A 47,045-nucleotide genomic window follows, 5' to 3' on the forward strand; every position below is an offset into this window, starting at 1 on the left:
GGGCGGGGGTGGGGGTGGGGGTGGGTGGGGTCGTGTTAGAGGGTGCAGTTGATTAGGACGGGTTCGGGGTGGAGGGTTACGCCGAAGCGGGTGCGGACGCCGTCGCGGATCTCGCGGGCCAGGGTGAGCAGAGCCCGGGTGCTGGCGGTGCCGGTGGGGTTGGTCAGGGCGAGGGTGTGCTTGGTGGAGATGGCGGTGCCCTCGGGGCCGGGATACCCCTTGCCGAAGCCGGCCTTGTCGATCAACCAGGCAGCGCTGACCTTGACCAGGTCACCGGCACCGGGCCAGGCCGGCGGCTCACCCAGGTCGGCGGCCCGCTGCCGCAGTTGCTCGTACGCCGCGGCGTCGAGGACCGGATTGGTGAAGAACGAGCCGACGGAGCGGGTGTCGGGGTCGCCCGCGTCGAGCACCATGCCCTTGCCGGCGCGCAGTCCCAGCACCGTGGCCCGGGCCTGGGCCAGCGGCACCCGGTCACCGACCTCGACGCCGAGCGCCCGGGCCAGCTCCGCGTAGCGCACCGGGCCGGACAGCGGCGAGCGGGCCAGCCGGAAGTCCACCGACAGCACCACCCAGCGCTCGTTGTACTTGAAGACGCTCGACCGGTAGGCGAAGCCGCAGTCGACGGCCTCGACCTGCCCGACCGTGCCGGCCGCCCGGTCGTAGACCTGCACGGCGGTGATGGTCTCGGCGACCTCCTGCCCGTACGCTCCGACGTTCTGGATCGGGGTGGCACCGGTCGAGCCGGGGATGCCGGACAGACACTCCAGCCCCGACCAGCCGTTGCGTACCGTCGCGGCGACCAGGTCGTCCCACGGCTCACCGGCCTCGACCCGTACCGTCACGGTCTGCTCGTCCTCGGCGAGCACCCGCAGCCCCCGGGAGCGGACCAGGACCACCGTGCCGGGGAAGCCACCGTCACCGATCACCACGTTGCTACCGCCGGCGATCAGGAGAACCTCGGCGTTCGCCTCGCGTACCCGGCTGACGATCTCGTCGGCGTTGCCGGCGGTCACGACCCGGCCGGCCGGCCCACCCACGCACAATGTCGTGTATTGCGCCAGATCGTCCGTGCTGGCGGGTTGCGCGGCGGCTGTCGGCTGGGCGTAGACGTCGGACACGCCTCTCACCCTAGGCTGAGGGGTAGCCGTGGCACCCACTGGTGGCCCGGTCACCCCCGGGAGGATGGCGATGAGCAGATTGCACGGCAGCAAGGATTTCTGGATTGGCGCACTGCGGGCGGAGGGCCCGGCTTTCGCCGCCGCGGTGGCCGAGGCGCCGCCCGAGACACCCGTGCTGTCCTGTCCCGGTTGGACCGTGACCGATTTGACCCGTCACCTCGCCGGCGTCTACCGGTGGGTGCACGACGTGGCCGGCTCGGGCGACCCGGCGGCGCCGCAGCAGAACCGGTCACAGCCGGTCGAGCCGGCGGCGGGCGTCACCGCCGTGCAGCAGTGGCAGCAGGCGTACGACGACCTGATGGCGCTCTTCGACACCCTCGATCCGGAGGCACCGGCGTGGAACTGGGCCCCCCAGCCGAAGAAGGCCGGCTTCTGGCCGCGCCGGATGGCCCACGAGACGGCGGTGCACCGCTGGGACGCCCAACTCGCCATCGCCGCCGGTGAGCCGGTCGAGGCCAAGCTCGCGGCCGACGGGGTGAGCGAGGTGCTGGACACCTGGTTGCCGGCGGGCCGGCGCAGGTCGGGCGGCCCGTGGGCGGGCGTGGTCCGGTTGACCGCCACCGACGCCGACCACGAGTGGTATCTGCGGCTGCGTGGCGAGGGGGTCGCCCTGCTCGACACCGGCACCATCCTCGACCACGACGACCACCACGCCCGGGTTCAGGTCACCGGCACCGCCAGCGATCTGCTGCTGGCGCTCTGGGGCCGGGTCAGCTTCGACACCCTGACCGTGGTGGGCGACCGCACCCTGCTCGACGGCGTCCGCACCGGCTGACCCCCTCCCGACCTCGTTGATCATGAGGTTGGCGGCAGAGTTGATCTCCTCAGTTGCCGCCAACCTCATGATCAATTGACCTGGGTGGACGGCGGGCCGGTTGTGGCCATTCTGTGATGGGTGCCGAGAGAGCGCTCTCTTGACACGGTCCCGGGGCGGGCCGCAGGCTACGAGAGAGCGCTCTCAGAGCCTTCTACCACCACCCGACCTGAGAGGGGTCATCAGACAATGGGCACATTCCCGCGTCACCGCCTCGCGGCGGTCGCTCTGGCCGCCACCGGCGTCCTGCTCGTCACCGGCGGCTGTGGCGGCGGCGACGAGGCCGCCGGGGACGGCACGATAACGCTCACCGTCGACGTCTTCGGCCAGTTCGGCTACGAGCAGCTCTACCAGCAGTACATGGACGACAACCCGAACATCAAGATCGTCGAGCGGGGCACCGGCGGCAACCTCGACGAGTACTCGCCGAAGCTGACCCAGTGGCTCGCCGCGGGCAAGGGCGCCGGCGACGTGGTGGCCATCGAAGAGGGCCTGATGGTCGAGTACAAGGCCAACCCGGACAACTTCGTCAACCTGCTCGACCACGGTGCCGCCGACCTCAAGGGCAACTTCCTGGAGTGGAAGTGGAACCAGGGGCTCACCGCCGACGGCCAGAAGCTGATCGGGCTCGGCACCGACGTCGGCGGCATGGCCATGTGCTACCGCACCGACCTCTTCGACAAGGCCGGCCTGCCGACCGACCGGGAGCAGGTCTCCGCACTCTGGCCGACCTGGGCGGACTACATCGCCACCGGCGAGAAGTTCAAGGCCGCCAACACCGGCGCCTCGTTCCTGGACGCGGCCACCAACACCTTCAACACGATCGTGCTCCAGACCGCCGGCAACGCGCAGGGCTACCACTACTACGACACCAGCGACAACCTGGTGGTGGACAGCAACCCGGCGGTGAAGCAGGCCTGGGACATCACCATGAACATCGTCAGCGCCGGCCTGTCCGGCAAGTACGGCTCCTGGTCGGAGGAGTGGGTCTCCGCCTTCAAGCAGGCCAAGTTCGCCACCATCGCCTGCCCCGCCTGGATGACCGGCGTGATCGAGGGCAACGCCGGGCCGGAGGCCAAGGGCAAGTGGGACATCGCCCGGGTGCCCGGCAACGGCGGCAACTGGGGCGGCTCGCACCTGGCCGTGCCGCAGCAGAGCAAGCACCAGGAGGAGGCGGTCAAGCTGGTCAAGTTCCTGACCAGCGCCGAGGGTCACATCGGCGCCTTCAAGGCCAAGGGTCCGCTGCCGTCCTCGCCGCAGGCGCTTGACGACCCGGCGATCACCGAGGCCACCAACGCGTACTTCTCCGACGCGCCGGTCGGCAAGATCTTCGGCGAGGGCGCGAAGACGCTGAAGCCGGTCTACATGGGCCCGAAGAACCAGGCCGTCCGCACCGAGGTGGAGAACGCGGTCCGCACCGTCGAGCTGGGCCAGCGTACGCCCGAGCAGGGGTGGCAGGACGCGGTCGACAACGCCAAGAAGGCTGCCGCCAAGTAACCGACCCGAGGCCCCCTCCCCGCCGCCGGTCCAGGCTCCGCCGCGATTCGCAGGTGTACGCGGCCCGCACTGGACCGGCGCGGGGCGGGGGCGTGGAAAGGAGTCAACGGGTCATGGCGTTGCAGCTCGACGCGCGCCCGCCGGGCACACCGGCGCCGCGTGCCACCCGCCCGTCCCGGGCCGGCCGGCTGAGCCGGATCGACGCGAAGTACTCGCCCTATCTCTACATCGCCCCGTTCTTCGTGATCTTCGCGATCTTCGGGGCCTGGCCGCTGGCGTACACCTTCTGGGTCTCGCTGCACGACTGGGACCTGCTGGGCAGCAATCCCACGTTCATCGGCGCGGACAACTACACCCGACTGCTGGCGGACAGTGACTTCTGGCACTCGGTGGTCAACACCCTCGGCATCTTCGTCCTCAGCACGGTCCCGCAGTTGCTCGCCGCGCTCTGGTTGGCGAACCTGCTCAACCGGCAGTTGCGGATGCGTACCGGTTGGCGGATGACGGTGCTGGTGCCGAACGTCACCTCCACGGCCGCCGTGGCGATCGTGTTCGGGGTGCTGTTCGGCCGCGAGTTCGGCATGGTCAACTGGCTGCTCGACCTGGTCGGCGTCGACGGCATCGAGTGGAAGTCGAACCGGTTCGCCTCCTGGGTGGCCATCTCGACGATGGTCGACTGGCGCTGGACCGGCTACAACGCATTGATCTTCCTGGCCGCCATGCAGGCCATTCCCCGCGATCTGTACGAGGCGGCGGCGATCGACGGCGCGAACCGGGCCCGGCAGTTCTGGACCATCACCGTGCCGCTGCTCAAGCCCACGATCATCTTCTGCGTCATCATCTCCACGATCGGCGGGCTGCAACTGTTCACCGAGCCCCGGCTGTTCCACTCCGGCACCAATGCGATCCGGGGTGGGCCGATGCGCGAGTCGCAGACGATGACCATGTACATGTTCGAGAATGCCTTCGCGCCGTACTACAACTTCGGCTACGGGTCCGCTGTCGCCTGGCTGCTCTTCGCCCTGATCGCCATCGTCGCGGCGATCAACGTCTTGATCATCCGCCGGCTCGGTGCCGGCGCCCGGCCGGACACCGGCAAGCGGAAGGGAGGCTCCCGATGAGCGAGCGCAGCGAGGTGGCTCCGGTGAGCGAGCGCAGCGAGGTGGCTCCGGTGAGCGAGCGCAGCGAGGTGGCGCGATGAGCCGGTTGTGGCGGGCGAGCCCGCTCACCTACTTCGCACTCGTCGCCGCCGGGGTCATGTCGGTCTTCCCGATCTACTGGATGTTCGTGGTGGCCAGCCGGTCCAGTGACGCGATGGGCCAACTGCCACCGCCGGTGACGCCCGGCGGCAACCTGGGTGCGAACATCGCCCGACTGTTCGCCAACACCGATGCCTACTTCCTGACCGGCCTGATCAATTCGGCGATCGTCGCGATCACGGTCACCGTCTCGGTGGTCTTCTTCTCCACCATTGCCGGGTTCGCCTTCGCGAAGCTGCGGTTCCGGGGCAGCAACGCACTTCTGATGATCATCATTGCCACGATGATGGTGCCCACCCAACTGGGCGTCATTCCGTTGTACATCCTGATGACGAAGCTGAACCTGAACGACCGCCTGCCGGCCGTGATCATGCCCGCCCTGGTCACCGGGTTCGGGGTGTTCATGATGCGGCAGTACGCCGGGCAGGCGGTCAGCAGTGAGCTGATCGAGGCCGCCCGGGTGGACGGTTGCGGTACCGCCCGCGTCTACTGGAACGTGGTGGTGCCGGCCCTGCGGCCAGCCGCCGCCGTCCTCGGCCTGCTCACCTTCATGACCACCTGGAACGACTTCCTCTGGCCGTACGCGGTGCTCAACGACCCGGAGAATCCCACCGTGCAACTATCGTTGCGGGCCCTGTCTGACGGCTACTACCAGGACATGTCCCAGGTCTTCACCGGCACGGCCATCGCCACGCTGCCCCTGCTGCTGGTATTCGTCCTGTTCGGCCGCCAGATCATCGGCGGGATCATGGAAGGTGCGGTCAAGGCGTGACTGAGTTGAGATTCCCGGACAACTTTCTCTGGGGTGCGGCCACCGCGGCGTACCAGATCGAGGGGGCGGCCCGCGACGACGGGCGCGGCCCGTCGATCTGGGACACCTTCAGCCGTACGCCGGGCAAGGTGCACGCCGGTCACACCGGTGACGTCGCCTGCGACCACTACCACCGCTACGCCGACGACGTCGCGATGATGGCGGAGCTGGGGTTGCAGGCGTACCGCTTCTCGGTGTCCTGGCCCCGCATCCAGCCCGACGGCAGCGGCCCGGTAAACCCTCGCGGCCTGGACTTCTACGACCGGCTGACGGACGCGCTGCTGGGCCGGGGAATCGACCCGATCGTCACGCTCTACCACTGGGACCTGCCGCAGACGTTGCAGGATCGGGGCGGGTGGACCAGCCGGGACACCGCCGAGCACTTCGCCACCTACGCCAGCGCCCTGTACGCCCGCCTGGGCGACCGGGTCGGCACCTGGACCACGCTCAACGAGCCGTGGTGTTCGGCGTACCTCGGCTACGGCAACGGCGTGCACGCCCCCGGCGTGCAGGACCCGGGGGCAGCCTTCGCCGCCGTGCACCACCTGCTGCTCGCGCACGGCCTGGCGACCCAGGCGCTGCGCGCGGGCGGCGCCGGCCGCGTCGGGGTCACGCTCAATCCCGCAGACGTACGCCCCGCCGACCCGAACAGCACCGCCGACGCCGCGGCCGTACGTCTGGTCGACGGACTGCACAACCGGATCTTCCTCGATCCACTGCTGGTCGGCGGGTACCCGGACGACGTCCGCGAGCACGTCGCACGGTTCGTCGAGCCCACCTTCGTCCGGGACGAGGACGAGAAGACCATCGCGGCGCCGATCGACCTGCTCGGGATCAACTACTACGCGCCCACCTACGTCGCGGGCCGATCGGACGGTGCCGGCGGTGGTGGGGCGTACCCCGGCACCGAGGGGCGGGTGCAGTTCCTGGCGCCGGTCGGCCCGCTCACCGACATGGGCTGGATGATCGAGCCGGCCGGGCTGACCCGGCTGCTGGAACGCATCGCCACCGACTACCCGGCGGTGCCGCTGCTGATCACCGAGAACGGTGCGGCTTTCCCGGACAAGACCGCCGACCCGACGACCCCGCTTCAGGACTCGGACCGGGTCGCCTACCTCGACGGCCACCTGCGGGCCGCGCACGAGGCCATCGCCCGGGGCGTCGACCTGCGCGGCTATCTCGTATGGTCATTGCTTGACAACTTCGAGTGGGCCGAGGGGTACCGTAAGCGATTCGGCATCGTGCACGTCGACTACCTCACTCAGCGGCGTACACCGAAGTCCAGCGCCCGGTGGTACCAGGAGGTGATCTCCCGGAACGGGCTGTGACGAGGTGGTGGTTTCTCCGATGACGGGGGCGCAGCGGCCCACTCTGGAAGCGGTGGCACGACGGGCCGGGGTGTCCCGGGCCACCGTTTCCCGGGTGGTGAACGGGTCGACCACGGTCGCCGAGCCGATCCAGGAGGCGGTCCGCCAGGCGGTCGCCGAGTTGGGGTACGTGCCGAACCTGGCCGCACGCACCCTCGTCACCCAGCGGACCGACTCGATCGCCCTGGTGATGCCGGAGGAGGCCACCCGGGTCTTCTCCGACGACCAGGTCTTCCCGGGGATCATCCGCGGCGCCGCCCAGGAGTTGGAGGCCGCCGACAAACAGCTGGTGCTGATGCTGGCCGGGTCGCCGGCCGGGCATGAACGGGTCGCCCGGTACACCACCGGCCGACACGTCGACGGGGTGCTGTTCGCCTCGCTGCACGGGGCCGATCCACTGCCCGCCCGGCTGGCCGCGCTGGGCATCCCGGTGGTGTGCAGCGGCCGGCCGCTCGACGGGGCGGAGGTGCCGTACATCGACGTCGACCAGGTCGGCGGGGTCACCCGCGCGGTACGGCACCTGATCGACAACGGCCGGCGCCGGATCGCCACCATCGCCGGGCCGCAGGACATGGTCGCCGGGATCGAGCGGCTGACCGGGTACCTGGACACCGTCGCCGCCGCCGGGCTGCCCGAGATGGTGGCGGTCGGCGACTTCACCCGTGAGTCCGGAGCGGCGGCGATGCGCGAACTGCTCGCCGCCCATCCCGACCTCGATGCCGTATTCGCCGCGTCGGACCTGATGGCGCATGCCGCCCTGCGTACGCTGCGCGAGGCGGGACGGCGGGTGCCGGAGGACGTGGCGGTGATCGGCTTCGACGACATCGAGACCGCCGCTTACACCGATCCGCCGTTGACCACCGTCCGGCAACCGATAGTGGAGTTGGGCCGGCAGGGCACCCGGCTGCTGCTCCGCCTCGCCGCCGGCGAACAGGTCGAGCCGGCGCTCATCCTGCCCACCGAGCTGATCATCCGCCAATCCGCCTGAGCCCGGGGCGACGCCGATACGCCCAGCGCCGTGAAATATGTGGACTGTGATGTTCGGCATTGCGTCCTCATTACGCCTCGCGGTCCCTCAACCGCCGGGCCTTTCCCAACAGGGGCGTCGGAATGGAGCCACTGCCCGATGAGCCGTTGATCGCGCCCGGATCGGGCAGGTCCTGCATTGTCTGCACCCAATTCCGGTATGTACGGTGGGCCCGTCACGCACAGTGGTTCGTGGCGCGATCCGTGGGGGAGTCGAACGGTGCCGACCGAAACGGCGTTGAATGCGGCCGATCCGAGCCATCGCGTCTCCGGCGGGGCACCGGACCGCTCGACCCGCACCTGGCAGTTGGTGGGAATCTCCACCCTGGCCGGCGTGATCGCACTGGCCTCGATCGCGGTCCCGTGGTTACTGACCCCCGACGAGAGCCGGCCCGATGGCACCGCCGCCCCCGCCGCCACGGGCAACCAGACCGTCCCGCCACCGTCGGCCACCGCCAGCCCGCTGGCGACCTCGGTCGGCCCGGCCTCACAGCTAACTACGGCGGCAACCGGGCCGAACGCGGCCAACGGCGGACCGATCTCGAAACCGGCGCCGGGCCAGTCGGCCAGGCCGGTGACGACCGCACCGCCGCCGGTGGCCGCCGCACCGCCGCCATCGCCGTCCGCCGAGCCGGACGGCTCCAGCGGGACGCTGCCGTTCCGGCCGGCCAGTGTGGAGGCCGAGGACCCGGCCAACCTGCTCACCGAAGGTGCCGGCATCGCCGTCTGTGGCGCCTGCGAGGGCGGTGCCCGGGTCCGCTACGTGGGCAGGCTCACCGCCTACCTCACCACGGCGACCGCCGGCAGTCGGACCATAACCGTGAGTTACACGGTCAACGGTGAGCGCAGTATCCAGATCTCCATCAACGGTGCCGCACCAACCACGCACCGCCTGACCGGCACGGACTGGGACATCCCGCGCACCTTCCGGTACACGGCGACGGTCCCGGCGGGACGGGTCAGCATGGCCTTCTACAACGACGCCGGTCCAGCTCCCGACATCGACAAGATCACCATAAGCTGACTGTGCGCGGATGAGCCGATTCGTCGCGTACGTCGCGCTGTGCCGAGCCATCTTGCTCGGCAGGTTGGCGCTGACGCTGGCAGCGGTGGGCGTCGGCATCCGGCTCGCCGACGATCCCTGGCAGACGCTCGGCGTCCTCCTGCTCATCACCGTGACCACCTGCGTGCAGGTCACCGTGCTGGGTCGATGGCCCGGCGTCATCCGATGGCGGTTGGGTTTCCTGGTCGTCGACGCGGCAATCATGATCGCGGTACTGGTGCTCAGTCAGGGAAACGTGGCCTTCTTCTGCTACGCCGCCGGCTTCGCCGCACTCACCGGCACCCTGCTGGGGACCCTCGCGCTACCCCTCTGGGTCGCTGACGCCGGCCTCGGACTGGCCGTGGCGACACACCTGCTCCGAACCGGCGGGACAGCCGACTCCGTCGCCGCGCCCTTCGTCCTGGCATTCCCGATGATGGACATCGTCTGCGGGTACGGTGCGGCCGTGCTGACAGCGGCCCTGGCCCGCTATCTCGACGCTTCGATCGCCACGGTGGCCAGCGCCTACCACTCGGCGGCGGCCTCCGAGCGGGCACGGCTGGCACGCGAGTTGCACGACTCGGTCGCGAAGACGCTACGCGGTGTCTCGTTCGCCGCCGTCGCCCTCCCCACCCTGCTCCGCCGGCAGCCCGACCTGGCCGAGGAGCTCGCCAGCACCGTCTCCGCCGGAGCCGACACCGCCATCCGGGAGGCCCGCGAACTGCTCACCGGGTTGCGCAAGGACGCACTCGACCGGCCGTTTGCCGAGCATCTGCGCCAGGTCTGTCGCGGCTGGACGGAGTGGAGCAGGGTGCCCACGCGGCTCGACGTCAGCGCTGTCGAGGAGCCGACCCCGGCGGTCCGATACGAGCTGACCCACATCCTTGACGAAGCGTTGGAGAACGTGGCCCGACACGCGAACGCGACCCTGGTCCAGGTGAGTCTGCGGCAGCGAGCGGGTCGGGTGGTACTGACCATCCAGGACGACGGCGTGGGCTTCGTTCCGCCCGGTGAGCTGACGGAGCTGTCCAGCAGCGGCAGCTTCGGGATCATCGGCATGGCGGAACGCGCCCAGACGGTCGGCGGCTCAGTGCACGTCGACTCCCTCGGCGGGTCGGGTACCACTGTGGTGGCCCAGGTTCCGCTGTCGGCTACCGCCGACGCTGCCTCGGCCCGGTTCGGCGGATGAGACAACCATGATCGAAGTATTGATCGTCGACGACAACCCGATCGTTCGGATGGCCTTGCGCGGCTACCTCGCGAGCGCCGGCGATGTGACCGTGGTCGGTGAGGCACCGGACGGACGGACCGCGGTGACCGTGGCGCGGCGGCTGCGTCCGGGCGTGACGCTGCTGGATCACCGGATGCCGATCGCCGACGGTCTCAGCGTGGTCAGCCAGCTCGCGGAGTACTCCCGCGTCCTCGTCCTGACCAGCGACGACGCCGACGAGTTGATCGCCGGGATGCTGCGCGGCGGTGCCCACGGCTACCTGGTGCACGGTGAGTTCGACCCCGCCGAGTTGCTGCGTGCGGTCCGGGCGGTGGCCGCCGGCGAGGGCTGGCTGTCGGCCCGTGGTGCCTCGGTCACCATCGCCATGCTTCGCGAGCAGGCGGCCCGCGAGCAGGAAGACGCGGTCCGCGCCGAGGGAACCCGGGCGCGGCGCGAGAGGTTCGGCCTGACCCGGCGCGAGCAGGACGTGATGGCGCTGCTGTGCGCCGGGCACGCGAACGCGGCGATCGCCCGCCAACTGCTGCTGACCGAGAAGACGGTCAAGAACCACCTCGCGAGCATCTTCACCAAGTTGCAGGCCACCAACCGTACCGAGGCGGTGGTGCGGTGGACGGGTCAGCAGTAGCCGAGCCGGGCCGCGCGACGCACGGGGTGGCCGCCCTGTCGAGCTGACGGCCTGAACGGATCGCGCTGGACCGGCTGAACGCCATCGTCCGTGCCTGCGTCGTATGGACGACGGGCCCTACCGCCCGGCACACCCTCGGATGGGACAGCTATGGGCGACGGATCTTTCGGTGGGCCGATGATCGAGGGACCGGCCGATCGACGGATGAGGGACGCCAGCGAACGGCCGCGGATCGGCACCGACCCGGTGACCGCCCTGATCGTTCATCCCGACGCGGCGGAGCGGGCCGCTCTTGGGGCGGTACTCGACTCCGGCGAACGGATACGGGTCGTCACGCTCACCGACGACGGCGACGCGGCGGTGACCTTGGCACACCGGCAGCGTCCCGCCGTGGTCCTGCTCGACGAGCGGGTCAATGCGCCGGACAACCGGGATCTGATCCAAGCCTTGGCCCGATGGTCGCGAGTGATCGTGCTGACCGGTGCCGCCGAACACAGCGCGATCAGGGAACTGCTCTGCGCACCGGTGCGTGGCTGTCTGGTGTACGGCCACTTCGAGGCGTCCGACCTGCTCGGTGCCGTTCGTGCGGTCGCCGCCGGCCTGGGCTGGCTATCACCGGTGGCGGTGGCCGCGGCGACCTGGCAGCTGCGGAGCGCGCGGTAGCCCGGGGCGTACCCGGTCCCGCCGGGTCAGGACACCAGTTCGTCGCTCCTGTCGAGGGCTCCCCGCGCGGCGCGCAGGGCGTAGAACGACCGTGACCGCACCGTACCCTCCGGAATCCCGATCCGGGTCGCCACCTCGGCGACCGAGGCACCGCCGTAGTAGAGCTCGACGAGCACGGCACGGTGCTCGGGAGTGATCCTGCGGAGCGCGTCGGCCAGGGTGATCCGGTCCACGATGCCTTCGAAGGCGTTGTCCGACGACGCCATCCAGCCCACGTCGATCCCGTAGATCTCGGTCGGCCGGGCGGCGCGGGCCCGAGCGGCATCGATCATCAGATGTCGGGCGACTATGAAGAGCCACCGGCGTACGGTGTCCGCCTCCGGCGGCAGCTCCGCCAACCGACGCCACGCCCGCAGCATGGTCTCCTGCATCAGATCCTCGGCGAGTTCGCGCTGGCCCCGGGTCAGGCGAAGCAGAAAGGAATACAGCGGTCGGGAGTTCGCGGCGAAGATCGCCTGCATCCGGCGCGCAGCCTCGGTGTCGGTGCCGACCGATCTCGTCGGGCAGACGTCGGTGGACAGGGCGATCGCCTCCTGCGGCCGGGATGGTGTACGCGGCGTACCGGACGCTAGCGACCGGCAGGGCCGGGATGCCTGAGGCAAAGGACCCAGGACGCAGCTCGTCACCCGGGCGCTGGTTCATCCGGTCAGGTAGTCGTCCTCTTCGACCTCGGGCCGCTCCTTCGGGCGGTGCGAGCCGGGTTTGCAGCCCGCGAACGGGCCGTTGGGGCTGCGCAGCGCCTCCATGGTCGGCCAGAGGTAGCTCTGGTGCCACATCGCCGGGTCGGACGGTTGCGCTTGCGCGCCGGTCCGCTCCTGCCAGGCGAGCCAGAGTCCGTGCAGGTAGGCGATCGCCTCCGGGTGTTCCCGCCAGCGGGGACACCACGGCGAGTTGGAGCTGACCTCCCCGCCGTACACCGGGAGCAGGAGGTCTTCCACCCACATCGAGAGCCGTCGGAGTTCCTCGACGTACTCCGCCCCGTCGAGGTACAGGATGAAGAAGGGTTTGTCCTGGTCGGTGGCCTCCGCCTCGTCGTCGGTGACCGTCGGCACCGAGGCCGGTTCGCCGGGCGGGATCGGTTGCGTCATGGTGGTCGCTCCACATCGCACTCGTCGGTGTCGGACATGTCGGCCCGGCCGACGCTGGGGCCTAGGCCCTGTGTCGAAGTCCTCGGTCGAGCCGAGGCGGAGTCCAGGCGACGCAGGCCGGCCAGGGACTTCGACACAGGGCCTAGCACGTGAGGGTGTCCTCGCTACCGGGATCGACGCCCAGGGCGGCGGCGAACCGCTCGTACGCGTCGACCCGGGCCTGCACCTGCGCGGTGTTCCGGCCGCCGCACTCCAGGGCGCCGTTGATGGTCCGGATGGTCTCGCCGAATCCGCCGCCACCGGTGATCGCCGCGTGCGCCGTCGTCGTGCCCGCCCCGCTCTGGGTCATCCAGAACCAGAGCGCGGTCTGCCAGGCCACCGAGGCGTCGTTGCGCACCAGGTCGGGCTCGTTGAGCAGGTCCAGGCCGAGTGCGTCGCCGGCCGCCTTGTAGTTGGTGTTCCAGCTCAGCTGGATCGGTCCACGACCGTGGTACGCGGTCTGCCCGGCGGGGCACCCGTAGGGCTGACCGGTGTCGCAGTAGTTGCCCCAGGCATCCCGGTTGATCTCCTCGACGTGTACCAGTCCGCCCGACTCGTGGTCGATGTTGGCCAGGAAGGCGGCCAGTTCCCGCTTGCGGGTCTGCTGATCTCCGGTGCCGGCGAAGGCGGGGAACTTCTCCATCGCGTCGGTCAGTCCGGCGTAGGTGTAGAAGGAGTTCCGGCCGGGGAACATCGCGTCGAACGTGGACTCGCTGAGCAGCCGCGCCCCTTCGGCATCCGGGTCCGGTTCGTTGTCCGGATCTCCGGCCGAGGCGTGCTGCGTCGGCGGATCCGTCGGGGGGTCGGACTCCTCGCCGTCGCGGGTGTACTTCGCGAAGAGCCCCCGGACCTGGAACGGGTAGCTGCCCAGGGCGAGGACCGGCATGCCGCCCTGGGCCTCGACCGTCTCCAGGCCCATCTCCCAGGCCATCAGGGTCAGGGTGAGGTGGTCGCCGACCACCTTGTCCTCGGACAGCAGCCGGTCGGTCTCCTCGGCCAGGTGACAGAAGTATCGGGCGTGGGCGTGGATCGAGTCCTCGTCGTCGAGTACGGAGGCTTCGCCGCTGTCGTCGTCGTCCTCGCCGTACTCGTCGAACACCTCGGGCGTCAGTTGCGACAGCCCCTTGCGACCGCCGGGGCCCTCCTGGTCCGCGTCGAACCCGGATGCGTACTCGATCTGCGCCGCGATGATCACCGGCGTCAGCAGATCGCACGTGCCGGCGGCGGACCTGATCGGCGCGACCAGATCCTCATCCGGCACACTCGTCGCGTTGAAGCTGCCCCGGCCGTCTCCGCCGGACATCTCGATCAGGGCGTTGGTGTTGACGGCTGATCCGCCGCCGGTTGACGAGTCGGGCGAGGACGAGGCCGACGTCATCTGCGACCCGCCGGCCATCGCGAAGATGACGATCAGCACGATCAGGGCCAGCATCGCCAGCAGTGCCAGCGGCAGCGTTCCGATCGCCGAGATGATCAACCATGCCAGCTGCGCCGAGTCGAACTTGGTCAGCGGCTTCGTCGCCCGCCCGGCCGACTGCATCTTCCGCACCGCCATGGCTCAGCCGACCTGGCCGGACTCGCGGCGACTCCACCGCTCCGCCGCACGTTCGGTGATGGCCTGCACCTCGGCCCTGGCCGCCGCGGAGATCATCCCGGCGTTCGCCTCCTTGTACCAGGGACGCAGCCGGATGAGCGCCGGCCGGACACCGGTGGCCAGCAGCAGCGCGGTGCCCTTGGGCAGGGCTCGGATCTTGTCCGCCGGCAGCACCTGCTCCTGTCGGTACGACACCGACCGGGAGGAGCCGTCCCTGGACCGGGAGTAGGTCGGGGTCCGCACGTCGTGCTGGCCGACCAGCCGGGCGACCTTGTCGACGAAGTCGGCGTCGTCGAGCCCGGCGCCGAGCAGCTTGATGGTGGCGGCGCTCCACAGCGCGTCCATCCCCGCCTCGCCCCAGACCCGCACCCCCTGCCGATAGCTCTGCAACAGGGTGACCACGCTGATGCCTCGGGAGCCGAGGTGGCTGTAGAGGTCCGGTAGGTCGGAGATGCGGCAGACGTTTGCGGCCTCGTCCAGCACGGCGGTCATCGGCGGGTCCAGCCGCCCGCCCATCCGCTCGGCGGCCACCACTCCGGCACGGATCACGGCATCCGCCAGCCCGGCGATCACCCCGGCGGCGGAGCCGCCACCGTCCTTGGAGAGCAGGTAGAGGGTGTCCCGGCCGAGGACGTGTTCGTCCGGGACGAACTCCGGGCGGTCCGGGTCGGGGCTGACCCAGGCCACGATCTCCGGATCGAGCAGGCAGGCCACACACTGCCGGGCGGTCTCGTAGATGCCGTCGCGGGTCTCGACGGCGCCGCGTACCGTGCCCTGCAACTGGTCGGCCATGGCCGCCATGCCGACATCGCGGAGCAGGTCCACCGGCGTCCGGTCGGCCGGGTCCGCGAGCCAGCCCAGCAGCTCGTTGACGGACTCGCCGCTGCGGGAGGCGGCGAGGAACAGTGCCGTAAGCGTGTTCTGGGCCGCCGCGATCCAGAAGTCCTTCTTCGACGAGTCGTCGTTGACGGAGCTGACGAAATGGCCGGCCAGCCGTCGGGCGCCTTCGATGGTGTCGCAGCCACTGAGCAGGTCCCACCACATCTCGCGCTCGGTGTACGCGATGCCCTGCGGGTCGAAGGTCCAGACCCGGCCGACCTTCGTGCGCTCCTGTCGGGTGACGGTGAAGACGTCGGACTTGTTCGAGGTCAGCATGACCGCTCCGGGGGCCCGCAGCACCCGTGGAACGGCTATCCCGGTGGACTTCCCGGCCCGTGGCGCCATCAGGTCCAGTTCCACGTCTTCGTAGGAGGAGCGCAGCTCGGGACCGGCGGGCACGAGGTCGCCGAGCAGGTTCCCGGTGTCGTCCGGGCTCAGCCGGGGACGGTCCTTGAGCGACGGGCGCAGGTCGCGGGCGCGGGACGCACGTTCCTTGCCGATCAGGCCGCTGAGTTCGCCGGACCGGGCCAGACTGCGGGGTTCCCGCAGCCGGCGCACCAGTCCACGCGCGAGTACGACCGCCGGGGTGCTGCCGAGCAGGACCAGCGTGACCGCCCCGCCGTAGACCAGGTACGGCGGCACCTGCGGCCAGACCTCCCCAGTGGCCCCGCTGACCAGGCTGAGGTAGACCTCCAGGGTGAACGGTGCGGGTTGCCAGCCGTGCCCGGTAACCGCGACGGCGATCGCGCCACCCAGCCACAGCAGGGCGAAGACCACCAGGTTGACCAGTGCGAAGCCGGGAATCAGCCACGGCAGGTACTCGTTCCCGACCCCACCCGGGCGGCTCATCGGTGCCCCGCACCCTGCTGCTCGCGGCCGTCTCGGTGTCCGGTCGGACCGGCCGTACCGGACAGGTCGCCGCCGGTGACCGCGCGCACCACCGCGGCCCGCTCGGCCAGCAGCCGTTCCGCCTCACCGTTGGCGATCCAGCGGGTGTTCGTGTCGTGCAGGTGGCGTTCGGCGCCGGTGATCGCGACCCGGATCGGAATGCCGGGTCGACCGCCAACCTTGATCAGGAAGCGGCCCCGGCCGGGCGGCTCCTCGTTGCCACCGTCCTGGGCCCAGCCGGGCGGCGACGACCAGGACGACACCAGCTCGATCTCGCGCCGGGACAGCCCCACCACTCGGCCCAGGTCCTCCATCTCCGCCCTGGGTAACCCGGCGCAGGCGACCATGCCGGCGCGCTCGACGAAACCCCGGGCCTTGGCCTTGTCGGCCTCGTTGCCGAGCGCCTCGGCGTCCTTGAGCGTGTGGGTGATCTTCGCGTCGGCGAGGCCGAGGGAACGGTTCAGTCGGGTGAGGGCATCGATGCGATCGACGATGCCGGAGGCGGCCCGCAGCGGTCGCCACAACTCGTCGAGCACGGTGAAGAACCAGCGCCGGGGCGCCAGTCCCGCGTCGGCCAGGGCGTGCGACGCGGCCACCGTACCCAGCCCGTCCGACCATGCCGCGAGCATCGCGGCGGCGGTAAGCTGCCCGTCGGCCTCACCGATGCGGGAGATGTCGACGCAGACCGCGGTGGCGTCCGGGTCGATCCTGGTCGAGGTCTCCGCGGCGAAGGTGTCGCCGAGCGGACCGTCGAGGATGCCGAGAAGTGATCGGTGCAGCGGGTCCACGGCGTCGCGGTAGCGGGCCTCCTGACCACGGTCGAGGGTTACCTGCCGCACCCGTGGCGGCCCCTCCTCCAGCACGTTGAGCAGGTCGGGTAGCCGGAAGGTCTGCCCCACCGCGGTGCGCTCGCGCAGGTGGCGCAGGCAGGCGGAGAGCACCGACTGCTCGTGGTCGCTGATCGGCGCGCCCCGGACGATGGTGAGCAGCGCCGCGACCATGTTGAGCACCCGGCCGTGGGTCTCGGCGGCCAGCGCCTGCCCCGCCTGCCCGCCGATCCTCGCCGCGGCCATACCCATCGCGCCCGGGTCCAGGATGTTCAGTCCACCGACGCCACGGGCGATGGAGATGACCTGTCCGCCGAGGGCGCGAACCGTGTCGGCGTAGTCGGGTTTCAGGTCACCGAGCACCAGCGGCACCACGCCCTGTGCACTCAGCCCGATCAGCATCCGGTTGATCAGCGTCGACTTGCCGAGACCGGGCATGCCCAGCATGAACAGCGACGGGTTGGAGATGTACCGGGCCCGGGTGAACCAGTTGAGCGGGTCACCGCAGACGGTGGCACCGGTGTGGAGGTGCTGCCCGAGCGGTACGCCGGTCATCGGTGCGCCGGAACCGGAGGCGAACGGCCAGAGCCCGCAGGCCTGCACGGTGGTGGCCCGCCACATGGTGGGCGGATCCAACGGGGCCACCCGACCTCCGCCGAGGACGTACGAGCCACGGTGCGGCACGCTGTCGTCCGCGTTGGCCTTGGCCAGCCGCCGCAGGTACCGCCGCTCGGCCGCGTCCTGCTGGGCCTGCTGTCGGCGCGCCCGCCGCAGCGCCCGGGTGGTCTGCTTGCCGGTCTCGTCGGGTTCCCGGTCCTGCGCCTCCGCCGCCGGTACCACCAGATCGGACATTGCCGTGACCGGACCGGAGGCGTGCCTCGGCCAGCCGGCACCGAGATCCAGCGGCCGGGCGCCGCCGGTGGGCGTCACAACGCCTCCCGCAACTCGTGCGGCACCATCGTCTGCTCCCAGGGCAGGATGCCGACCGGAAGGGCGCAGGCGAACGCGGCGGCCTGCATCCGGTCGGCCGGGCGCATCGCGATGCGGGTGGCGCCCAGGAGGTTCCGCATGGTCACGTCGGCGTCCCGGGCGTCAGCGACCGAGTCGACGGTGAGCGTCACAAGCATCGAGAACTCCACCAGACCCGCACCGGAAGCCTCCTCCGCCGCGGTCTGCTCGGCGGCCTCGATCTCGGAGAGTGCGCGGGCCCGGACCAGGCCACGGGTCGAGTTGGCCATGAACTGGGCGTTCCGACGGTCCGACTCGACGATCTTGGCGGAGGTCGCCGGGTCGATCGGGCGGTAGACCAGGGCCACCCGTTTGCGCCGGACGCCGAGTGCCGGGTCCAGCAGGCTACGCAGCACGCCGGATCGCACGGTGCCGCGTGGTGCCAGGGTCAGCAGCCAGCTGCGGGACACCCCGGAGTCGTGCTGGTAGTGGGTGACCGTCTCCACGGTGGCGGCCGGTCCGGCGTCGGCCCACTCCAGCCCGGTCCCGCCGTGCTGGGCCCGTACGTCGAGCACCTCCGCGGCGACGGCCGGGTCGTAGGCGACCCGGACGACCTCGGCGATTCGCTCGGCCGACAGTGGTTCCGCCGACCCGCCGCCCGCCGCGACCAGCCCGCCCAGCACGCCGGGCAGCCGCAGCGCCAGGTCGGCGAGCATCGCGTCGTGGTCCCGCCGGGCGCCGCCGGGGGCCGAGTAGGTGAGGGTGAGGAAGGTGTTCATCTCCGACGACGCGTCCGGGTAGGTCTGCACCACCTCCTCCATCACGGCCCGCGCGGCGGCCGGCGCGTTCGGGGAGATGCGACCCAGCACCTCGGTGGCGAGGCGGGTGCCCGGGTCCGGTGCGGTCTCGATCACCACGGAGGCACCCCGCAACCCCGGCTCGTGCGACAGCCGGGACAGCCACTCACCCCAGAGCGCCACCCAGGTGTCGACCTGGTCGGGGTCGACGAGGGAACCACCGTCCGGCTCGCAGCCGAGCACGATGGTGTACTGGTTGCGGTTGCGGTGGTGGAGCACTCCGAAGGGGCGGTCGTACGGGTCGCGGCCCTCGATCATGGTCACCCGGCTGAGCAGCCCGGGTGGACGGAACCGGCCGCCCGGGCGCGTCGAGAGCGGTCCGGCGGCGTACAGGTGCTGCCGCTTGGACCTGCGGCGCAGCCACCCGATCCGGACGGCCGCCATGTCGTAGACGTTGCGGCCGTCCTGGGTACGGACCGCGAGCGGGGCCAGCAGCACCGCGAACGGCAGCCCCACCACCACCGCCGCGTTCAGCGAGACCATCGAGGAGACCAGGACCAGCACCAGCGCACCGAACAGGCCGACGGTCCCGACCAGGCCCAGCGAGCCCAGCCCGGCCTTGCGGGGGCGACGCCAGTTGCCGTACGTCGGTGTCTTGAGGGATTCCGCTGTCGTACTCACGATGAACCTTCTCCTTCGTCCCGGGCATCAGCTAGTCGTCTGCGTCGGGCAGGGCGCCGCTGGCGATGTTCCTGGCGTGCTTGTGGGTGCTGGTCGCGGCGCGGGCGCCCACCTGCACCGCCGAGGCCGCGGCACCGACCGTCGCGGCCGCGACGCCGACCGCGCCCCGGGCGATCTGCCCGGATCTCGACCGACCGCCGCCTGATCCGCCGTCGGACCCGCCGCCACCGGAACCACCGGACGAGCCGCCACCGGAACCACCGCCGGAGCCACCCGACGGACCACCGCCGCGCCCACCGGCCGAGCGACCGCCACCCGACGCGCCGCCCGGTGACGAACTGCCGCCGCTCGGCCCCCGGGACCGGCCGGAGCGAGCAGCCGAGCCCGCACCGCCAGCGATCTTCTTCGCCCCACTCGCGACCGCTCCGGCCGCGGCGGCACCGGCACCGGCGCCCGCGCCGACGCCGTCGCGCGAGCCGAGGCTCGCCATCGCGGGCACGACCAGACGCATCAGCGCGGGGAGCGCGACCGCGGCCATCAACAGGACGGCGACACCGGCGAGCTTGTAGTGCTTGGCGCTGTCCTCGTCTGCCACGTTGTCGGTGGCACCGATCATGGCGGCACCCGAATACATGATCAGCCCGACCACCGGTTTGAAGGCCAACCAGGCGACCATCCAGGCGATGTGCTTGCGCCACCACCCTCCGCCCCATTCGGACATCGAGGCCGCCGCGGCCAACGGCAGCGTGCCGGTGAGCAGAACCATCACGCCGAGCCGGATGTACATCAGGATGACGTGGATGCAACCGGCGATCAGCAGGAGCAGCCCGATGATGATCAGCAGAAAGGCGGTGAGGCCGTCCGTGCCGCAGTTGGCGATCAGCTTGAGCTGCGCCTTGATGCCCTCTTCGTAGAGGTGCTGCGAGTAGGCGTCCGCCTCGCTGGCGAGCCAGTTGACCACCCACCACGCGGCGATCACGGTGAGCACCATGCGGACCAGGCCCATGAGCGCCACCACGAGGGGTTGCCCCTTGCGTTCCAGCGCCGTGCGGAAGGCCGCCGCCAGCAGCGACGCCACCGCGATCGTCACGACCAGCCAGTCGGTCTGAAGGTGGATGCTGTCGTTCAGGCTCTCGTCGCCGACGGTGGGAATGTCGCCGAGGTTGGCGAAGAGTTCGACCGCCGCGCCCAGGATGGCGGCGGCGATGTCGCTGAGGATGCCGTCGATGCCCCGCTCGAAGAATCCGACGACCTGGCCGATGGTGCCGATGTAGACGGCGTCACCGGTGGCGCACTCGGCCATGTCACACCTCGTTCCACAGCACGAAGCCGACGAGGGAGACGACGGGGTTGACCCGGCTGTACAGGCCGCCGGAGTTCAGCGGCCGGAGCTGCCAGTCGACCCCGTTCCAGTCGACGATGTAGTCGACCGAGGCATAGAGCGCCTTCGCCTGCCGGACCAGCACGCGGATGGTGGCGGTGCCCGGCGAGTACTTCAGCACGAGAAATCCGGCCAGGGCGTTCGTGGTCTGCACCGGCCCGGTCTCCGGCATCGAGGCCCGCATCGCGTCGAAGTAGTCCCGGCCCAACCCGGGTACGAGTTGCTGCTGGCTGACCGTCCGCCAGTCAGGTCCGCTCATCTGTCGGGAGATGGTGTGTGCCGCCATCACCGCACCCATCGGGGTGTGCGCAAAACACCACAGCAGCGGACCGGTGGTCTTCAACGGCCCCGCCGAAGCGGAGACCGGGGTCTGCGCCCCGTTCAGCGGCCGCCAGGTGATGTCCCGTGGCGCCTCGGTCGGCAGCCGCTGCGCGGAGTCGTCGGTACGGCAGTTGTGCGGCCGGGAACCGTCCGGGCCGAGGGCGCCGATCACCGGCCCGGCGGGAGCCTTGACGCTGGAACTGGCGTCGTGTCCGCCACTCAGCGCCGCGACGGTACCGGTACAGAGGGCGAGGGCGAGAAAGGCGGCCGACAGCTGCCAGCGACGGTGCTGCCAGAACGGCTTGTCCTCGTCCGCCTCGTCGTCGGATGCGTATCTCAGTCTCATGGCACCTACCGTGTTCGACGGATTCGGGTACGCGATCGATGGGTGCCGCCCTGGCTCGACACGGCCGAGCCGGGCGGGGTCAGTTGCTTTCGCCGCCGCCACCGCCGAAGAGCCAGGAGACGATCGGCCCGGCCATGGCCACCAGGATGCAGCCGCCCAGCACCATGCCGAGGCGGCTCATGTGCTCCGAACTCTCGCCACGCTTGTGCGAGATGGCCATGACCGCGCCGGTGGCCAGGATGCCGACGACACCGGCCGCCGTGCCCACCCAGGCGATCAGGCCCAGCGCCTGCTCGACCTTGTCGGCGAGACCGCTCGGTAGCGTTCCGCCGGTCGCCGGCTGCGGAACCGCGCCACCGCCTTCGTCGGGGTCGGGATCGCCGGGCGCCCGGAGCACGGATGAGAGCAGAAGGGTCCGGTAATAGATGTCGGGGAGGATCATTGGGTCTCCTTCGGAGATCAGGACCGTCGTTTCTGTCACGGCTCGGGCTGGTGCCCGGGCGGGCGTCATCCGGTCACGTCGAGCCACGCGATGATCGGGCCGGCGGTGGTCGCCAACAGGCACGCGACCAGCACGAACGCGAGGTGTTTCACGTATTCGGTCCGCTCTTCGAGAGAGCCGCGACGCACCTGCGACGCCATCGCAGCGCCGGTCATCAGCGTGCCGGTCACGGCGGCGGCGCTCACCAGCCACGCCATGAAGTCGAGCAGTTTCGAGACCGCCCTGTCCGAATTGGTGTTGATCGTGTATGGATCGATGGCCGGCGGTGAGAACCTGACGCTGTTGATCGGAGTGTCACACTCGAACTTCCCGGCGTGCAGCGCGCCCGAGATCGTGCAGTTCGTCGCCCCGGTGATCTCAACGTTGTCCTTGGTGACCGACTCGCCGGCGAGACCGGTGTGCATCTCGATGTCCATCATCACCGTGTCGCCCGGCGCATACGGGGCGAACATGTCGTAGGACCCGTCGAGCGAGCTCATCTTCTTGAAGCAGACTCGGTCACTGCCCCGCGGCTGCGCCATGGTGGTGGTCGTCTTGAGACATAGGGTGTAGAGGTAGATGGCACTGCCGCCGTGGATTCTCACGGTGTAGGTGTCCTCGGCCGCCAACGCGGCCGAGGGTGCCAGCAGGCCCATCCCCAGCAGGCTGACGACGACGGCCGCCGCGATCCGGACAGGCCTGGTCACGGCTGCCTCCGTCGCTCGCCGTGCGCGCTCACCACGGTGGACAGGCGGGACAGTTGCCGGGGCGGTCGCTTCGGCTCCGCACCCACCCGGTACGACGGAATCCACGGCAGCCGGTGCACCGGGGCGATCGACCGCAGCAGCCGGATCCGACCGAGCAGCGGCGACGGAAGCCGCCCCGGAGCGTCCGCGATCAGCACCACGCCGAGCAACCGCATCCCGGCCGGATGCCGACCTTCACGCATCGCGTGCAGTGCGCGGGAGACCGCCCGCAGCCCGTCCAGGTTCGTCCGCCCGACCAGCATGACCTGCGCGGGTTCGGCGAGGGCCGGGTCCGGCCAGCGGCAACCGATGTCGGTGCCACCCAGCAGACGGGTGAGCGTGGTCGCGCCGGCACCACCGTGGGCACCGATCCACCCGACGCCGTCCCCGGAGAGGCTGTCCCGCCGCCAGGCGGGGACGTCGTGGTACGCCCGCGTACCGGATTGCTCGTCCGGCCCCGCGCCCGCGATCCGCCGCAATGCCACAGACCCGTTGCCCATGTTGCCTCGCCTCCCTCCGCTGCTCGCCTTTCCGGTCACCGGCGGAGCCCAGGGCACCAGTGACAGCCGCTTAACGGCGCGGTAGGTCCCTCGGTTCAGGGCGGGTGCAGACTTTTTCCCGGCCCCGCTCGCGGCCGGCCCCGAGCGGGCCACCGCGCCAGCCGGCGAGCAGGCGACCGGTCGTTCTCAACACGATGGATGACTGCGAACGTCGGCTGATCCCGCTCCCGCCGGCGTGCTTCGCCGAACGGACGGGCGCCCATGAGTCCGGAGTTTTTACACGGCCGACCTCGGGCCGGCGGTTGGTCCGCCGGCCCGGGTGCCCATCCCGGTCCACGTGCCGGGTCGATGATGACCCCGCCCGCTACCTCCGGCCCTTGCGCTGTTGACTGCCGCTGCCCTGGCCCTGGCCGGCTCCGGGCCCCCAGGCCGCCTGCGGATTCTGCTGATATCCGTAGCCGCCACCCGACGGGTGGCTCACCGAACTGGATCGCCCCACCGAGGGCCGCGACCCGCTAGCTTGTGACTGCACTGCGGCGGCTCTGGCCCGTTCCACATTCTTGTCATGGCTCTTGTAGAACTTCGTCAGTGCCTTCTGCAGGTCTCTCGGCACAGCCGTCCAGGAGTCAAGCCGGGTGATCTCCGCCCGGTGCTCGATGAGGAAGTGCTTGCCGGTCTTACCGGGATCCTCGCGTCCGGCGTTCATGCTGTTGAGAGCGGTAGCGGCGGCGGAGATCAACGTGCCGGCGAAGGCGATGTCCGTCCGTCCCGCCGCCAACGCCGCTGAAGCACTTACCACCCCGCCGCCGGCCGTGGCGAGGTTCGCCACCAGCTGCACCCCCGGTTTGCTCAGCGCATCCCTGAACCGATGAACTTTCGCGGCTGGCAGCCCGGTCTGCGTGTCGATCCGCCCTCGCTCCATCGCCTTACGGGCGTCGTCGAACGTCTTGTACAAGCCACCGACGACCGTCATGATTCCGCCGGCCCCCTGTACGTAGGACGCGGCTGATGCCGTAGCGGGAAAGGCGCCCTGCACGGCGCCGACGAAGCTCGTCACCATCCCTGCCGATTGCAGCCAGTAGAACGTCCGCTCGCCGAACTTCGCCAGCAGCGATCCGTCATCGGCCTGGGCGACCACATCCGCACCCGGCACGTCGTACAGCGAAATCGAACTTGTGGAGTCGTTCGAGCCGGTCGGCGACGGCGGCGAGTCGTACATGACGCCTTCTTGGATCGGTTCGAGCGGTTGGTCCCCGAAGAAAGGGGCGGGCTGGGTGTAAGACCTGGAGGGCAGGGGCTGCTGCGCCTCGACGTCATAGTCCACCGCCGGCGCCGAGCCCCGCCGTTGCCGCAGATCGGTCAAACTCAGATCATTGAACTCGCCCGACAGATCAGACACGATGCGCTCCTTACGTCAGTGACGATTTCCGACGCCAGCAGGACGTGCCGCACATCCCGCCGGTTCAGTTCCGACAGGCGAAACTTGGAATCGTCGTCAGAGCGGCGGGAGCTACGGGAACAGCCGACCGCCGGCAGGCCCTGTCGCTCCAGCGGGCGTCGATCTGCACGGTGCGAGGCGGAGGAGAGCTACGGTCAGCGGGGTGCGGCGGGATCCCGGGCGATCGGCGCGGTCACGATCGCGGAGCCGTCGACCAGCCCGACGGTGATGAACGACAGTTCGTCGATGGGCAGCGAGGTCTCGCCGGCCACCTCCTGCGGCCCGGACGAGGCGGTCCAGTCGCGCACCACGTGGGTGGCGCCGTCGCGGGTCACCGCGAACAGCCGGTACCGGATGCCCTGCCGCAGGCCGGTGGCGGTGATCCGGATGGTCGCGCTGCCTCCCTCGCCGGCGATGACGGCGACGGAGAGGCTGGCGCCGTAGCCGGGCGCCTCCCCCGAGGCGGTCAGCACCGGATCGGGGCCGGCGGCCCATTCGTTGACCGCCACCACCCCACCGGCCAACGCCAGGACGGCCACCGCCGCGCCGACCCACAGGCCCCGCCGCCGACGCCGTGAGCCGGGCGCCGACGGACGCCCGCCGGACGGACGGCTACCCGCCGCACGGCTGCCGGACGGGCGCACCGAACCGGTGTTCGCCTCCCGCACGTAGTGCTCCCGCGTGCTGGCCACGCCGTCGGGCCCCGAAACACGGTCAGAATCATCACTGCCGTCGCGGGCCGGGCCGCCGTCGACGGCGGACGTCGCGTCGACAGCGTCCTTCGGTGCCGCCGAAGCGGACGCGGACGGCACGGGATCCCCGGCGGCGGGGGGTGCAGGCGTCGCTGCCCCGGTGAGGTCAGGCGACCAGTCCGCGTCGCCGAGCCCGGCCAGACCGCCGATCGAAGGGCCGATCGTGGCCGCCTCGTCCAGGCAGGACCAGCAACCGGCGAGATGGTCCTCGAACGCCTCGCGCTCAGCGTCGTCCAAGGCCCCCAACAGGTAGAGAGCCAGCCTCTCCCGCTCGGCCGTGGTGTGATCCCCGCCTGCGCGCATCCAGCCCTCTCCTCAACGGGTAGGCACCACGCGGTGTTCGTCTGGTCCAGGGGTACGAGGCGACCCTGGCGTCAGGGCGGCTCGGTAGAGCCGAGCGCGGCGTGCAGGGCGCGCACCGCGTAGAAGGCTCTGGACTTCACCGTACCCTCGGGTATTCCCAGTCGCACCGCCGCCTCGGCCACGGAGGCGTTCCGGTAGTACATCTCGTGGAGCACCGCACGGTGTTCCGGGCTGATCGTCTTCAACGCGAGCCGCACGGCGTGGACGTTCACCACCCGGTCCATCTCGTCGTCCGTGGCGGGCACCCGGTTGAGGTCCGGCAGGCTGACCTCTGGCGGTCGGGCCTGCCGGGCCCGCATCGCGTCGATCGCCACGTGCCGGGCGACCGTGTAGAGCCAGGGCGCGATCTTCGACGGGTCGGCGGCGAGCTTCTCCGCATGCCGCCAGGCGCGGAGAAACGTCTCCTGCACCAGGTCCTCGGCAAGGTCCTGCTGCCCGAGCAGCAGCCGGGTGAGAAAGCGGTGCAGCGGCCGGTGGTATTCCGCGACGACCTGCCGCAGCAGGGTCTCGGCGGCGGTCGGATCGGCGGCGGCGCCGTCCGAGAGACAAGGTCCGGCCGACTCGTTGGGCACCGCCGACACAGGCCGCCTCCCTGACGGACGGATCGCACCCTGACGGCCGGGTGAACGTGACGCGCTCTCGCCCCCACGGCCCTGGCACGCAGCATAGCCGCACCACGATCCGGTCGCAGTTTCGCCCGTCGGTCGACTGTGCACCGACCCACCGGCGACCCGGCGGACGACACATCGCACGAACCACACCTGCTCGGCGTCACGCTTCTCCTTGTGGACTGTGCGGCGCTGGTGGCCTGCCCGACACTCGCCGGAGCCAACGCTGCCCGATCAACGGCTGCCTGACCCGGCTGGTTCAACCCCGGCCACAGGTTCGCCGGAAAAATCCGTGCGGGATCTGAACGCCGGGCACTGGAAATCCGTCACGACAGTGTCGCCACGCCGAAAGGGATGGCCCCCCGTGACAACCGACTTCCTGTCCACCAGGTTCACCTTCGGCCGTACGCCGCGCAGAGCGCTGGCGGCGGTGCTCGCCGCACTGGCGGTGCTCGCCGCCGTCCTGGCCACCATCAACTGGAGCGTCGCCTCGGCTCGCGATGACACGGTGGTCGGTGAGCCGGTGACCGAGAAGCAGATGACGGCGATCGTCACCGCCGCTCACTCCTGTCCGATGCTGGATCCGGCGCGGATCGCCGGTCAGCTCATGGCCGAGTCGGGCCTGAACAACCGCGAGCGGCAGACGGCCTCCGGCGGCCGGGGCATCGCCGGCCTCGACGACGAGGACTGGACGAGGTGGAAGCCGTGGCCGGACGCGCGGCGCTCGGACGTCGCCGCGAGCATCCTGGCGCTCGCCCACCAGATGTGCGACTTCAGCGGCCAGCTCCGGCTGGCCGGCATTCCGGGTGACCACTGGCGTCTCTCGGTGGCCGCCTTCCACGGCGGACTGCCTGCGGTCGCCGAGGCCAAGGCTGTGCCCGCCGAGGCCGTGGAGTACGTCGATCTGGTCAGCGGATACGCCGGGTACTACGGGCGGTTGCGGCAGTTCGGCGGTGACGGCGTACCCACGCCGACGCCCCCGCCGGCCAACGACGCGAAGGGCGTACCCGCCGAGTACGTCCCGCTCGTCGTGCAGGCCGGGTCGGTATGCGATCAGGTGACACCGCCGATGGTCGCCGCTCAACTGATGACACTCTCCGGCTTCGACGCCAACCTGCTCGGCCCGACCGGGCAACGAGGCATCGCCCAGTTCCTTCCCGAGGTGTGGCAGGCGTACGGGCCGGAGGGCGGCTCGGCCTGGGAGCCGACGGTGGCGGTGCCGACGGTCGGCATCGCGATGTGTGCTCTGGTCTCCGAGCTGTCCGGCCTCGACGGCGACCCGTACCTGCTGGCGCTGGCCGCCTACCGCAACGGTCCGACCGCCGTACGGCAGACCGCCGGCCGACTCGACCAGCCGACCGAGACGTTCCTGCGTGCGGTGAAGGCGCTCACCGACCTGTACGTGCTCGACACCCGGCTCGGCCGTCCCGCGCCGGTTCCACCGGCACCGACGACCACGGCTCCCGAGCCGCCGGAGGGTGAGTCGTCCCCCGCACCGACGAGCGAGCCGCCCCCACTGGCCAGCGAGCCGAAGCCGCCGGCCGACCAGCCGGATCCGCCGGCCAGCGATCCGAAACCACCCGCCAGCGAGCCCAAGCCGACCACCGCCGCACCCAAGCCGGTCCGGCCGGCCGGGATGAAGCAGATCTTCCACCCGCGAACCGGACGATGCGTCAGCTCCGGCAAGACCGGTGACGGGACCCGGCTGTTGCTGAAGCCCTGCACGGAGGACCCGGCCCAGTGGTGGGACTTCCGCACGGACGGCACGATCCGCGCCCGGGGGCTCTGCATGGACATCGCCTGGGCCGGTTCCACCGACGGCACCGCCATCCAGGTGGCCGTCTGTAGTGGCAACGCGGCCCAGTCCTGGCAGTTCAACAGCAAGGGCGGCATCATCAGCAAGCTCAACGGCAAGTCCGTCGACGTCAACATGAACGTCAAGAGCGCGGACAAGCCACTCGAGCTGTGGATCTACGTCGGCAACGCCGAGCAGACCTGGCGGAAGCGGTAGTCCTCGGTTCCGCCGCAGCGAGACGGGGTACGGGCGCTTCGCCCGTACCCCGTCTCGTCTGTCTCGTCAGGGTGCCGGTCAGCTGAGGGCGCGACGACGGCGAAGTTGCAGCGTCAGGAAGGCACCACCACCGATGAGTGCCAGGCCGAGAAGGACGAGCGCACCCATGCCACCACCACCGTTTTCCGCGTCCACTCCGACCGGCCGCTCGTCCTCCACCGGTCGGGCGACCGACGCGGCCGGATTGATCATCCCCGCGCCGTACCTGTCGTCGGGGGTGTCGCCGCCCAGCGCGTCGGCGGTGTCCCGGATCCGCTGCTCGACCTGGGTGGCATTCAGCTCCGGATAGGCGGCCCGGACCAGCGCCGCCTGTCCGGCGGCGAAGGCGACGGCGAAGCGGGTGCCCGTGTAGCTCAGCGGGCCCGCATCGCCCGGCCCGAGACTTGTCACGTCCGCACCGGGCGCGACCACATCCACGGCCTCCGGCTGGTACTCCTCCACGAACTGGTTGTCCGCGCCGACCCCGCCGACCAGCAGCAGGGCACCGGTGGCGGCGGGCTCGCCGGGCGACGGCAGGGTGACGGGCCTGGTCGGCGCCCCTGCCACCACGAGCACGTCATGGTTGAGCGCGGTGGTGAGAGAGGTGACGACGGCCGGGGCCGACAGGTCGACATGGGAGCCGAGCGCCACCACCGAAGCACCTGCGCTCACCGCCACCTCGATGGCGTTCGCCGCGTCCGTGGCCCGGCTCTTACCGGACGCGCCGACCATCCGCACCGGCAGGATCGTGGCGTCCGGTGCGAGACCGGCCGGGGTTCGCGCGTTGCCGGCGTTCGCGGCGATGATGCTCGCCATCGCGGTACCGGTGCCATGGCAGTCGGTGTCACCGCGCCCGTTTCCGGCGGTGACGTCGGCACCGACCGCGATGCGACCACTCAGCTGTTCGAGATCGCCGTCCACGCCGGAGTCGACCACCGCGACCATGACCCCGTTGCCACGGCTGAGGTCCCACGCGCCGTCGGCCGCCATCCGCAGTTGGGCCCAGTCCGAACGACTGCTCGACGCGGCAACGGCGGTGCAGCCGGCGGTGTTCTTCTTACCGGTCGGCGACGGGCTGGGGCTGCGACTCGGGCTCGGACTGGGGCTGGCCGGTGGGCCCGAGGTGCCGGTGGGCGTGGGTGCCTTGGTGGTCGGCTTCGGGCCGGCCGGGATCTGTCCGTACTTCACCCCCTCGCCTGCCGCGTCCCACGGCAGCACCAGGTACCAGCCACGGTTGAGTCGGTTCGGGTCGGTCAGGCTCGCCCCGTCCGGCTGCACCCGTCCGGCATTGAGGTTGTAGATCTCCGCGGACCGCTCGCCGCTGCCGAGCAACCGGGTCGCGATCGCGGTGAGGGTTTCCGGCTGATCCTGGTACGCCGCAGCGACGACGTAGTACTTGACGTAGGCCTGCGGGTCCGGCGGTGCCTGCCGGGCCGCCGAGGTGCCGGCCATCGCCATGACCAGGCAGCAGGCAACCGCCACGCCCGCGAGCAGGCGCCAAACGTTCGCCACCACTGATCTTGCCTCCTTCGGTTGCCTGCGGCCGATCGGCCCGGCCGACACCCTCTACAGCGGATCCGCGCCGGCTGCGTTCAATCGGAACGGCAGAAACGTTCCGGTTGGGCTGAACCAGCCTCCGCGGATCTCCGTCGTGAAGACGTGAAGCCCGGCATCCGAACCAAGGCATGGGCCGGGCGGGGACTCGGATCAAGGTAAGGCAAGTCGGTGGGCGTCGATCCAAACGGATGGTGGTGAGCGCATGAATGCCGATCCCGCTGCGACGGACACGATCGTCGACGGCAGGCCGTCCATCCGCCGCTTCGACCTCAGCCGGCATCGGCGGGTCGCCGGGCTGTTCGATCTCTGGCTGGAGCCCGGCGTACACGGGGGTCTGGTGGTGCCGCACAAACCCGACGAACCGCTTACCGCGTCGGCCATCACCGACCTGGTCCGACGCTCCGGCGAGACCGCGAACGACGTACGGATCCTGACCCAGGACGGCGCCCGGCACACGGGATTGTTCAGCGAGGTGGCCGGGCTGCTCTCCCACGACGTCCTGGTGAGTCCGGACGGAGCGGTGATCCGGCACCACGAGCGGCGGATCGGGGCCGGACCGCTGCACGCGATACCGCTGGACCGGACCACCCGTCAGGTCCGGGACTGGATCGTGATCCAGCCACCCGAGCTGGCCACCCCGCTGCCCGGCTGGTTCACCCTGGACCGGGGTCTGGTGCGTCCGCGTACCGGTGTGGTGGGCCTGCCGCTCCAGGGTGGGGTGGTGCTGGCCACCCGGGCCGACTTCGTCACCAGACGGGCGACCGCGCATCGGCTCGGCACAGCCTCGGACGGGCCGGTGACCATCGCGGTCACCGCACGTGCCGGCGGCTTTCTGGTCGGCGACTACGGCGGCACCCAGCGGGTGTACGACGGCGGACAGCTCGCCGCCCTGCTCGGCGACCTTCCGCTCTACGGCAGCGAACTACGGCTCTGGCTCAGCTGGCCGTCCGATCCCGACGAGCAGCATCGTCTCCGCGCGCAGGCGCAGGAACTGGCCGAGACGACCGGCGCCACCGTCTGGACACCGCCGCCGGGCGGCAGCGCGGAACTGGTGGACGGCCGGCAGGATCTGCGCGCGCTCGACCAGGCGGGGAAGCCCGCCGAGTGGCAGGCGTTCCGGCCCCGGATCGCGCTCGGCCCGCCAGCGCTGCGGGCGACCTCGACCGGCCTGCTGGTGCCGGTCTGCACCGGGGCCGTCGTCACGACCGGCCCCCCACCGGACAGCGGACCGCCGGGAACAGCTCCGCCGCCAGCCGTCGGACCGTCGGGGGCGGACGAGCCGCCACGCGCCGTTCCGGTCCTGCCGCTCCCCCGCCCCTCGCTCGTCACCGAGAACCGGCGTACGGCGTACGGCCCGGCGTGGCTGTCGGCGGCGCAGCAGGTGAACGCCGAACAGTTCGAGGCGTTCGTCGCCGCGCCGGTCGACGCCTCGTCGATCGCCGATGGCCTGCCCGCTGCCGAACTCTTCCTGCTCGCCTTCCTGGACGCCAGGTCGGTGCCGGACGGCAGTCGGCTGCTGCGGGTCCGGGTGGAACCAGGCGGTGCGATCCCGATGGCGGTGCTCCGGGCAGCCCTACCCGCCCGCCTACAACACCTGCGCGGCCTGCGCGAGGCGTATCTCCTGCCGGCCGCGCGTCTGGACCGGACCTTCCCGGTGGACACCTTCGAGGTGGAGCGCACCGGTCGCCTGACGCCGGCCGGTGACTGCGCAGGCCAACCGCTGAGGCTCCGCTGCGCCGCGCAGGCCGGCTCGATCGCCGGCCTGCCCAACGAGGTGCGGCGCTGGCCGACCTTCGGCACCCGGCGGGCGTACGCGCTCCTGCCGGCGCAGCGCACCCGACTGCCGCGCAACTGGCTTCGGCTGTACCGACGCCAGCCACCGGTCCGGTCCGGACGGCTGCTGCTGGAACTGCAGGTGCCGAGGGGACGTGCGATCGACGTGATGTCGACAGCCGACCTGCTCGCGCCGCTCACGGAGATCCGGTCCCAGGCGGAACCCCTGCGCGCCGCGCAGGTGGAGTTGATCCTCGCCAGCCGCTCCTACCCACGGGTGCGGGTACGTCGGGTGTACCGGGCCGAGGCGGACACCTGGCTCCGGGTGCCACAGCTACCGCCGGGGCCGCTGCCGTCCGTCGCACCTCAGCTTCAGACCCCCGCGCCGAGCTGAGCCGACCATCGGCCGTCCGGGACCGGGCCAATCACCACAGGTACGCAGCGGCCGGCGGTGGCGGCGGCGAGCCCTCGGATCCCGGCGCCGCTGGGCAGCCCGGCGGTGATCACGACGTACCGGTCGGAGTCGAGCTCAGCCGGCTCGGGAAGCCGGGCCAGGCGACGGCAGCCGGCGAAGGTCTCCGCACCGAGCGCGTCACCGACGACCCCGACCGCGATTCCGTCCGCGTGCAGCTGTCGGGCGTAGGCGACGGCCAGCCGGCGGCATTCGTCCAGGTCGCCCACCAGGGTGAAGACATCGGGTGCCCGGCCGAGGTCGACCTGGAGTCGCCACGGCCCCTGGCGTCCCAGCACCAGCGGTACCGTCGCTTCCGGCGCGGGTTCGTCATCGGCGAGCCAGGCGTAGGCAGGGGTACTCGGACCGGTCGTGACGCCGATCAGGCGCACCATGACCGAGCCGACCTCGGTACGCACCTCGGACCGGACGTACGGCACGTCACCGTCGGCCGGCAACGTCGGCCGGGGCAGGTCAACCCGGCCCATCGCGCCATTGTCGCCCGGAATGTCCGGCCATTCCACCGTCACCGGGCTGGGCGGTGCCGGCGTCGGCGACGTACCGGCGAACGGAGGCCAGTCGGGCGGCGCAGCTGACGGCGACGAGCCCGGCTCCGCCTGCGGAGTGGGCGGCGCCGACGGGCCAGCCTCGCCCGCCGGCGGCGCCGTGGGCTCCACCGGCACCGGAGCTGGCGACGGCGAGGCGGGAGGGACAGCGGTGGGAGGGGCAGCGGCGGGCGGCGGCGCTGGCGCGGGAGACGGCGGGGCGGGTGACCGGCCAGGCGCCACCGACGACGGAGCGGGTGGCGGCGGGGCGGACGGTGGCGGGGGTGCCAGAGCCGGATCCGCAGCGGGGGGTGGCTGGGACGGGTCTGCCGGGGCGGCTGGCGCCGTCGACGGGGTGTCGGTCGCGAGGGCAGCCCGCTCCGCCGGGGTCGGTGTGTGATGCCGCTCCGGCGGCCACGGACCGTCGTCGAGACCGACCGAGCGCAGTTGATGCCTGCGGCGGGGCAGCACCAGGAGCGCGACGGTGGCGAGGAGCACTGCAAGAGCAGCCGCGCCGATCCGGACCAGGTTGGCACTTGACAGTCCCGAGCCGGACTCCGACGGCGGGGCGACGGCGACGGTGGCCGGGCTGTCCGTCGGAGTCGTCGGGTCCGCGCTCGGTGGTGGTTGCGGTGTCGTGGGCGACGGAGCCGCTGTGCTCGGGGTCGGAGCCGCCGCGCTCCGCGACGGCCGGGGTGTGGGGGGCCCGATGGCCGGAAGCGCGCCGGTACGCACTCCCGGCCCGTCCGCGTCCGGCGGCAACACCAGGATCCAGCCGGGGCCCAGCTCGACGCCGTCGGTGAAGGTCGCGCCGTCCGGCTGCTCGCGTCCCCGGTTGAGTTCGATGATCTCGCGAAACCGGTTGCCGTTGCCGAGAGTGACCAGGGCGATGCTGTACAGGTACTCCCGCTGACCGTCGACCGGCGGCCCGACGACGTAGTACCTGCCGGTCTCCTCGGGTGCCGCGGTGGCCGGACCTGCCGAGCCGAAGGGCACGAGCAAGACGGCCAGCAGCCACGGCAGAGCCCACCAGAACCTCGCCACCGGTCGGCAGCGCCCTGACTCCATTCGTACCCCTTCGTTCCCGGTCCGTTCTTTCGCCCCGCCGCGTGACCTGTCGCCTTCGGCTGCGCGAGGAATCACGGCGGCGAGCCGCCGGAAAGCGCGGCCCACCGCGACGGTCAGCGTCGGATGGCCTGCCAGGTCTGGTTGTCCTGCCCGGGATTGCACTCCCAGATCTGCAACGGGGCACCGTCGCCGGCATTCCAGTCACGAACGTCGAGGCACTTACCGGAATGCGGATTGCGTACCATGCCCCGCTCGGTGACCCAGACCTGGGCGGGCCCACCGTTGCAGTGCGCGAGCTGCACCTTGGTCCCGTTGTCCCGCGCCGCCCAGGCGACATCCATGCACTTGTCGAGCGCCACCAGGGAGCCGTTGGGTCCACGGGCGAACCGCTGCGCGGCGGTGCCGTTGCACCTCCAGAGCTGCAACTGCGCGCCGTCGGCGGAGATGCCGCCCGGCACATCGACGCACTTGCCCGCGAAGCCGCGCAGGGCGAAGGCGGACGAGTCCGGGGTGTCGGGCCTCGGGACGGGCGGGGCCGCCGAGGCACCCCCGTTGCGGAAGGTGACCGTGAAGTCCGCGCACCCGGGGCAGTTGAAGACGGTCTCGTTGCCCGGCACCCTGTCGTGGGTCGACCACAGGTACGCCCGGGGGCCGAAGGGACGCAGTGCGATGGTGTAGGCGCTTTCCGCGTCCCGGTTGGGGTTGACGCAGTTGATCCGGTCGCCCCGACGCGGGTCACGTACGGCGTGCGCCTCAGGGCAGGCGGCGAGCATCTGGCCACCGCCGCAGGCCGACCTGACGCAACTTCCGGCAACGGCCGGATTCGGCGCGCCGGGCGCTTCGATCGTGATCACCACCGACAGCGCGTCGACGTAGCTGACGTTGTACCAGGGCGCTGCGGGATTGTTCTGGTCGAAGTTGAACTCGGCCAGGCTCACCGGCTCCGCGCCCCGCTCGCAGTGGCCCACGTGCGGGCCGCAGTCGCCGACGAGGCACTTGAAGGTGCTGCCGGAGTCTCCACTGCACCGTTGCCGGGCGAAGAACCTGCCCCGCCAGTGACCCGGCTGCCCGCCGTCCGGGATGACGACGGTCTTCGACTCCCCCGGGCGCAGCACCGGTAGCCCGGTGATCCGACGCGAGCCGTCGGCGCTCTCGCCCGCACCGACCCACAACGTCTCACCGGTTCGGTTGACGAACCTGACCCGCTCGCCCGCGACGGCATCGGAACTGCTGGACATCACCACGATCAGACCTGCGGCGAGCACCATCACGACGACCAACGCGGCTCGGGTACTCGTCCACAATCGGCGGAACGAGATTGAGCCAGTTCCCACAGTCATACAGCCCTCCAATGGCGTGCCCTGCCGGCGCACCCGCCCGGGCACGGGTGCGGCACGCGCATGACGGTGCGGAGGCACCGCCGGTTCACCCACCATCCGCTCCGATCGAAAACCGGCTGTCCGGGACCACCGCGCGGTCCGCCTCCCCTCGCGGTCGGCCCTAGGGCGTGAAAGGCTGCCCCGTCCCACGACGCTGCCGCGAAGCGCGACGTTCAGCCGGCCTGCCGACAGCGCGGCAGGAGTATCGGCGCTCGGGCGAAAGTCGAGGCGGTACGAGAGTCCTACCGACTAACCTGCCGCGCATGCCGAACTCCAGAAGACGGTCGTCCGCGCTGATCCGTTCTGCCCACCCCGACGACGCACCGGCCGTGGTGGCGCTGCGTACGCTCGTGTTTCCCTCTCTGATCCGTGGGGTCGCGTCCACCCGGCAACTGATCTCGACGCCACCGGCGGAGCAGCGCTGGGGCGGTTTCGTCGCCGAGGTCGACGGGCAGGTCGTTGGTTGGGTGTCGGCATCCCGCAACACCAACACGAGCGCTGCGGTCGGCGAGTTGTCCCTGCTGCACGTACACCCCGACCAACGGCGACGCGGAATCGGCGGGGCGCTGCTGGGCCGGGCACTGGAGCATCTCGCGCCGCTCGGCCTGGACCGGCTACGTGGGCGGACGCTGCCGGAGGCGCTGCCGTTCGCCCGCCGTCACGGCTTCACCCCAAGTCGCGAGGAGCACTTCTCGGCCCTGGAACTGCACACGCTGCCACCGTTGGCGGGATCCCCCGATGACGTCCGGCTGGTGACGCTGGCCGAGGTCGACCCCCGCCGGGTGCACCGAGTGGAAGTCCTCGCCAGCGCCGACGAGCCGGGTGATGTGGCCCTCGGTGCCATCGACTACGCCACCTGGTGCGCCGACACGTGGGACAACGTCGGGCTGGACCGGGAGGCCAGCATGGGTGCCGAGGTCGACGGCGAGTTGGTGGCGATCAGCCTGGTGAAGCGCGACGGCGCGCGGATGTGGTCGGACTACACCGGTACCGTGCCGGACTTCCGCGGCCGGGGACTGGGCCGGTCGGTGAAGCTGGCCGCGCTGCACCGGGCCGCGGCGCGCGGCGTCACCGTCGCGTACACCGGGAACGACGCGGCGAACGCACCGATGCTGGCAATCAACGACCGGCTCGGCTACCGACGGGTGGCCAGCCAGTGGTCCTGCGTACGCGAGATGCACTAAAGCTCGGCGTACACCCGCTCGGCGATCGCCTGGGTGTCGGCGCCGAAGAGCACCAGCCGGGCCTCGGCGATGTTCGTCGGTGTCGCCGTGCGCAGCACCGACAGGGCCTGACGGACGGCGTCCTCGACCGGCCAGCCGTAGACCCCGGCGGAGATCAGCGGGAAGGCGATGCTTGCCGCGCCCAACTCATCGGCGACCGACAGGCTGTTGGTGTAGCAGGAGCGCAGCAGCGTGGTGCGGTCCTCGGTGGCCGAGAAGACCGGGCGTCCACCTGTTCGGTGGTGATGTCTCCCTCGACCAGGGTGAGATCCATGTCAGCCCTCCGTGATGGGTTGGCCGAGCGAACGGCGGGCCAGCAGGGTGGCACCGGCCACCGCGGCCGGCATCAGCAGTACGGCGCCGAGCGGGATCAGGAAGCAGACGAACACCGCGACTCCGAAGCCGAGTGCGGTGGGGCGGTCCGCCTTCAGCGCGGCGCGCCGGTGCGGCAGTCGCTTGCCGCGCCGGGAGAAGGGCGCGCCGGTCAGTTCCACGGCGAGCAGCCAGCCGCCCACCGCCGCGCCGATGACCGGGACCACGGTCTGGCCAACAAGCGGGATGAAGCCGGCGGCGAACAACGGCACACCGAACAGCGCGGCCAGGGCGACCAGGCGGAGCGAGTCGGCGGCGCTGCGGCGCAGCGACGGCCAGAACGGGACCTCGACCGCGTCCGGCGTACCGCCGTAGCGTCGCTCCACCCGCTCGGAGATCTTCTCGTAGAAGGGATCACCGATGACCAGGGTGACCGCCGTGAAGGTGAGGACGGTGAGCAGGCCGCCGAGACCGAGAAAGGCCAGGCCGGCGATCACCCGAACCACGCTCCGCGGCGTCGTCGCCCAGTCGTCGGCGAACGGGGTGGCCGCGGCGGCCAGGTCGTCGACGAAGAAGACCAGGAGAGCGTACGCGGTCGCGAAGATCGCCCCGGAGATCAGCGCCGGGACGATGCCGAGCAGCATCAGACCTGGGCTGCGTACGTACAGGCGGACGCCCCGCAGCAGCAGCGTGGCCCCGCCGAGAAAGCGGCGACCGGCGCCCACGGCGGTGGCGGGAAGCTCGGATGCGTGCACGTCCAGGAGCGTAGTCACTCGTCGGCGCATCCACCGGTTGACGGATCGCCGGAATCAACCGGAGCTGACCAAGGTCACCTACGGCCGGTCGATTCGTCGCCGGCCGCCTTCCGCGACGCTTGAGCGGTACCCGGAACCGACGGCGAGAGGCGGCTGCCATGCCGGTCATCGAGGTGACCAGCCTGCACAAGCGGTACGGCGAGACGGTGGCGGTGGCGGACGTGTCCTTCGACGTCGAGGCCGGTGAGATCTTCGGCGTACTCGGCCCGAACGGTGCCGGCAAGACCACCACTGTGGAGTGTGTCGCCGGGCTGCGCGTCCCGGACGGGGGCGGGGTGTCGGTCCTCGGGCTCGACCCTCGCCGAGACGCCACCCGGCTGCGCCAACTGGTGGGGGTGCAACTTCAGGAGAGCCAGTTGCCCGACCGCCTCCGGGTGGCCGAGGCGCTGGAGCTGTACGCGTCGTTCTACCGCGAGCCGGCCGACCCGGCACAGCTGATCGACGAGTTGGGACTCGACGGGAAGCGGAACACCCCGTACGAGAAGCTCTCCGGTGGTCAGAAGCAGCGGCTCTCCATCGCGTTGGCGCTTGTCGGCAACCCGCGGATCGCCATCCTGGACGAGCTGACCACCGGGTTGGACCCGCAGGCCCGCCGGGACACCTGGGATCTGATCGAGCGGGTGCGGGACCGTGGCGTGACCATCCTGCTGGTCACCCACTTCATGGCGGAGGCCGAGCGGCTCTGCGACCGCCTCGCAGTGATCGACAAGGGGCGGGTGGTGGCCCTGGACAGCCCGGCCGGGCTGGTTTCCGCCGTGGTGCCCGAGCAGCGCATCCGGTTCCGCCCGTCCGCACCGTTCGACGACCGGCTGCTGACCGAACTGCCGCAGGTCACGGCCGTGACAGGCAGCGGCAGCCAGATCGTGGTGACCGGCACCGGCGACGTGCTGCACGCGGTCACCTCGGTGCTCGCCCGCCACCAGATCATCGCCGCCGACCTGCGGCTGGAGCAGGCCACGCTCGACGACGCATTCGTAGAGCTGACCGGGCACCGGTTCGTCGACTGAAGGGGACACGATGCACGCCTTCGGCCAGATCCTCAGAACTGAGGCAAAGCTCTACCTACGGGATATCCCGACGCTGATGCTCACCGTCGCTCTGCCCACCCTGATCCTGGTGGTACTCGGGCTGATTCCGTCGCTTCGGGAACCCAGCCCGGAATTCGGCAACCAGTCCTTCGTCACGTACTTCACCCCCTCACTGCTGGTCGTCACGCTGGCCATGGTCGGCATCAACGCCCTGCCCACCGTGTTGGCCACCTACCGGGAGCGCGGCATCCTGCGCCGGCTGGCCACCACCCCGGCGAGTCCGCTGGCGCTGTTGACCGCCCAACTCGTGCTGGCCCTGGTGGGCATCCTGGCCAGCGCGGTGCTCCTCGCGGTCATCGCCCGGCTGGCGTTCGGCACCCCGTTGCCACAGCATCCGCTCGGATTCGCGGTGGCGCTCGTCCTGGGTACGGCCGCGCTGCTCGCGGTGGGGTTGCTGGTGGCGGCGGTCGCACCCACCGCCAAGGCGGCCCAGGCGCTGGCCGTACCACTGTTCATGGTGATCATGTTCTTCGGCGGGGTGTACCTGCCCCGGTTCCTGCTGCCCGATTTTCTCGCGGACGTCGGCGCCTACACGCCGCCCGGGATCCAGGCGCTGCTCGACGCCTGGACCGGCACCGCACCGCACCCACTGCACCTGGGGATAATGGCCGTGATCGCCGTGGCGGCCGGTGCCGCAGCGGCGAGGCTGTTCCGCTGGGAGTGAGCGCATGGTGAGCAGGGACGGGACGAGCTGCGGCGGGCACCCGACGGCCAGCCGCGACGACGCCGTACCCGCCCACGACGACCGACTGGCCAACTGGCGGGCGCGGGAGGCGCGGCTGCACCGCCTCCTGCCCTACGGCGGACTGCTCGTAGGCTCGCTGCTGGCCGCCTTCGCACCGGCACCGCGCGGGCTGCCGATGCCGCCCACCCTGGTCGTCGCCGGGTTGACCGCCTGCTGGGTCACCTGGTTCGTCATCCTGTCTCCGCAGTGGCCGGGACGGCACGTGTCGATGGCTGTCTACTACGTCGGGCTGCTCGCCTTCGCCGCCGTCCTGGTGACTGCGAGCCCGTGGTACGGCTTCTTCGCCTGGGTCGGCTTCCTGCACGCCTTCCTCGTGCTCAACGGACGATGGCGTTTCGTAGGGATGGCCGCGACCGCCGTACTGGTCGCCACCGCACAGGGCGGTGGCCTGGCGTCCTCGTGGTCGAACTGGCCGCTGTGGCTGGTGTTGGTGCTGGTGAACCTGGTGCTGGCCGGTGCGGTGAGCTGGTTCAACCTCCTCGGTGAACGGGAGGACGCCAGGCGCAAGCGGCTGGTGGCGGAACTCGCCGCCACCAACCGCCAACTCGCCGAGACGGTACGGGAGAACGAGGGGCTGCACGCGCAGCTCATCACCCAGGCCCGCGAGGCTGGCGCACTGGACGAGCGGCAGCGGATGGCCCAGGAGATCCACGACACCCTGGCCCAGGGGCTGACCGGCATCATCACCCAACTGGAGGCGGCCGAGCAGACCCGCGACCGCTCCGCCGACTGGCGACGGCACGTGGACAACGCCCTGGCGCTGGCCCGGGAGAGCCTCACCGAAGCCCGCCGGTCGGTCCGGGCGTTGCGCCCCGAGCCGCTGGAGACGGCCCGCCTGCCCGACGCGCTCGCCGAGCTTGGCGAACGCTGGTCGGCCGTGCACGGGGTGACGGCCAGCGTCAGCACCACCGGAACGCCCCGCCCGCTGCACCCGGAGATCGAGGTGACGTTGCTGCGGGCGGCGCAGGAGGCACTGAGCAACGTGGCCCGACACGCCGCCGCGTCCCGGGTCGGGCTCACCCTGTCGTACATGTCGGACGTGGTCACCCTGGATGTCCGCGACGACGGATCGGGATTCGACCTGACCAGCCGGTCGACAGTCCCGGACGAGAACGGCAGCTACGGCCTGACCGCGATGCGGCAGCGGGTCAACCGGGTCGGTGGCCAGCTCGCCGTCGAGTCCGAACCGGGTGCCGGCACCGCCGTCTCGGCCTCCGTACCGGCCCTGCCGGGAGTCGCCGCATGACCGATCCGGTACGCCTGCTCATCGTCGACGATCACCCGGTGGTGCGCGACGGGCTGCGCGGCATGTTCGCCGGTGACCCCGGGTTCGAGGTGGTCGGCGAGGCGGCCGACGGTGCCGAGGCGCTGACGATGGCCGCCCGCAGCCGCCCCGACGTGGTGCTGATGGACCTGCGGATGCCGGGGATGGACGGGGTGACCGCGATCGGTCGGCTCGTCGAGACGGACAGCCCGGCGAAGGTGCTGGTACTCACCACCTACGACACCGACGCGGACGTGCTCCCGGCGATCGAGGCCGGTGCCACCGGCTACCTGCTCAAGGACGCACCCCGCGACGAACTGGTCCGGGCGGTACGCGCCGCCGCCCGAGGCGAGTCGGTGCTCTCGCCAAGCGTGGCGGGCCGGCTGATGGGTCGGCTGCGGACCCCACGTCAGCCGGCCGAGGAACCGCTGAGCCAGCGCGAGTTGGAGGTGCTCACCCTGGTGGCCCGGGGCTCGTCCAACCGCGAGGCCGCCGCGCTCCTGTTCATCAGCGAGGCCACGGTGAAGACCCACCTGCTGCACGTCTACGCCAAGCTCGGGGTCAACGACCGGGCCGCCGCGGTCGCGGTCGCGTACGACCGGGGGTTGTTGACTCCCGGTGGACGGTGACCGTCGGTGCGGGCGTCCCGGTTGCTCTCCCTGCTGTTGCTGTTGCAGGCTCGCGAGGTGCTGACGGCGGCGGAACTGGCTCGCGAGCTGGAGGTTTCCGAGCGGACGGTGTACCGGGACGTGCTGGCGCTCTCCGCCGCCGGGGTGCCGATCTACGCCGACCGGGGGCGGGCCGGCGGTTACCGGCTGCTCGGCGGCTTCCGGACCCGGCTGACCGGGATGACCCGGGACGAGGCGGAGGCGCTGTTCCTGGCCGGGCTGCCCGGCCCGGCCGGTGACATGGGGTTGGCCGACGCGGTCGCGGCGGCGGAACTGAAGCTCCTCGCGGCACTGCCGCCGACCCTGCGCGACGCCCCCGCCCGCACCGGCCAGCGGTTCCACCTGGACGTGCCGGGCTGGTACCGCGAGAGCACACCGCCGCAGTGGTTGGCCGAGCTGGCCGGCGCGGTCTGGCAGGACCGGGTGGTGACGCTGCGCTACCGGCGTGGGGAGCGCGAGGTCACCCGCCGGGTCTGCCCGTACGGGCTGGTGCTCAAGAGCGGTACCTGGTATCTGGTCGGTCGGGTCGGTGAGGACGTGCGTACCTACCGGGTGGACCGGGTGATCGCGGTCGAGCCGCACGAGGAGGGCTTCGACCGTGATCCGGGATTCGACCTGGCCGGCCACTGGCGGGCGCAGGCCGAGGCGTTCCTGCGCGGCATGCTGCGGGCCGAGGTGACGATCCGGCTGAGCCCTGCCGGCCTGCGCCGGCTCCGTCACCTCGCCGAGATCCCGTTCGGGTACGAGGCGGCGGTCGCCACCGCGGACGAACCCGACGAGCAGGGCTGGGTGCGGACCCGCCTGCCCGTCGAGTCCGTCGACGTGGCCTACACCCAGCTGCTGGCGCTGGGGCCGGAGGTGGAGGTGATCGAGCCGCCGGAGCTACGGTCGCGGCTGGCCGAGGCGACGACCCGGGCCGCCGCGCTGTACTCCACCGCCGACGACCGGTCGCCCGACCGGCCGGCGTAGTGCGGCCGGTCGGGTGGGCCGGTCGGTCGGACGGACGCCGGGGGCGGGAGGATCAGCGATAACCCGTGACGTCGGCGGGTCTGCCGGCGTCGACCACCTCGCTGATGTAGCGGAAGGCGTCCGGTTGGGAGCCGTCGACGTCGGTGAAGCCGTAAACCTTGGCCAGTTCTCCGGCGGAGACGGACCGACCGCTCCAGCGTGCCCGGTCCGGGTCGGCGGCAAGCGCGGCGACGGCCCGGCCCACGAACGCCGGAGTCTCCGAGATGAGGAAGTGCGGGTCCTTGGCCGCACCATCGCGCCAGTTGTCCTCGGTCACGCCGAAGTGCTCAAGCATCGCCTCGGAGCGTATCCAGCCCGGGGTGAGCGCGACCGCCGTACCGCCGTGCGGCCTGACTTCGTGGGCCCAGCTGAAGGCGAGCCGGTTGACCGAGGTCTTGGCCAGGTCGTAGAAGACCGACAGCCGGTAGTTCTCGTCGTTGTACGCCTTCGTACCGTCACCGACCTCCACCACCAGTCCGCCGGGCCGGCGGATCAGCAGGGGCAACGCGAAGTGGCTGGTGATCACGTGGGTGTGCACCGCCAGCCGCAGCATCCGGAAGCCGTCGTCGAGCGACTGCTCCCACACCGGCTTCTCCCAGGTGATCAAGGGATCGGCACCCCACACGTCGTTCACCAGCACGTCGAGCTGGCCCTGCTCGGCGTCGATCCGCGCAACCAGGGCCTGCACCTCGTCGGGCACCAGGTGGTCGACCCGGACCGGGATGCCGGTACCGCCGGCCGCGGTGACCAGTTCGGCGGTCTCCTCGATGGTTTCCGGGCGGTCCAGTTCGGAGCGGCCGGCGCGGCTGCTGCGGCCGGTCGCGTAAACGGTGGCACCTGCGGCACCGAGTTGCACGGCGATCTGCCGGCCGGCGCCCCGGGTGGCCCCGGCGACAAGCGCCACCGTTTCGATGAGCGGTTTCGTCATGTGTTCCACGCTGCCAGCAATACCTGCCACCTCGTGGCAGGTATTGCTGACTTGGGTTGCCGCTTTGACGCCACGACATGCGGCATCTCGGGCCCTCCCGCCCGCCGGATGCCGCGACATGCGGCATCTCGCGCAAGGCGGGCGGTGGGGCTACTCGTTGAGGAAGTCGGAGATGCGGCGGCGCAGGTCGGCGCGTTCCGTCCAGAGGACACCGGGCCGGTCGTAGCGGTGCAGGGTGGCCCGGGGCAGCACGGCGGCGAGCTGTTCGGCCACCTCCATCGGGTGCTGCTCGTCGCCCTCGGTGGCGATGACAAGTGCCGGCGCGGTCACCCGGGCGAGCACTCCGGCGTCGGGCAGCGGAGCCTGCTCCGGCAGCTCGACAAGCCCGGCGGCGAGGCCGTCGCGCAGCAGATGGTCCAGCCGCTGCCGCAGGTAGGCCCAGCCGGCCGGAGTGTTGCGTACGGCCGGTGGCAGCTCGGTGGAGACGACCTCCGCCACCGCCGAGGCGTCCCCGCTCTCCACCGCCGACAGCAGATCGGTCAGCCGCGCTCGGGCGACCGGTCCGCGTGGCCGGTCCAGCGCGGCGGGAAGGAAGAAGACCAGCCGCTCGAACCGTTCCGGGCTCTCGGCGAGCAGCCGGCACAGCGCGCCGGCGCCCAGGCTCGCCCCGAAGGCGCGGGTGGCGCCGCTGAGGTCCGCGATCGCCCGCAGGTCTCGGGCCAGGTCCAGATAGCTCCACGGCCCGTCGGGCGCGTCGGAGCGGCCGTGGCCACGGAACTGGAAGAAGACCCGGCGACCGGTGACGCCACTGCCGAAGGGTCGGGTGGTGGCGATGCCGTTGGCCAGCCCGTGCGCGAAGACGGTGACCGGGTCACCGACGCCGGTGACCAGCCGCTCCAGTCGTACGCCGTGCGGGGTGGCGACCAGTTCGGTCTCCGGATCGGGCAACGGCGGCCGGCCGCTGCGCGGGGCACCCGGGCCGGGCCCCCAGGTGCGCGGTCCACCGTCCGGTGGTGGTGGCCAGCGGAACGATCTCACCAAGACCCTCTGTTGTCGCCCAGGTCACGTAGCCCGACCCGGACGTCGAGCAGGTAGATCAGCGCCGCCGCCACCCCGATCAGCCCGAAGATGCTGAGGGTGGAGCGGGTGAGCAGGGTGAGCAGGAGAGTGACCGCCAGGATCGCGATCCAGCCGCCCTTCGGCAGGGTTCCGATGGCCGGGAACGCATCGGAACGTTGCGTCACGGCGTGCACGAGAGCCACCCCCTGCACGACAAGCGCGAAGACGAACAGGATCAGCTCGATCACGTAGCGGACGTCGAAGACGAAGATCGGCGCGGCGTTGGCCATGACGGCAAGCTTATGCCGGCGACCCCGGATCCGTGGCGACAGGACGGTCCCGGGATCGCCGGCTGCTGACTCACTGGCTCCGCTTGGTGCCCCGGGGAAGCTTCGCCGACGGGCTGTCGGTCCGCTTGGTGGCGGTCTGTCGGGTGGTGGACTTCGCCCGGGTGGTCTTCTTCGCGGCAGCCGGCTTGGCAGCCACGATCTCGGCCACCTCGACCGGGCTCGGCGCCTCGGCCGGCGCGGCGTTGCTCGGCGCGGCCTTGTCGGCGGTCGCGGTCTCCTCAGCGGTCTCCGTGGCGGTGGCGCTCGCGGCCGGCGTGGTCGCCTCGGTCGCCTCGATGTCGGTGTTCACCGTGTCGGCGACCTCCAGCACACCGGTGCCGACGACCCGCTCACCCCGCGCCACCAACGCCCCGTACGCGGCCAGCGCCCGCTCCTGAGCGGCCTGGGCGCCGGCGACGACGACGGCCGCGTTGCGGGTGGCCAGCTCGCGCAGACGATCCAGATCGGCCGCCTCACGCAGCTTGTTCAGGTCGGCCGTCTCGCGCAGCTTGTTCAGATCCGCCGCCTCGCGGAGCTTGGCCAGGTCGGCGTGCTCGCGCAGCCGGTTGAGGTCGGCCGCCGGAGCGGCCTTGTGCCGCAGCGACTCGGCCGTCCGGTTGGCGTTGCGCAGCGTGTCGTTGGCCTTCTGGCGCAGCTCGAAGCCGGTGACGACGGCCTTGCCGCCGAGTTCGTTGACGACCCGGCCACCGTCGGCGACCACACGGTCACGCAGCTCGCCGACCACGGTGGGCAGTTTGCGCAGCTGCTGCAGGGCCAGTTCACCGGCGCCGGCCGCGGCGTAGATCGGGGCAGGGATGCGGTTGGTCTTCGGCTGGGTCATGACTACTTCTCCTCCTGGACCGCGGTAGCGGTCTTGCGGACCACCTTGCGGGCGGCCTTCCTGGCTGGGGTGCTGTTCGGGGCGGGAGCGGAACCCGCTTCGGTCACCGCGACCGACTCGAGCACCGCCTCGGTCGGGGTGCCCGCCGCGGTGGTGGGCCCGGTCGCGGCCAGATTGGCCACGTCCGGGGCGGTGAGGTCATTCGCGTCGGCGGTGCCGGCCGCGCCGCTCGCGGCGGATCCGCCGGTCTCGTCGCTCGTGTCCGAGGTGCCGGTCCCGCCGCTCGCGCCGGTCGTCGTCGCGGTCGCTTCGGCCAGTCGGGCGTTCTCCCGGCGGAATGTCTCGTAAATCTGGGTAAGGGACTGTTTCTGGGCCATCGTCAGGTCCGGGTCGACGGCGATGGCGGCCAGCACACCCTGGCCCTCCTTGTCGTCGAGCAGACCGGCCCGCAGGTACATCGCCGGAGTGGAGACCCGTAGCGCGCTGGCGAGCTGCTGGAGCACCTCGGCGCTGGGCCGGCGCAGGCCGCGTTCGATCTGACTGAGGTAGGGGTTGCTGACCCCGGCCTGCTCGGCCAGTTGCCGAAGCGAAATCTTCGCGTTCCGCCGCAGGTCACGAATGAACCCGCCGACGTCGGGAAGGTCCTTGGGAGTGGCCATGACTCAACGCTAGCCCGCCCCCGCTAGCAGCTGCAAGCAAAACGCTAGCCGGAGTTAGCGATGTCTCACCGGCCAGTTGCGCCCAACTCGCGCCCGGTCGTACCGTCCTGGCGTGACCAAGATCGAAGTAAACGGGGCTCTGCTGGCGTACGACGAGGCCGGCAGCGGATCACCGGTGGTCCTGCTGCACGCCGGTATCGCCGACCGCCGGATGTGGCGGAACCAGATCGGCCCGCTCGCCACCCGACACCGGGTGATCAACCTCGACCTGCGTGGCTACGGGGACTCCGAGCTGCCGCCGAGCGCCTTCGCCCACCACGACGATGTGGCCGGCCTGCTGGACGTCCTCGGGTTGGACCGCGCCGCCCTGGTCGGCTGCTCCTTCGGCGGGGCGGTGGCGATCGACACCGCGCTGGCCCACCCCCACCGGGTCAGTGCCCTCGCCCTGCTCGGTACCGCCGTGTCCGGCCATGAGTGGTCGGAGCAGACGAACGACCTGTGGGAAAACCTGGTCGGCGACATCGACCCCGAGGACTTCGCCGCGACAGCCGCCGGCGAGGTGCGCTTCTGGGTGGTCGGTCCGGACCGCGAACCCGCGGACGTCGACCCTGAACTGGTCGCCTTCGCCACCGCGATGGACGAACGCGCGCTCGCCGCCGAACTGGCACTCAGCGCCGTGGACGTGGCCGAACTCGACCCACCGGCCATCGGGCGACTCGCCGAGCTGACCATGCCCGTGCTGGTCGCGGCCGGCGCGGCGGACGTACCCGACATCCGCCACCTGGCCGATCGCATCGCCGCCGAGGCACCACAAGCGGTACGCCTACCCGACATACCCCACGCCGCCCACCTACTCCCCCTGGAACACCCCACCCAAATCAACACCCCCCTCCTAACCTTCCTCCCCTAACCACCCCCACCACCCCACCACCCCCACCACCCCGTCGATCTTGCACTTCCGGTCGCCGATACGGCCCTTTCGCGTGCTTTGCGGGGACGAGAAGTGCAAGATCCACGAGGTCGGTGGGTGGGG

43 protein-coding genes and 1 pseudogene are annotated in these 47,045 nt (G+C 71.1%); 19 read left to right on the forward strand and 25 right to left on the reverse strand.

Annotated features, from left to right (window positions below):
* Positions 1–35: 35 nt before the first annotated feature.
* Positions 36–1,118, reverse strand: coding sequence for a UDP-N-acetylmuramate dehydrogenase (locus tag KBX00_RS26190; RefSeq protein WP_210830729.1), 1,083 nt, complete (start codon positions 1,116–1,118; stop codon positions 36–38).
* Between the two features lie 70 nt (positions 1,119–1,188).
* Between KBX00_RS26190 and KBX00_RS26195 the strand changes: the two genes are divergently transcribed.
* From KBX00_RS26195 to KBX00_RS26240, 10 genes are all read left to right on the forward strand, one after another.
* Complete coding sequence (locus KBX00_RS26195; RefSeq protein ID WP_210830730.1) at positions 1,189–1,953, forward strand: maleylpyruvate isomerase family mycothiol-dependent enzyme; 765 nt, start codon at positions 1,189–1,191, stop codon at positions 1,951–1,953.
* Positions 1,954–2,181: 228 nt separating this feature from the next.
* Positions 2,182–3,489: an ABC transporter substrate-binding protein gene (locus KBX00_RS26200; RefSeq protein WP_210830731.1), complete on the forward strand. Its 1,308-nt coding sequence runs from the start codon at positions 2,182–2,184 to the stop codon at positions 3,487–3,489.
* Positions 3,490–3,602: 113 nt separating this feature from the next.
* Positions 3,603–4,610 carry a carbohydrate ABC transporter permease gene (locus KBX00_RS26205; protein ID WP_210830732.1) on the forward strand — a complete coding sequence of 336 codons (1,008 nt, stop codon included), beginning with the start codon at positions 3,603–3,605 and terminating at the stop codon, positions 4,608–4,610.
* A 76-nt stretch (positions 4,611–4,686) separates the two neighbouring features.
* Complete coding sequence (locus tag KBX00_RS26210) at positions 4,687–5,520, forward strand: carbohydrate ABC transporter permease (RefSeq protein WP_210830733.1); 834 nt, start codon at positions 4,687–4,689, stop codon at positions 5,518–5,520.
* The gene (locus KBX00_RS26215; protein ID WP_210830734.1) at positions 5,517–6,887 is read left to right on the forward strand and encodes a GH1 family beta-glucosidase; all 1,371 of its coding nucleotides are present in this window, start codon (positions 5,517–5,519) and stop codon (positions 6,885–6,887) included. Before KBX00_RS26210 ends, KBX00_RS26215 begins: the two co-directional genes overlap by 4 nt.
* 19 nt (positions 6,888–6,906) lie before the next feature.
* Positions 6,907–7,914 carry a LacI family DNA-binding transcriptional regulator gene (locus tag KBX00_RS26220; protein WP_210830735.1) on the forward strand — a complete coding sequence of 336 codons (1,008 nt, stop codon included), beginning with the start codon at positions 6,907–6,909 and terminating at the stop codon, positions 7,912–7,914.
* Positions 7,915–8,172: 258 nt separating this feature from the next.
* Positions 8,173–8,976, forward strand: coding sequence for a hypothetical protein (locus KBX00_RS26225; protein WP_210830736.1), 804 nt, complete (start codon positions 8,173–8,175; stop codon positions 8,974–8,976).
* A gap of 10 nt (positions 8,977–8,986) precedes the next feature.
* Positions 8,987–10,183, forward strand: coding sequence for a sensor histidine kinase (locus tag KBX00_RS26230; RefSeq protein ID WP_210830737.1), 1,197 nt, complete (start codon positions 8,987–8,989; stop codon positions 10,181–10,183).
* Positions 10,184–10,190: 7 nt separating this feature from the next.
* Complete coding sequence (locus tag KBX00_RS26235; RefSeq protein WP_210830738.1) at positions 10,191–10,850, forward strand: response regulator transcription factor; 660 nt, start codon at positions 10,191–10,193, stop codon at positions 10,848–10,850.
* 204 nt (positions 10,851–11,054) lie between these two features.
* Positions 11,055–11,513, forward strand: coding sequence for a response regulator transcription factor (locus KBX00_RS26240; protein ID WP_210830739.1), 459 nt, complete (start codon positions 11,055–11,057; stop codon positions 11,511–11,513).
* Positions 11,514–11,539: 26 nt separating this feature from the next.
* Here KBX00_RS26240 and KBX00_RS26245 read toward each other — a convergent pair whose 3' ends face one another.
* The 14 genes from KBX00_RS26245 to KBX00_RS26310 all read right to left on the reverse strand — a co-directional run bounded on the left by KBX00_RS26245 (position 11,540) and on the right by KBX00_RS26310 (position 26,223).
* Positions 11,540–12,034: a sigma-70 family RNA polymerase sigma factor gene (locus KBX00_RS26245; RefSeq protein WP_210830740.1), complete on the reverse strand. Its 495-nt coding sequence runs from the start codon at positions 12,032–12,034 to the stop codon at positions 11,540–11,542.
* A gap of 177 nt (positions 12,035–12,211) precedes the next feature.
* Positions 12,212–12,661 (reverse strand): DUF4913 domain-containing protein, encoded by a 450-nt coding sequence (locus KBX00_RS26250; protein ID WP_210830741.1) that lies wholly within the window; start codon positions 12,659–12,661, stop codon positions 12,212–12,214.
* 142 nt (positions 12,662–12,803) lie between these two features.
* Positions 12,804–14,255: a glycoside hydrolase family 19 protein gene (locus tag KBX00_RS26255; RefSeq protein WP_210830742.1), complete on the reverse strand. Its 1,452-nt coding sequence runs from the start codon at positions 14,253–14,255 to the stop codon at positions 12,804–12,806.
* A 3-nt stretch (positions 14,256–14,258) separates the two neighbouring features.
* Positions 14,259–16,022, reverse strand: coding sequence for a TraM recognition domain-containing protein (locus tag KBX00_RS26260; protein WP_210830743.1), 1,764 nt, complete (start codon positions 16,020–16,022; stop codon positions 14,259–14,261).
* On the reverse strand, positions 16,019–17,740 hold the full coding sequence (locus KBX00_RS26265; RefSeq protein WP_301548657.1) for an ATP/GTP-binding protein: 1,722 nt from the start codon (positions 17,738–17,740) through the stop codon (positions 16,019–16,021). Before KBX00_RS26265 ends, KBX00_RS26260 begins: the two co-directional genes overlap by 4 nt.
* Positions 17,741–17,814: 74 nt before the next feature.
* Positions 17,815–19,314 carry an SCO6880 family protein gene (locus KBX00_RS26270; protein ID WP_210830744.1) on the reverse strand — a complete coding sequence of 500 codons (1,500 nt, stop codon included), beginning with the start codon at positions 19,312–19,314 and terminating at the stop codon, positions 17,815–17,817.
* A 31-nt stretch (positions 19,315–19,345) separates the two neighbouring features.
* Positions 19,346–20,617, reverse strand: coding sequence for a hypothetical protein (locus KBX00_RS26275; RefSeq protein WP_210830745.1), 1,272 nt, complete (start codon positions 20,615–20,617; stop codon positions 19,346–19,348).
* Between the two features lies 1 nt (position 20,618).
* Positions 20,619–21,362 carry a hypothetical protein gene (locus KBX00_RS26280; protein WP_210830746.1) on the reverse strand — a complete coding sequence of 248 codons (744 nt, stop codon included), beginning with the start codon at positions 21,360–21,362 and terminating at the stop codon, positions 20,619–20,621.
* Between the two features lie 79 nt (positions 21,363–21,441).
* The gene (locus tag KBX00_RS26285) at positions 21,442–21,804 is read right to left on the reverse strand and encodes a hypothetical protein (protein WP_210830747.1); all 363 of its coding nucleotides are present in this window, start codon (positions 21,802–21,804) and stop codon (positions 21,442–21,444) included.
* A 65-nt stretch (positions 21,805–21,869) separates the two neighbouring features.
* Positions 21,870–22,550, reverse strand: a complete 681-nt coding sequence (locus KBX00_RS26290) for a hypothetical protein (RefSeq protein ID WP_307869084.1) — start codon at positions 22,548–22,550, stop codon at positions 21,870–21,872.
* Positions 22,547–23,089 (reverse strand): hypothetical protein, encoded by a 543-nt coding sequence (locus KBX00_RS26295; protein ID WP_210830748.1) that lies wholly within the window; start codon positions 23,087–23,089, stop codon positions 22,547–22,549. The genes KBX00_RS26290 and KBX00_RS26295 overlap by 4 nt, the downstream gene beginning before the upstream one ends.
* 364 nt (positions 23,090–23,453) lie before the next feature.
* Positions 23,454–24,488 (reverse strand): hypothetical protein, encoded by a 1,035-nt coding sequence (locus KBX00_RS26300; RefSeq protein WP_210830749.1) that lies wholly within the window; start codon positions 24,486–24,488, stop codon positions 23,454–23,456.
* 194 nt (positions 24,489–24,682) lie between these two features.
* Positions 24,683–25,582 (reverse strand): zf-HC2 domain-containing protein, encoded by a 900-nt coding sequence (locus KBX00_RS26305; RefSeq protein WP_210830750.1) that lies wholly within the window; start codon positions 25,580–25,582, stop codon positions 24,683–24,685.
* A 71-nt stretch (positions 25,583–25,653) separates the two neighbouring features.
* Positions 25,654–26,223, reverse strand: coding sequence for a sigma-70 family RNA polymerase sigma factor (locus KBX00_RS26310; protein WP_210830751.1), 570 nt, complete (start codon positions 26,221–26,223; stop codon positions 25,654–25,656).
* Positions 26,224–26,614: 391 nt separating this feature from the next.
* On the opposite strand from KBX00_RS26310, the gene KBX00_RS26315 reads away from it, so the two are divergent.
* Positions 26,615–28,261 carry a ricin-type beta-trefoil lectin domain protein gene (locus KBX00_RS26315; protein WP_210830752.1) on the forward strand — a complete coding sequence of 549 codons (1,647 nt, stop codon included), beginning with the start codon at positions 26,615–26,617 and terminating at the stop codon, positions 28,259–28,261.
* 78 nt (positions 28,262–28,339) lie between these two features.
* Here KBX00_RS26315 and KBX00_RS26320 read toward each other — a convergent pair whose 3' ends face one another.
* Positions 28,340–29,812, reverse strand: coding sequence for a S8 family serine peptidase (locus KBX00_RS26320; RefSeq protein WP_307869085.1), 1,473 nt, complete (start codon positions 29,810–29,812; stop codon positions 28,340–28,342).
* Positions 29,813–30,059: 247 nt separating this feature from the next.
* Here KBX00_RS26320 and KBX00_RS26325 point away from each other — a divergent pair, with 247 nt between their 5' ends.
* Complete coding sequence (locus tag KBX00_RS26325; protein WP_210830754.1) at positions 30,060–32,024, forward strand: hypothetical protein; 1,965 nt, start codon at positions 30,060–30,062, stop codon at positions 32,022–32,024.
* Here the strand turns inward: KBX00_RS26325 and KBX00_RS26330 are convergent.
* Together KBX00_RS26330 and KBX00_RS26335 are read right to left on the reverse strand one after the other, a co-directional pair.
* Positions 32,003–33,670: a hypothetical protein gene (locus KBX00_RS26330; RefSeq protein WP_210830755.1), complete on the reverse strand. Its 1,668-nt coding sequence runs from the start codon at positions 33,668–33,670 to the stop codon at positions 32,003–32,005. The two genes, KBX00_RS26325 and KBX00_RS26330, sit on opposite strands and share 22 nt — an antisense overlap.
* Positions 33,671–33,807: 137 nt before the next feature.
* Entirely contained in the window at positions 33,808–35,034 is a 1,227-nt protein-coding gene (locus tag KBX00_RS26335; protein WP_210830756.1) for a ricin-type beta-trefoil lectin domain protein, read from the reverse strand.
* A 302-nt stretch (positions 35,035–35,336) separates the two neighbouring features.
* On the opposite strand from KBX00_RS26335, the gene KBX00_RS26340 reads away from it, so the two are divergent.
* Positions 35,337–36,257 carry a GNAT family N-acetyltransferase gene (locus KBX00_RS26340; protein ID WP_210830757.1) on the forward strand — a complete coding sequence of 307 codons (921 nt, stop codon included), beginning with the start codon at positions 35,337–35,339 and terminating at the stop codon, positions 36,255–36,257.
* Here the strand turns inward: KBX00_RS26340 and KBX00_RS26345 are convergent.
* Both KBX00_RS26345 and KBX00_RS26350 read right to left on the reverse strand, forming a co-directional pair.
* Positions 36,254–36,508 (reverse strand): annotated as a pseudogene (locus KBX00_RS26345) (macro domain-containing protein); the annotation flags it as partial. The gene KBX00_RS26340 and the pseudogene KBX00_RS26345 sit on opposite strands and share 4 nt — an antisense overlap.
* 63 nt (positions 36,509–36,571) lie before the next feature.
* The gene (locus KBX00_RS26350) at positions 36,572–37,363 is read right to left on the reverse strand and encodes an EI24 domain-containing protein (protein ID WP_210830758.1); all 792 of its coding nucleotides are present in this window, start codon (positions 37,361–37,363) and stop codon (positions 36,572–36,574) included.
* 158 nt (positions 37,364–37,521) lie between these two features.
* Between KBX00_RS26350 and KBX00_RS26355 the strand changes: the two genes are divergently transcribed.
* The 5 genes from KBX00_RS26355 to KBX00_RS26375 are packed head-to-tail and all read left to right on the forward strand — an operon-like array spanning position 37,522 to position 42,157.
* The gene (locus tag KBX00_RS26355; protein WP_210830759.1) at positions 37,522–38,430 is read left to right on the forward strand and encodes an ABC transporter ATP-binding protein; all 909 of its coding nucleotides are present in this window, start codon (positions 37,522–37,524) and stop codon (positions 38,428–38,430) included.
* Positions 38,431–38,440: 10 nt separating this feature from the next.
* On the forward strand, positions 38,441–39,175 hold the full coding sequence (locus tag KBX00_RS26360) for an ABC transporter permease (RefSeq protein WP_210830760.1): 735 nt from the start codon (positions 38,441–38,443) through the stop codon (positions 39,173–39,175).
* 4 nt (positions 39,176–39,179) lie between these two features.
* Positions 39,180–40,502 carry a sensor histidine kinase gene (locus KBX00_RS26365; RefSeq protein ID WP_210830761.1) on the forward strand — a complete coding sequence of 441 codons (1,323 nt, stop codon included), beginning with the start codon at positions 39,180–39,182 and terminating at the stop codon, positions 40,500–40,502.
* The gene (locus tag KBX00_RS26370) at positions 40,499–41,149 is read left to right on the forward strand and encodes a response regulator transcription factor (RefSeq protein ID WP_210830762.1); all 651 of its coding nucleotides are present in this window, start codon (positions 40,499–40,501) and stop codon (positions 41,147–41,149) included. The genes KBX00_RS26365 and KBX00_RS26370 overlap by 4 nt, the downstream gene beginning before the upstream one ends.
* A gap of 6 nt (positions 41,150–41,155) precedes the next feature.
* Positions 41,156–42,157: a YafY family protein gene (locus KBX00_RS26375; protein WP_210830763.1), complete on the forward strand. Its 1,002-nt coding sequence runs from the start codon at positions 41,156–41,158 to the stop codon at positions 42,155–42,157.
* Between the two features lie 52 nt (positions 42,158–42,209).
* Here KBX00_RS26375 and KBX00_RS26380 read toward each other — a convergent pair whose 3' ends face one another.
* From KBX00_RS26380 to KBX00_RS26400, 5 genes are all read right to left on the reverse strand, one after another.
* Positions 42,210–43,124, reverse strand: a complete 915-nt coding sequence (locus KBX00_RS26380) for an SDR family oxidoreductase (protein ID WP_210830764.1) — start codon at positions 43,122–43,124, stop codon at positions 42,210–42,212.
* Positions 43,125–43,274: 150 nt separating this feature from the next.
* The gene (locus KBX00_RS26385; protein WP_210830765.1) at positions 43,275–44,162 is read right to left on the reverse strand and encodes an alpha/beta fold hydrolase; all 888 of its coding nucleotides are present in this window, start codon (positions 44,160–44,162) and stop codon (positions 43,275–43,277) included.
* Positions 44,159–44,473: a DUF2516 family protein gene (locus KBX00_RS26390; protein ID WP_164448510.1), complete on the reverse strand. Its 315-nt coding sequence runs from the start codon at positions 44,471–44,473 to the stop codon at positions 44,159–44,161. The genes KBX00_RS26385 and KBX00_RS26390 overlap by 4 nt, the downstream gene beginning before the upstream one ends.
* A 70-nt stretch (positions 44,474–44,543) precedes the next feature.
* Positions 44,544–45,353 (reverse strand): hypothetical protein, encoded by an 810-nt coding sequence (locus KBX00_RS26395; protein ID WP_210830766.1) that lies wholly within the window; start codon positions 45,351–45,353, stop codon positions 44,544–44,546.
* Between the two features lie 2 nt (positions 45,354–45,355).
* Positions 45,356–46,012: a helix-turn-helix transcriptional regulator gene (locus KBX00_RS26400; RefSeq protein ID WP_210830767.1), complete on the reverse strand. Its 657-nt coding sequence runs from the start codon at positions 46,010–46,012 to the stop codon at positions 45,356–45,358.
* A 112-nt stretch (positions 46,013–46,124) separates the two neighbouring features.
* Here KBX00_RS26400 and KBX00_RS26405 point away from each other — a divergent pair, with 112 nt between their 5' ends.
* Complete coding sequence (locus tag KBX00_RS26405; RefSeq protein ID WP_210830768.1) at positions 46,125–46,922, forward strand: alpha/beta fold hydrolase; 798 nt, start codon at positions 46,125–46,127, stop codon at positions 46,920–46,922.
* Positions 46,923–47,045: the final 123 nt, after the last annotated feature.

The sequence above is a fragment of the Micromonospora sp. C95 genome, from assembly GCF_018070465.1.
GTDB lineage: Bacteria > Actinomycetota > Actinomycetes > Mycobacteriales > Micromonosporaceae > Micromonospora.

Coding starts and splice junctions, on each gene's coding strand:
- KBX00_RS26195 (WP_210830730.1), top strand. CDS start 1,189: ATGAGCAGATTGCACGGCAGCAAGGATTTCTGGATTGGCGCACTGCGG.
- KBX00_RS26200 (WP_210830731.1), top strand. CDS start 2,182: ATGGGCACATTCCCGCGTCACCGCCTCGCGGCGGTCGCTCTGGCCGCC.
- KBX00_RS26205 (WP_210830732.1), top strand. CDS start 3,603: ATGGCGTTGCAGCTCGACGCGCGCCCGCCGGGCACACCGGCGCCGCGT.
- KBX00_RS26210 (WP_210830733.1), top strand. CDS start 4,687: ATGAGCCGGTTGTGGCGGGCGAGCCCGCTCACCTACTTCGCACTCGTC.
- KBX00_RS26220 (WP_210830735.1), top strand. CDS start 6,907: ATGACGGGGGCGCAGCGGCCCACTCTGGAAGCGGTGGCACGACGGGCC.
- KBX00_RS26230 (WP_210830737.1), top strand. CDS start 8,987: ATGAGCCGATTCGTCGCGTACGTCGCGCTGTGCCGAGCCATCTTGCTC.
- KBX00_RS26235 (WP_210830738.1), top strand. CDS start 10,191: ATGATCGAAGTATTGATCGTCGACGACAACCCGATCGTTCGGATGGCC.
- KBX00_RS26240 (WP_210830739.1), top strand. CDS start 11,055: ATGAGGGACGCCAGCGAACGGCCGCGGATCGGCACCGACCCGGTGACC.
- KBX00_RS26245 (WP_210830740.1), bottom strand. CDS start 12,034: ATGCAGGCGATCTTCGCCGCGAACTCCCGACCGCTGTATTCCTTTCTG.
- KBX00_RS26250 (WP_210830741.1), bottom strand. CDS start 12,661: ATGACGCAACCGATCCCGCCCGGCGAACCGGCCTCGGTGCCGACGGTC.
- KBX00_RS26255 (WP_210830742.1), bottom strand. CDS start 14,255: ATGGCGGTGCGGAAGATGCAGTCGGCCGGGCGGGCGACGAAGCCGCTG.
- KBX00_RS26260 (WP_210830743.1), bottom strand. CDS start 16,022: ATGAGCCGCCCGGGTGGGGTCGGGAACGAGTACCTGCCGTGGCTGATT.
- KBX00_RS26265 (WP_301548657.1), bottom strand. CDS start 17,740: ATGTCCGATCTGGTGGTACCGGCGGCGGAGGCGCAGGACCGGGAACCC.
- KBX00_RS26275 (WP_210830745.1), bottom strand. CDS start 20,617: ATGGCCGAGTGCGCCACCGGTGACGCCGTCTACATCGGCACCATCGGC.
- KBX00_RS26280 (WP_210830746.1), bottom strand. CDS start 21,362: ATGAGACTGAGATACGCATCCGACGACGAGGCGGACGAGGACAAGCCG.
- KBX00_RS26285 (WP_210830747.1), bottom strand. CDS start 21,804: ATGATCCTCCCCGACATCTATTACCGGACCCTTCTGCTCTCATCCGTG.
- KBX00_RS26295 (WP_210830748.1), bottom strand. CDS start 23,089: ATGGGCAACGGGTCTGTGGCATTGCGGCGGATCGCGGGCGCGGGGCCG.
- KBX00_RS26305 (WP_210830750.1), bottom strand. CDS start 25,582: ATGCGCGCAGGCGGGGATCACACCACGGCCGAGCGGGAGAGGCTGGCT.
- KBX00_RS26325 (WP_210830754.1), top strand. CDS start 30,060: ATGAATGCCGATCCCGCTGCGACGGACACGATCGTCGACGGCAGGCCG.
- KBX00_RS26335 (WP_210830756.1), bottom strand. CDS start 35,034: ATGACTGTGGGAACTGGCTCAATCTCGTTCCGCCGATTGTGGACGAGT.
- KBX00_RS26340 (WP_210830757.1), top strand. CDS start 35,337: ATGCCGAACTCCAGAAGACGGTCGTCCGCGCTGATCCGTTCTGCCCAC.
- KBX00_RS26355 (WP_210830759.1), top strand. CDS start 37,522: ATGCCGGTCATCGAGGTGACCAGCCTGCACAAGCGGTACGGCGAGACG.
- KBX00_RS26360 (WP_210830760.1), top strand. CDS start 38,441: ATGCACGCCTTCGGCCAGATCCTCAGAACTGAGGCAAAGCTCTACCTA.
- KBX00_RS26365 (WP_210830761.1), top strand. CDS start 39,180: ATGGTGAGCAGGGACGGGACGAGCTGCGGCGGGCACCCGACGGCCAGC.
- KBX00_RS26370 (WP_210830762.1), top strand. CDS start 40,499: ATGACCGATCCGGTACGCCTGCTCATCGTCGACGATCACCCGGTGGTG.
- KBX00_RS26380 (WP_210830764.1), bottom strand. CDS start 43,124: ATGACGAAACCGCTCATCGAAACGGTGGCGCTTGTCGCCGGGGCCACC.
- KBX00_RS26390 (WP_164448510.1), bottom strand. CDS start 44,473: ATGGCCAACGCCGCGCCGATCTTCGTCTTCGACGTCCGCTACGTGATC.
- KBX00_RS26395 (WP_210830766.1), bottom strand. CDS start 45,353: ATGACCCAGCCGAAGACCAACCGCATCCCTGCCCCGATCTACGCCGCG.
- KBX00_RS26400 (WP_210830767.1), bottom strand. CDS start 46,012: ATGGCCACTCCCAAGGACCTTCCCGACGTCGGCGGGTTCATTCGTGAC.